Annotated in this window: 37 protein-coding genes, 1 pseudogene and 1 riboswitch (1 of these 39 cut by a window edge); of the genes and pseudogenes, 30 read left to right on the top strand and 8 right to left on the bottom strand. The window is 43.5% G+C overall.

Features of this window, described 5'->3' with window-relative positions:
* Positions 1-81 precede the first annotated feature (81 nt).
* Both MKY14_RS17395 and MKY14_RS17390 read right to left on the bottom strand, forming a co-directional pair.
* Positions 82-879, bottom strand: a complete 798-nt coding sequence (locus MKY14_RS17395) for a sulfite exporter TauE/SafE family protein (protein ID WP_076098819.1) — start codon at positions 877-879, stop codon at positions 82-84.
* A gap of 44 nt (positions 880-923) precedes the next feature.
* The gene (locus MKY14_RS17390; protein WP_340976976.1) at positions 924-2,537 is read right to left on the bottom strand and encodes a carboxylesterase family protein; all 1,614 of its coding nucleotides are present in this window, start codon (positions 2,535-2,537) and stop codon (positions 924-926) included.
* Positions 2,538-2,671: 134 nt separating this feature from the next.
* Here MKY14_RS17390 and MKY14_RS17385 point away from each other — a divergent pair, with 134 nt between their 5' ends.
* A complete protein-coding gene (locus MKY14_RS17385) occupies positions 2,672-3,583 on the top strand; it encodes a LysR family transcriptional regulator (protein ID WP_340976975.1) in 912 nt (303 codons plus the stop codon).
* A 20-nt stretch (positions 3,584-3,603) separates the two neighbouring features.
* Here MKY14_RS17385 and MKY14_RS17380 read toward each other — a convergent pair whose 3' ends face one another.
* Both MKY14_RS17380 and MKY14_RS17375 read right to left on the bottom strand, forming a co-directional pair.
* On the bottom strand, positions 3,604-4,197 hold the full coding sequence (locus MKY14_RS17380) for a YdeI/OmpD-associated family protein (protein ID WP_076098816.1): 594 nt from the start codon (positions 4,195-4,197) through the stop codon (positions 3,604-3,606).
* Between the two features lie 88 nt (positions 4,198-4,285).
* Positions 4,286-5,254 (bottom strand): LacI family DNA-binding transcriptional regulator, encoded by a 969-nt coding sequence (locus tag MKY14_RS17375; RefSeq protein ID WP_340976974.1) that lies wholly within the window; start codon positions 5,252-5,254, stop codon positions 4,286-4,288.
* A gap of 112 nt (positions 5,255-5,366) precedes the next feature.
* On the opposite strand from MKY14_RS17375, the gene MKY14_RS17370 reads away from it, so the two are divergent.
* The 8 genes from MKY14_RS17370 (at position 5,367) to MKY14_RS17335 (ending at position 21,026) form a co-directional block, all read left to right on the top strand.
* Positions 5,367-6,779: a glycoside hydrolase family 1 protein gene (locus MKY14_RS17370; protein WP_076130319.1), complete on the top strand. Its 1,413-nt coding sequence runs from the start codon at positions 5,367-5,369 to the stop codon at positions 6,777-6,779.
* Between the two features lie 283 nt (positions 6,780-7,062).
* Entirely contained in the window at positions 7,063-8,907 is a 1,845-nt protein-coding gene (locus tag MKY14_RS17365) for a beta-glucoside-specific PTS transporter subunit IIABC (protein WP_339244942.1), read from the top strand.
* Between the two features lie 129 nt (positions 8,908-9,036).
* Complete coding sequence (gene licT / locus MKY14_RS17360) at positions 9,037-9,876, top strand: BglG family transcription antiterminator LicT (protein WP_036685434.1); 840 nt, start codon at positions 9,037-9,039, stop codon at positions 9,874-9,876.
* A 149-nt stretch (positions 9,877-10,025) separates the two neighbouring features.
* On the top strand, positions 10,026-11,048 hold the full coding sequence (locus tag MKY14_RS17355; protein WP_076277177.1) for an ABC transporter substrate-binding protein: 1,023 nt from the start codon (positions 10,026-10,028) through the stop codon (positions 11,046-11,048).
* 8 nt (positions 11,049-11,056) lie between these two features.
* Positions 11,057-13,114, top strand: a complete 2,058-nt coding sequence (locus MKY14_RS17350) for an iron ABC transporter permease (RefSeq protein WP_340976972.1) — start codon at positions 11,057-11,059, stop codon at positions 13,112-13,114.
* Between the two features lie 545 nt (positions 13,115-13,659).
* Complete coding sequence (locus MKY14_RS17345; protein ID WP_340976970.1) at positions 13,660-15,732, top strand: peptidoglycan D,D-transpeptidase FtsI family protein; 2,073 nt, start codon at positions 13,660-13,662, stop codon at positions 15,730-15,732.
* Positions 15,733-15,911: 179 nt separating this feature from the next.
* Positions 15,912-18,581, top strand: a complete 2,670-nt coding sequence (locus MKY14_RS17340; RefSeq protein ID WP_076310238.1) for a copper amine oxidase N-terminal domain-containing protein — start codon at positions 15,912-15,914, stop codon at positions 18,579-18,581.
* 198 nt (positions 18,582-18,779) lie between these two features.
* Positions 18,780-21,026 (top strand): AraC family transcriptional regulator, encoded by a 2,247-nt coding sequence (locus MKY14_RS17335; protein WP_076130455.1) that lies wholly within the window; start codon positions 18,780-18,782, stop codon positions 21,024-21,026.
* 64 nt (positions 21,027-21,090) lie between these two features.
* On the opposite strand, the gene MKY14_RS17330 is transcribed toward MKY14_RS17335, so the two are convergent.
* The gene (locus tag MKY14_RS17330) at positions 21,091-21,975 is read right to left on the bottom strand and encodes a carbohydrate ABC transporter permease (RefSeq protein ID WP_076130456.1); all 885 of its coding nucleotides are present in this window, start codon (positions 21,973-21,975) and stop codon (positions 21,091-21,093) included.
* Positions 21,976-22,358: 383 nt separating this feature from the next.
* On the opposite strand from MKY14_RS17330, the gene MKY14_RS17325 reads away from it, so the two are divergent.
* The 9 genes from MKY14_RS17325 (at position 22,359) to MKY14_RS17285 (ending at position 39,770) form a co-directional block, all read left to right on the top strand.
* Positions 22,359-23,216 (top strand): ABC transporter permease, encoded by an 858-nt coding sequence (locus tag MKY14_RS17325; protein ID WP_370511181.1) that lies wholly within the window; start codon positions 22,359-22,361, stop codon positions 23,214-23,216.
* Positions 23,217-23,304: 88 nt separating this feature from the next.
* Complete coding sequence (locus tag MKY14_RS17320) at positions 23,305-24,861, top strand: extracellular solute-binding protein (RefSeq protein WP_076130457.1); 1,557 nt, start codon at positions 23,305-23,307, stop codon at positions 24,859-24,861.
* A 94-nt stretch (positions 24,862-24,955) separates the two neighbouring features.
* Positions 24,956-26,113 (top strand): glycoside hydrolase family 88/105 protein, encoded by a 1,158-nt coding sequence (locus MKY14_RS17315; protein WP_340033661.1) that lies wholly within the window; start codon positions 24,956-24,958, stop codon positions 26,111-26,113.
* Positions 26,114-26,118: 5 nt separating this feature from the next.
* A complete protein-coding gene (locus MKY14_RS17310) occupies positions 26,119-27,489 on the top strand; it encodes a glycoside hydrolase family 28 protein (RefSeq protein ID WP_340976966.1) in 1,371 nt (456 codons plus the stop codon).
* 74 nt (positions 27,490-27,563) lie between these two features.
* Positions 27,564-29,150, top strand: a complete 1,587-nt coding sequence (locus tag MKY14_RS17305; protein ID WP_076184803.1) for a glycoside hydrolase family 43 protein — start codon at positions 27,564-27,566, stop codon at positions 29,148-29,150.
* 80 nt (positions 29,151-29,230) lie between these two features.
* Positions 29,231-36,607, top strand: a complete 7,377-nt coding sequence (locus MKY14_RS17300) for a pectinesterase family protein (RefSeq protein ID WP_340976964.1) — start codon at positions 29,231-29,233, stop codon at positions 36,605-36,607.
* Positions 36,608-36,815: 208 nt separating this feature from the next.
* Positions 36,816-37,742: an EamA family transporter gene (locus MKY14_RS17295; RefSeq protein WP_076130480.1), complete on the top strand. Its 927-nt coding sequence runs from the start codon at positions 36,816-36,818 to the stop codon at positions 37,740-37,742.
* 161 nt (positions 37,743-37,903) lie between these two features.
* A complete protein-coding gene (locus MKY14_RS17290) occupies positions 37,904-38,692 on the top strand; it encodes an isocitrate lyase/PEP mutase family protein (RefSeq protein ID WP_076304964.1) in 789 nt (262 codons plus the stop codon).
* 7 nt (positions 38,693-38,699) lie between these two features.
* Entirely contained in the window at positions 38,700-39,770 is a 1,071-nt protein-coding gene (locus MKY14_RS17285; RefSeq protein WP_076130462.1) for a bifunctional transcriptional activator/DNA repair enzyme AdaA, read from the top strand.
* Positions 39,771-39,807: 37 nt separating this feature from the next.
* Here MKY14_RS17285 and MKY14_RS17280 read toward each other — a convergent pair whose 3' ends face one another.
* Both MKY14_RS17280 and MKY14_RS17275 read right to left on the bottom strand, forming a co-directional pair.
* A complete protein-coding gene (locus tag MKY14_RS17280; protein WP_076194117.1) occupies positions 39,808-40,473 on the bottom strand; it encodes a TetR/AcrR family transcriptional regulator in 666 nt (221 codons plus the stop codon).
* Positions 40,466-41,668, bottom strand: coding sequence for an MFS transporter (locus MKY14_RS17275; RefSeq protein WP_340976962.1), 1,203 nt, complete (start codon positions 41,666-41,668; stop codon positions 40,466-40,468). Before MKY14_RS17275 ends, MKY14_RS17280 begins: the two co-directional genes overlap by 8 nt.
* 261 nt (positions 41,669-41,929) lie before the next feature.
* On the opposite strand from MKY14_RS17275, the gene MKY14_RS17270 reads away from it, so the two are divergent.
* The 11 genes from MKY14_RS17270 (at position 41,930) to MKY14_RS17220 (ending at position 56,541) form a co-directional block, all read left to right on the top strand.
* Complete coding sequence (locus tag MKY14_RS17270) at positions 41,930-43,468, top strand: response regulator (RefSeq protein WP_340976961.1); 1,539 nt, start codon at positions 41,930-41,932, stop codon at positions 43,466-43,468.
* Positions 43,469-43,487: 19 nt separating this feature from the next.
* Entirely contained in the window at positions 43,488-45,290 is a 1,803-nt protein-coding gene (locus MKY14_RS17265) for a sensor histidine kinase (protein WP_076184836.1), read from the top strand.
* Positions 45,291-45,307: 17 nt separating this feature from the next.
* Positions 45,308-46,843: a response regulator transcription factor gene (locus MKY14_RS17260; protein ID WP_076307004.1), complete on the top strand. Its 1,536-nt coding sequence runs from the start codon at positions 45,308-45,310 to the stop codon at positions 46,841-46,843.
* A 115-nt stretch (positions 46,844-46,958) separates the two neighbouring features.
* Positions 46,959-48,665 (top strand): sugar ABC transporter substrate-binding protein, encoded by a 1,707-nt coding sequence (locus tag MKY14_RS17255; protein ID WP_339281412.1) that lies wholly within the window; start codon positions 46,959-46,961, stop codon positions 48,663-48,665.
* Positions 48,666-48,752: 87 nt separating this feature from the next.
* The gene (locus tag MKY14_RS17250; RefSeq protein WP_340976958.1) at positions 48,753-49,721 is read left to right on the top strand and encodes an ABC transporter permease; all 969 of its coding nucleotides are present in this window, start codon (positions 48,753-48,755) and stop codon (positions 49,719-49,721) included.
* 59 nt (positions 49,722-49,780) lie between these two features.
* On the top strand, positions 49,781-50,683 hold the full coding sequence (locus MKY14_RS17245; RefSeq protein ID WP_139329891.1) for a carbohydrate ABC transporter permease: 903 nt from the start codon (positions 49,781-49,783) through the stop codon (positions 50,681-50,683).
* Positions 50,684-50,730: 47 nt separating this feature from the next.
* Positions 50,731-52,263, top strand: a complete 1,533-nt coding sequence (locus tag MKY14_RS17240; RefSeq protein WP_340976957.1) for a glycoside hydrolase family 43 protein — start codon at positions 50,731-50,733, stop codon at positions 52,261-52,263.
* Positions 52,264-52,307: 44 nt separating this feature from the next.
* Positions 52,308-53,327: an endo-1,4-beta-xylanase gene (locus tag MKY14_RS17235; protein ID WP_340976955.1), complete on the top strand. Its 1,020-nt coding sequence runs from the start codon at positions 52,308-52,310 to the stop codon at positions 53,325-53,327.
* Between the two features lie 82 nt (positions 53,328-53,409).
* Positions 53,410-55,464 (top strand): alpha-glucuronidase family glycosyl hydrolase, encoded by a 2,055-nt coding sequence (locus MKY14_RS17230; protein WP_340033651.1) that lies wholly within the window; start codon positions 53,410-53,412, stop codon positions 55,462-55,464.
* A gap of 24 nt (positions 55,465-55,488) precedes the next feature.
* Entirely contained in the window at positions 55,489-56,283 is a 795-nt protein-coding gene (locus MKY14_RS17225; RefSeq protein WP_370510796.1) for a Nif3-like dinuclear metal center hexameric protein, read from the top strand.
* A gap of 84 nt (positions 56,284-56,367) precedes the next feature.
* The gene (locus tag MKY14_RS17220) at positions 56,368-56,541 is read left to right on the top strand and encodes a hypothetical protein (RefSeq protein ID WP_169744809.1); all 174 of its coding nucleotides are present in this window, start codon (positions 56,368-56,370) and stop codon (positions 56,539-56,541) included.
* A gap of 77 nt (positions 56,542-56,618) precedes the next feature.
* Here the strand turns inward: MKY14_RS17220 and MKY14_RS17215 are convergent.
* Positions 56,619-56,729 (bottom strand): annotated as a pseudogene (locus MKY14_RS17215) (glyoxalase); the annotation flags it as partial.
* A 246-nt stretch (positions 56,730-56,975) separates the two neighbouring features.
* Positions 56,976-57,162: riboswitch (cyclic di-AMP (ydaO/yuaA leader) on the top strand.
* Positions 57,163-57,267: 105 nt separating this feature from the next.
* Here MKY14_RS17215 and MKY14_RS17210 point away from each other — a divergent pair.
* Positions 57,268-57,671: the 5' portion of an alpha/beta fold hydrolase gene (locus tag MKY14_RS17210; RefSeq protein ID WP_076130474.1), read on the top strand. 406 nt of this gene lie beyond the right edge of the window; 404 of the gene's 810 nt are visible here — the first part of the coding sequence; its start codon is at positions 57,268-57,270; its stop codon lies off the right edge, out of view.

Genomic DNA, 57,671 nt, shown 5'->3' with positions numbered 1-57,671 from the left:
AGGAATCAGTCCCACAGTCACAATAAAAAAGTCCTGAGGATCAAGAAACTCTTGATCCATCAGGACTTTTTACATAATGACCTACCCTTTCATCATCAAACGAAGCGAAACGATGATGAGAAAAACGGCTAATAGCTTTAAAAGCAGCTTGGCAGGAAGGCGTTTTGCCAGGCGTGCGCCAATTTGACCGCCGATAATTGCGCCAGGTGCTAGGGCTAACACCATAAACCATTCAACATTCAATAAAAAGGCATGTGTTGTGGTGCTTACGATAGCTGACAGGAAAATTTGAAGCATAGAAGTTGCAACAGCGATATGGGGGGCAAAGCCGAGAAGTAAGGTCATTGTCGGAACCATAAGACTCCCGCCGCCAATCCCAAATAGGCTTGCTACAAAGCCAACAAGAAAACTGATGATTATGCCGGTAGGCATATGATAAGCATATTCGAAATGAGCACCGCTATTATCGGAAAAGCTTCGCTTCACGGTTGGTTTGAAAGGCCAATGGATGGGTTTGTTCGGCTTGAACAAGAGCAATAAAGCGACAAGGATTAAGAAAATACCGAAGCTTACGAAAAACATTCTCCCGCCCATTTGCTTGGTAAAGAGTGCACCTATTACTGAACCCGGAATCGAAACGGCGGCGAAGGTGAGCGCTGCTTGATAATCGATTCTCTTCTGCTTTGCGTACACATAAGTACTTGAGATGGAGTTGAAAAGCAGCATCGCCATTGATGTTCCAGCCAGATGTGAAGGCTCCATATCAGGAAAAAGGAAAGCCAACGCAGGCACAACGATGAACCCGCCGCCAAGTCCGACCAATGAACCGGAAATGCCAGCTGCTAGCCCGATGACTAAGAGCAGTAAGTAAGTTAGCACAACAGCATGTTCCTTCCTCTACGTGAATTCTACAATCATTTATCTTACCAGAAAAAACGTCCCGCAAATAAATTGTTTTTTAGCCAATTGCGCTGTTCTGCTGCTAAACGGGGATCATTGTCCATTTGGGACAGGATATCTTTTTTTACAAGTTTGCAGACGGATTGAACAATAGTTTGATCCTGGCTAGCATCTAACCAGAGAATTTCCGCAGACCGGGGATTAGGGGTGTATCGTTGCCAAGCAGGTTGTCCCTCAGCATTAGGATTACCGGTATATAGGAAATGCCGTAAATAGTCCCTCATTAGGGAAGAGAGCATGTTACGCCCAGGCTCGTTATGCTCGGAAATTACATCCGCAGGAAATCTTTCCTGGACACCGGAAAAGTCACCTGTATAGAAGGGGATGTCTGCACCATGCGGGGCACCCATAAGAAAACGGATGTAAGGATCGATCACTCCGTCTCTTAACCCCCAGGCGAAGCGGTAAGCATAGATGGGCATCTCCGGAATCGCACTTAATAATATCTCTGTAGTCTGCTCTACATTAAATTCTGCATACAGATCGCTCCCATATTGGACTGCAGCTTCATAGAGCTTCTTTTCTTCCAGATTTCCGGCTAACTCTTCCTTTTGCACTAGGGAGAAGAAATGAGTATCCCATAAAGTGAACTCGGAGAATTCGCTGGCAGTGCTGCCAAGGATGATCGGCAGGGAAGGGTGATCGCGGTTATTTAGATTGTCGAAGCCACCAATAGGAATGACCGTCCCATCTTCGATCAAATGGGGAAAAGCAGCCATCTGAAGCCCCGTCTCACGAATGATTTTGACAAAGTGAAAGGCATTCTGACGATATAGGAAGGCGGAAATCTTATCCGCAGATTGTGTGGAAATCCATACTCTTGCCTCATCTTGAGTGCTGACCATTCCTGTTTTTATTAATAACTCTGTTAAAATGTCAGCTGCTTTTTCTTCGCTTTGCTCCGTAACAGCCGTTGTTAAACCTCCGCTCATAATAAAAAGCTTATGAAAGAGCCCTCTGCCCAGAGGTGAAAGGTAAGCAGCTAATGCATTTCTTGCACCTGCAGACTGGCCCCCTAATGTTATGTTCCCTGGATTTCCCCCAAAGCAAACAATGTTATTGTGCAGCCACTTTAGCGCATGAAGAACATCGAGGAGACCGTAATTTCCTGAGTCATCCAAGGGGTCCCCGGTTCGGAGTGAGGGATGCCGGAAAAATCCCATTGCTCCTAAACGGTAGTTCACTGTAACCACTATACTATTTGTCTTACACGCCAATTCTCCACCTTGAAAATCCCGTCCCGAACCCCCAATATTTCCGCCGCCGTGGAGGAAGACGAATACGGGTAAGCCTGCCTCGGCATGATCCGGTCGCCAAATATTCAAAAAGAGGCAATCTTCACTGCCGCCAGGTTCCCCTTGAATGAATTGGACACTGCTATTATTAAAATGGCATGCAGGCAATACACCTGTCCAAGGTTCTATCTCACGCGGTGCTTTCCATCTGAGCTTATCTATGGGAGGTTCCGCATAAGGAATCCCTAACCATGCGATCGCCCCAAGTGCTGGCAGACGTATGCCCTTAAGCTGACCACTGGAGACTGTAATAATTTCTTCCATGGGTTCTCGTGTGCTCATTTATAGTTCCCCTTTCTCCTGCAGATTCTTATGTATTTTTAATTCTCTTTATTATAGTGTTCTGCTATGATGATGAAAAATATATTATTATATATAAAATACATAACTCTAAGGTTATAGAAGAGGTGGTTTCGTTGGATTTACTTTCGCTTCGGTACTTTCAAACGGTTGCAAAGCTTGAGAATATGACCCTGGCAGCCGAAATACTCCAAATCTCACAGCCTGCTATTAGTAAAATGATCAAAAATCTTGAGGGCGAATTAAACGTCAAATTGTTTGATCGCACAGGAAAATACATTCGATTAAATGAATATGGAAAGCGGTTTCTTGTGAAAGTTAATTTAGCCCTACAAACGTTAGAGGAGGGGAAAACAGAGCTATTGGACTTGTCTGAGCGACCGACAGGAACTGTAGTGATTTTTATCCAAGCGGGTTCCTATTTGCTTCCGGATATGATCACATTATTTCGTCAGAAGTACCCGGAAGCTCAATTCAAGCTATTGCAGCAGGATCAGGAGATCTCACGTTATCCGGCTTTTGATTTGTGTATTTCTTCTACTCCGCTCAAGATTCTAGGAACAGTGTCCACACCGGTATTAACGGAAGAAATCCTGCTGGCGGTTCCTAATGAGCACAGGCTCGCAACCCGTAAAAGTGTACGTCTGAATGAACTCGCGGAAGACGGTTTTATTAGTTTGAAAATAGGCAAGCAGCTGCGCGAAACGACGGATTCTCTCTGTCACGCCGCCGGATTTGCTCCGCGTATCATTTATGAATGCGATGAGCCTTCGATGGTACGCAGTCTAGTCCGTTCGGGACTAGGGGTTTCTTTTATCCCCGCTGTAACTTGGGGGGGGTCTCAAGGATCCTCTGTTGTGCTTCTTCCCATTGAAGAACCCATAAGTACCCGCACCATTGAAATCTCATGGTATACCAACCGGTACATGACTAATGTCGCTAAAAAGTTCAAGGCCTTTGTTGAGGATTATTACAAGCAGTTAAAAGAAGACAATTTAAAAAAAGAGCCAATAAACCCTAAGGCTTAATTGACTCATTGTCAGCAACGCTAATCATTTAATCCCTTACCCTCAAGGATTTGCGGGATGAATTTTTCAATTCGGGATACACGGGTTTTGGATTGTTTCGCTTGAGAAAAATGATAAATATATGCGTTTTGCCGTCCAGGCGTTAAGGCTTCAAAAGCAGTTTTCAAGCCAGGAAGTTCAGCGAATTTGGTCTGAAGCTCTTCAGGAATGAGGTAATCCTCTTTCTTTTTTAATTCGACTTCCAAACCCGCTTTTTCAACTTCTATGGCATTTTGAATGTAGGCTTTCAGAACAGCTTCCATTTCAACGATTTGTTGCACATTCGTAAACCGAATCTGGCGCGCTGCTTGTACATTTTCTGTTTGTTGAATTAGAATCCCATTGGGATCCTGTAACAAGGCACCTTTGTGAAAGAGAAGCGCACAATATTCTTTAAATCCATGAATTAGTACTATGTTTTTATCATCAAATGTGTAACATGGATGCATCCACTTATAATCTTCGGTCAGCCCGCAATCAAGCACGATCGTTCTCAACTGCTCATATTCTTCCCGCCATTGTTTCGCTTTACTTAAGAATTTATCAACCCTAGGATTCAATACATTATTTGTCATAAAAAACACCCATTTTCATCATAATTTTCAATACAATTTTACTTTTTTTTATGGAATGTACAGTCGTAATCTTCTGGGAATGGGCAACCTATGTTGTCTCCCGTTCGATCAGTTGGAACGATAGGGGCTGCAGCTCCATATCCAGTCCAAGCAGGGTTGGAGCCAGCAGAAGAAAGGCGTTCTCCGCCTGTCCTGCAATCGGATTCCGAACAGTGGTAATTCCGAGTGTCTGTGACAGCTCCGAATTATCAAAACCAATGATGGCTAGATCACGGGGCACATCCAGCTGCTGTCTACGTGCTTCGCTCAGAACGCCCACCGCCACCAAATCATTGGAGCACAGAATGGCATCCGGCTGATCGGGTTGTCCAATTAGGGTTCGCACCAATTGCTCTCCGTCACGGATTCCATAAATCGTGGAGTAATACCATTTCTCAACGATGGGAAGATTATATTTGGTCATGATTTGCTCATAAGCTAGTCGTCTACTCTGGGTATTTATGCTGCTTGGGCGGCCAAAAGCATTAGCGATACGCGTATAACCCCGCTCTATCAAATGCTCTAGAGCGAGTGCATATCCGTCATATTGGTTCATGGCAACTGACGGTATTTCAGGATGGTCCATACGTTGCCAAGACACAATCGGGCCGTATTTGCAGTAGGAAGTTATGACATTTTTATCGTTAACAGCGGTCAGAATAAGCAGAGCGTCGACTCTTTTTTGTTTGAGATCCTCGAAGGCCTGAAGTTCCTTTTGTTTATCTCCACCAGTGGTATAAATAATCGTCTGATATCCGTAATGGCCGGAAATTTCGACGAAGCTGTTCATGAAGCACAAAATAAGCTCGTTGAGGTCTAAGGTAATCATGCCGATTTGCTGGGTTTGGCCTTTGGATAAAGATATGGCATTCCGATTGGGAACATAGTCCGTCTCTTTCATAATGGCGAGAATTTTCTCCCTAGTTTCCTTGCTGACATGGGGAGAATCGTTCAGGACTCGGGATACCGTAGCTTTGGAAAAGCCCGACAGCTTAGCAATTTCGTCAAGTGTGGACATCGGCTTATCTCCTTTGCAAGATTAATCCTTGACATGTAACGCGTTCCAAGGTTTAGGATTCGGATTAGAGCAGTAAACCTATACTATCACAATAGCAAAGGCGGGAAGAAATATGAACTTACAATTTCCAGAAGGATTCCTATGGGGTGGGGCTGTAGCCGCTAACCAGCTTGAAGGGGCGTATCAGGATGATGGCAAAGGCTGGTCTACCCAAGATGTCATGCCGCATGGCATTAAGTCTGCGCCTACAGAAGTTCCTACCGACGATAACATGAAGTTAATTGGTATCGATTTCTATCACCGATATAAAGAAGATATTAAGCTGTTTGCGGAAATGGGCTTTAAAGTATTCCGGACGTCTATTGCCTGGTCACGGATTTTTCCGAAAGGGGACGAGCTGGAGCCGAATGAACAAGGCTTGCAGTTCTACGACGACCTGTTCGACGAGTGTCATAAATACGGCATTGAACCGCTAGTTACGATCTCCCATTATGAGACACCGCTGCATTTGGCACGAGAGTATGATGGATGGGTTAACCGTAAGATGGTGGAATTTTACGAGCGTTATGTGAGAACGATCTTTAATCGTTACAAGAATAAGGTTAAATACTGGCTGACCTTCAACGAGATCAATTCTATCCTAGAGTTCCCATTTATGAGTGGCGGAATCAATACTCCATTGGAGAAATTGAGTAAGCAGGATCTGTATCAGGCCATTCACCATGAGTTCATTGCAAGTGCTTTGGCGGTGAAGATCGGCCATGAGATCAATCCTGATTTCAAAATAGGCTGCATGGTGCTGAGCATGCCAATTTATCCGCTCACTCCGCATCCGGACGATTTGATCAAGGCGATGCAAAGTGATCACAAAAATATGTTTTTTGCGGATGTTCATAGCAGAGGTTATTATCCAGGATATATGAAACGGTTCTTTAAGGAAAATGGAATTCACATTCATTTCGAGTCAGGGGACGAAGAAATTCTGAAGCATACCGTGGATTTCATATCGTTCAGTTACTATATGAGCACATGTGAAACAGCCGATCCGGAGAAACAGATCAGAGGAGAAGGAAACCTGCTGGGTGGGGTACCGAATCCGTATCTGGAAGCGAGCGAATGGGGTTGGCAGATCGATCCGCAGGGCTTGCGTTATGTGATGAATATATTCTATGACCGATACCAAAAACCGCTGTTTATCGTGGAAAATGGCCTTGGCGCCGTCGATCAGCTGGTTGTAGACGGGAACGGTGAGAAGATCGTAAACGACGATTACCGGATCAATTATTTGCGAGATCATTTGGTTCAAGTAGCAGAAGCTATTGCTGATGGCGTGGAAGTTATGGGATACACAAGCTGGGGCTGCATCGACTTGGTTAGCGCAACAAGCGCCGAGCTGAAGAAACGTTATGGTTTCATTTATGTAGATCGTCATGATGATGGTTCAGGTACACTGGAGAGATACCGTAAGAAGTCCTTCCACTGGTACAAAGAAGTAATTGAATCCAACGGACAAAGCCTGTTCTAATAAAAAAAGTCCTGATAATCGAGTTATTCTTGATCTATCAGGGCCTTTTTTTGTTATCCAATATTATACAGACACTGGTTTATTGTTGACATCATTAATTGAACATGTTAATTTGTAAATATTAAATTAATCGGATATCAGGATTGCTACTGCATAGCAGGCAAAACCTAAGTTTCATTTATGATTACGGGGATAATCTCACTCGTACATAGATGTGATTTAGGTTTTTTTGTGTTCCCTGATATCCGTGATTAATTGATCTGTTACAGAGGGGTGTATAAAAATGAGTTATGAACAGCTAAGTAAAGACATTATTCAATCTGTCGGTGGGGAGAAAAATATTAACAATGTGATTCATTGTGCCACGCGACTAAGATTCACACTTAACGATGAGCAAAAAGCTGATAAAGAAAATTTGGAGAAAATGAAAGGGATTATTGGGGTCGTTAGCAAAGGGGGACAGTTTCAAGTTATAGTGGGTACCCATGTTGCTGATGTGTATAAAGAAATTGCCAAATCCATATCCCCTAACAGTGACTCTGGCGAGAACAAGGTAAAGAAACCTATAGGGACTTTGATTTTTGATGTTATTTCTAGAAGCTTTTCGCCTCTGATTGGTGCTTTAGCAGGTGCGGGTATGTTGAAAGCGCTATTAACCGTACTTGCTTCGTTACATGTTCTAAGTGCGGATAGTGAAACTTACAAAGTATTAGCCGGCGCTAGTAATGCTGTGTTTTATTTTCTACCCATTTTCTTAGGAATTACGTTATCGATTAGGCTGGGTGTTAATGCTTATGTGGGTGGTAGTATCGGTGCGGCTTTACTTGAACCTAATATTACGGGATTAGCAAGTGTTGAATCTCCACATTTTTTAGGTATTCCTTTAGTAATTTCGGACTATTCATCAAGCGTGTTTCCGATTTTTATCGCCATCTGTATATACGCTTTATTGGATAAGCAGCTAAGAAAGTTTATACACAAGGATTTGCAGATGTTCTTGGTCCCTATGCTATGTTTGATTGTGATTGTTCCGTTAACTATTTTGGCTTTCGGACCGTTTGGCGTGAATGTAGGGAATTTAATTGGAGACGCTATTTTGTTCCTCAGTACGAAAAGCGGTATTGTTACAGGGGCAATTGTGGGAATAGCTTGGACGTATTTGACTGTACTCGGATTGCACTGGGGACTTGTGCCAATTATTCTTGAGAACATTGCTAAGGGTGGAGATCCAATATATGCAATGGCCGGCATGGCCATCTTCGCGCAGCTGGGTGTAGCGTTGGGTATCTTCCTGAAAACAAAGGACAAACAGTTGAAAACATTGGCCGGCAGTACATTTATACCAGGCGCGCTTTCAGGTGTAACAGAACCTATTATTTACGGATTGCTGACTCGTTACAAACGGACTTTCATTTATGTAACCATTGCCGGCGGAGTAGGTGGAGCACTTAGTGGTCTTTTCAAAGTGAAGATGGAAGTCTTCGCATTTGTCAGCGTATTAAGTCTTCCTGCATTCTCTCCGCTGGCCGTTCAAGCGATTATAGCAGGAGTGACCATTGTATTGGCTATGGTAATTACCATGGTATTTGGTTATGAAGATAAAAAGAAAGTGAATATTGTAGAAGAAAAAACGAATACTGAAAAAAGCGAGGTTATCCTCCCTCACGCCGTTAAAAGTTCAACCGTTGTAAGCCCTCTGGCTGGTAACGTAATCCCGTTAACCTCAGTAGATGATGCTGCCTTTGCTTCTGAAGCAATGGGCAAGGGGATTGCAATTGAACCCACAGAAGGTAAGCTTTATTCACCGGTAAGTGGAGTTGTATCCACTATTTTCAGAACAGGTCATTGTATTGCGGTAGTATCGGATGAGGGTGTTGAGGTCTTGATTCATATCGGTATAGAAACCGTGAAGCTAAAAGGTAAATACTTTGATGTGAAGGTGCAAGAAGGAGCAACCGTTAAACAGGGTGATCTATTGATTGAGTTTGATTTTGAACAAATAAAAAATGAAGGTTATCAATGCACAACACCGATAATTATTACCAATACGGCTAATTATAGTGATGTGATTGGTACCAATAAAACAGTTATTACACCGGGTGAAGATTTGCTGACTGTTGTAGTGTGATCTATTGAAGAGTCATAAGGTATGAATGGAATCGATCTCTTAGTACTGCTACTTAGAGATCGATTTTTTATTATAGAATACTATAAAAAAGTGCTAGCTTCGTAAGATGAAAAGGTAAGGAGCTGTAATATGCGGATCGAAAAAGTGTTAAACAACAATGTTGTTACTGTCATAGATGACCAAAATTTTGAACTAGTAGTTATGGGAAGAGGACTGGCCTTTAAGAAAAAACGTGGAGACTTTTTAGAAGAAGATAAAATTGAAAAGATATTCACTTTAAGTAATCAAAAACTTTCAGATAAGCTAAAAACGCTGCTTTCCGAGATTCCAATCGAGCACATGGAGCTCTCAGAAGAGATTATTAACTTCGCCAAACTGCAGCTCGGTAAAATGCTGGATGACAGTATTTATGTTAGTCTGACAGATCATATCAGTTTTGCGCTGGAGAGATTCTCAAAAGGGATGAAGATTAAAAACGCCATGCTTTGGGAAATCAAAAGATTCTATAAAGAAGAATATGAGGTTGGGAAAGCTGCGCTTCAAATCATACATTCCAAGCTCGGAGTCAGACTTCCCGAAGATGAGGCTGGACATATTGCTCTCCATCTGGTGAATGCTGAACTAAATGAAGAGATGCCTAACATGGTGAATATCACCAAGATTATGAACGACATCCTAAATATCGTGAAGCGCCATTTCAGGCTAGAGTACGACGAGGAGTCCCTTGCTTATTACCGTTTTATCACTCATTTGAAATTTTTTGCACAACGTCTCATCAACGGTACTCCACCTCCTGATAATGAGAATGGCTTATTTATTTTGGTAAAGCAGCAGTATAAGGAAGCTTTCGCAAGCGTTGAGAAAATTAAAATCTATATTGATAAAACATATAATCGGGAGTTAACAAATGATGAAATGCTGTATCTGACCATACACATTGAAAGAATTACAAACCAGATCATGGAGTAGGGACGGTTAAGCCTTAAATTTTAACTTTGACTTTCGGGAGAATCGCGTATAAGATTACTAATATGTTTTCTGTGATAATCATTATCAATAGATTGATAACTGTTATCATAGAATAAACTTCGAACGTTGAATCCAGGGGGATAAAGTAAATGCACAAAAAGTTAATTAGTTTATTTATGGTTGTTGCTATCATATTGGTCGTATCAGGCTGTGGTACTAACCAAAAGAACAATTCAACATCGAACGCGGGAGCAACTGATAAACCAGCTGCTGAAAACGCGGGCAGTGAATCTACAAGCGGTCCTATTGTTTTAAAGGATTCTAAAGGTGAGATTACGCTGGACAAACCTGCGCAAAGAGTTGTGGTATTGGAATGGACCTTTACGGAGGATGTTATTGCACTGGGAGTGCAGCCAGTAGGTAACGCAGATAACGAAAACTATAAGCTGTATGTGACTTCTGAAGCACCACTTGATGCAAACGTGACTGATGTTGGTTCCCGTGACGAGCCAGATCTGGAGACAATTGCTTCATTAAAGCCTGATCTGATTATTGCCAATACGGGTGGGCATGAAGGAATTTATGATCAACTTAAAAGTATCGCTCCAACACTGATTTTCGGCTTGTATCCGAATGAAGGAGAAGGTAATCAGTACACGCTGATGGAAGATACTTTCAAAACGATTGCAGCGGCAGTAGGTAAAACAGCAGAAGCCGATAAGGTTCTTGCTGATTTGGATGCACATTATGCAGATGCAAAGGCAAAGCTGGCTGATGCAGGCAAAGAAGGCTTGAACTATGTACTGACACAAGCATACAGCTACCAGAATGCAGCAACGATGCGTCTTTTTACAGATAATTCACTTGCGGTACAAACTTTGGATCGGATCGGTCTGAAAAACGACTGGAAACCTGAAAATTTCGAAGTTTACGGATTCAGCACCTCTACAGTTGAAGCATTGCCTGCGGTTCAGGATACAAATCTGATCTATATCGTCCAAGAGGATGATAATATTTTCACGAAAGAACTGAAGGATAATTCCGTTTGGAATGGCCTTAACTTTGTGAAAGAGAATCGCACCTTCGGATTGAGCAGTACTACTTGGGTGTTCGGCGGTCCGATCTCCTCCAAAGTTATCGTGGATGAAGTTGTAAATACATTAACGAAATGAGTGCGGTTATGAACGAAAAGAGTAGCAAAGAAGCCTCTATCGGCATGAACTGGCGGATCATTGGAATATTTGGGGGCGGCTTTGCCGTCCTCTTCATTCTGTTCGTTTTAAGTTTGGGCTTTGGGGAAGCCAAGATCCCTGCAGCTACTGTAATAGATGGCTTGCTGAATCGCCAAGATATAATTGAACATAATCTGCTCTGGGATATCCGCATGCCACGTACAGTTATTGGTCTGCTGGCCGGGGCTGCTCTGGCTGTGGCTGGGGCATTATTGCAAACTATAACGAAGAACCCGCTTGCTTCCTCAGATACACTTGGGATTAATGCCGGGGCATACTTTATGGTCGTGCTTGGTATGGTAGCTTTTCCTGCTTTGCAGCATGAGTTTCCATTTTTGTTGGCAGTTGCAGGGGGACTGCTTGCTGCTTTAGCCGCTTATTTATTGAGTGGAGGCAAGGCGGCCACACCTGTTCGGCTGGCTTTGTCAGGTATGATCGTCTCCATGGTGCTCGGAGCGTTTACATCGGCCATACATATTTTTAAAAGAACAGAAACACAAAATCTGTTTTTATGGGGTTCAGGTTCCCTAATCCAGTTGGATTGGGACGGTGTTATATATGCCTGGCCTTTTGTCGTAGTGCTGCTATTGGCAGCGATATTTGCCGGCAGACAATTTGATGCGCTGGAGCTCGATGAGTCAACGGCCCGTTCACTTGGACAGCGAGTAGGGTTAATTCGGGCGACGGGGCTTGGCCTATCGGTATTAATGGCTGCGGTTGTAGTCAGCGTGGTCGGCCCGATTGGCTTCGTCGGCTTAGTGGCTCCCCATCTTGTCCGGCTTAGTGGAATTCGCAAGCATCGCCTGCTCATTCCTGCAAGCGCGTTGTGGGGAGCCTTGCTCATCACGGCAGCGGATACGCTAGCGCGTGTAGTGCGAAGCAGTGTGGGAGAAATGCCTGTTGGTGCAGTTATGGCGATTATTGGAGCCCCGTGGCTCATTTGGCTGGTACTCACCAAGATGAAAAATATATCGGGCTCAGGCGCTGGCCAATCATCGATGAGTATCGGTGGGGCGGGACTGCGTCTGCGCTTTGTGCCGACGGCTATAGTTATGACTGTGCTGCTGATTGCTATTATCCTGGTAAGCTTATCATTTGGGGGAACAAAAATACCGATCAGCGAATTGCTAAGCAGTCTGTTCCATAGGGGGGATCAATCCTATTCCGTCCTGCTGAATTTACGGCTTCCCCGTACACTCGTAGCGGCTGCAGGAGGGATCGCACTTGCAATCAGTGGTGTATTGATTCAGAGTGCTGTTCGAAATCCACTGGCAGATGCCTCTATTATTGGTGTGACCTCAGGGGCTGGCTTTGGTGCTTTGGCCGTAATGACCGTTTGGCCAGCATTGACGGTATTTGCAGTTCCGCTTGCCGCAATCGTGGGTGGGGCACTGGCTGCAGCTTTTGTCTTTTTTATGGCCTGGCGCAGGTCCTTGAATCCATCGGTTCTGATCTTGCTTGGAATCGCAGTCTCTGCTATTGCCTCTGCGGGAATCCAGGTCATGATCGTCAAAGGAAGTTTATGGAGCAGTAGCTCCTTAATTTGGTTAACGGGTTCGACTTATGGACGAAGCTGGAATCAATTTTACATCCTATTTGTATTCCTGCTTGTACTTGTTCCGATTGCATACTATTTGGGCCGAAAATGCGATTTGTTGGCATTTGGTGACGAGAGTTCAACAGGATTGGGCTTGCCGGTTCGAGGAACGCGGCTTTGGGCTATGATTATCGGCGTTTTGCTTGCCGCGGGAGCCGTTGCAAGTGTGGGAACAATTGGCTTTCTCGGACTCATGGCGCCGCATGCGGTGCGTATGATGATTGGTCATCATACGAGACGCTCGATTGTTTTGTCAGGATTACTTGGCGGCTTGATGCTCGTTATTGCCGATACGCTCGGAAGAACCATAATGGCGCCGAAAGAAATCCCTTCAGGCCTTATTATTATGCTGATTGGGGCTCCGTATTTCTTGTTTTTAATGTACCGGTCACAGGTTAGAAAAGTGTAGATTTTGTTATAAGAAAAAATCAGGGGGTGCCCCATCAGCCGTAAAATGGCTGCTGGGCACCCCCTGATTAATTAGAGCTTGCTCCATCAAGAACGCCTCAAACATCGTTTCATCTGTTTAAAATTCCCCTTCCTTACGCTACAGCTATCGGACACAGATGACCTTAAACGCAGCTTTATTTCGCATTTGAAGTGACAACGGACCGCATAGTCGCTATTGGCATGAAAAGCACCCGATTTGCCCTTCTTCCTATGAAATAACGTCATTGGAGTCCGAAACCAAGCTCCAAAGGCTAAAAATGCGCATATAACGTCATCTGAGTCCGTAGGCCTCAACGAATGATGACAATTTATTGGTGCAGGCCACCAACGCCCATAAACAAAAAGCAGCGATTCTCCCATACCGGGGAAAGCTGCTTTTTTAATTGGATATTATCGATTTGTGAACAATTATTTAACTATTATTCTTAATTTTGTATATTTCCATTTGCTAGTTTATACTTTAATCTTATGCTGTAGAATTTTGGAAATAAGGAGTGGGATTATGTGAGGCTCTTCGACAGAAAAGGTGTACAAGACGACAGCAAAACTATTAACAACTCTGGCGAATTAAGAATCAACATTTTTTTCTTTAGCACTTTTATTATTTTTTGTGTGATTATCCTACGCCTTGCGGTCTTGCAATTTGTCGAAGGACCTACGTTATCTGAAGCTGAGGCTAATCGGGATACGAAAATAGTGGCATTATCGGCATTGAGAGGGAATATCCTCGCTGCTGATGGTGAGAAATTGGCATACTCAACGCCCGTTCAATCTTTGTACCTTACTTTGGATAAGGAATATACCGCAACAAAAACAGATAAAACTACGAAAAAAGTTACCTTAACTGCTGAGGCAAATAATAAATCAAAGGCGCTCGCCAGCAAGTTAGCAGAAGCCTTCGAAACTTATGGTGATCCTAATGAGAAAAAACTAACCACAGAAGAGATCCTTGAGTCTATGGATTTATATTCAAAAAAACTCTCTGGTTATGTAGCGCGAAGAATTAAATCAGGTTTAACTAAGAAAGAAATCGCTTATTTTTTAGAACACAAAAACGAATATCCAAACCTTGAAGTGATAGAGGAAAGCAGCAGGCATTATGATACCGATACGGTGGCTGTACAAGCTGTTGGCTACGTGAAATTTTTTAAATCCTCTACTAGCTTAGATCTTTATAAGGATGTACTTCAGGCGATGAAAAATAATCAGAACCCTGGACTTAACTATAAAGAGGATGAGCTAGTAGGCTTTGATGGCTTGGAGCTGCAATACCAGAAGGAGCTTCGGGGACAGAATGGTTATAAGGAAGTTTCCGTAGATCCGCAGAATATGGCGGAAAAAATTGTCAGTATTGAACCCCCGGTCAAAGGAAGCACTATCTGGACTACCCTTAATAAAAAAATTCAGCTGAAGACCGAAGAAGCCATTAAAGATCAGATTCAGTGGTTGCATTCACACACCGTTCAGGGAGAAACACATCCTGATGCTTTAACAGGTTACGCTGTAGCCATGGAAGTGGATACAGGTAATGTTATTGCTATGGCAAGTATGCCTGACTATGATACCAACAGCTGGGCTACGGGTTCGATCTCTCCAGAGGTGTATAAAAAAATTGAAAAGCATTACCAAAATGGAACGATAACTCCATACTCATCAGGAAGATCAGGGCATAATTTTGAATCCACCGTGCTGCTCGGTTCGACCATAAAACCATTGAGTGTGTTAATTGGCTTAAAAGAGGGCTTTATAAGTACTTCTTCTACTTATCAAGATAAAGGGATCACCTCATTTGGTAGAGAAGGACATGAGACTAATGTAAGGAACTCATCCAATCATGTATACGGCTCTTTGTATCCTTATACAGCCATTGAAAAATCTTCAAACGTATATATGGTTGATATGATCGGGAAAAAATTGTATGACAAATACAAGTCTAAGGGCATTGGGGTATGGGACACATATATGAAAGAATTCGGTCTAGGTGTGCCAACAGGGATAGGTTTACCAAGGGAATACTTGGGTGATCTGAATTATAAAGCTGAAGCTAAAGCGGGTTCAGTTCAGTCGGCACTTGTTTATGCTTCTTTTGGGCAGCAGGGACGTTATACCGTTCTTCAGTTGGCGCAATATGCGGCTACACTAGCCAATGAAGGGCAACGAATCAAACCACAGCTAGTAAGCAAGATCACGGACTCCAAAGGTAAAGTTATCAAAGAATTCAAACGGGAAGTGCTTGATGAAGTGACTACTTTCGATAAATCCTATTGGCGGGAAATAAAGAAAGGGATGAACAGTGACGTTAAAGGTGCCTTCGGTGATTTCCCCTATGATTTTGCACGTAAAACAGGGACTTCACAACAGACGGATAGTAAAAACATAAACCGTGATAACGGAGTATTTATAGCTTTTGCACCACGTGAAAATCCAAAGCTTGCTGTAGCTGTAGTTATTCCTGAAGGCGGATTTGGATCTAGCAGTGCAGCACCTGTAGCGAGAAAGATTTTTGATGCTTATGATTGGGAGTACGGATTGGATGGAATTCCGAAGAAAAATGTGGATAAAAGTATCAGCGAATAACACAAAGGAGAGAGCGCACACTGCGCTTTCTTTTTCTTTTTACAGAGTGGTTTGTGGCGGATCGAAGGAACGGGTTCCAGATTAAAATATTGTAACCATAAAGCGTGAAACTTTTATCCTAGTGTGAGCGTCAAAAGGTTAGGAAAAAAATGTATTCGTCATTCCAGGAGGGTGAATCTGTGAAGAAGTTATGGATTTCTATTTTAGTGGGCTTATTAGTTTTGCCGATGATGTTTCAATCTTCAGTGAAAGCTGCTACTGCGCCCATCAGTATTTTTATTGACGGGGTTCGATTGTCCACAGATCAAGCACCGGTGATGGTAAATGGACGGACGATGGTACCCCTACGGGCAATCTTTGAAGCCTTTAATGCCACCATCAAGTGGAATCAGAAAACACAAACTGTAACTGCAACTAAAGATGATACAACGATTATGTTAAAGATTGGCTCAAAGACAGCCACGATTAACAATAAAGCTGTAACTCTAGATGTGCCGGGACAGAATTTGAAAGGAAGAACGATGGTTCCTACACGGTTTGTAAGTGAGTCATTGGGTCATGATGTGGGTTGGAATCCGAGCACCAAAGTAGTGACCATAACGACTTCCGGCGGTAAAACTGGAACTGTAAATCCGGCATCGAATGTGCAGTTAAAGGATGTAAGTGATAACGGTGACGGCCGTGATCTCCAGGTCAGCTTCACCCAATCTTCTAATGAAGCTCTTGTGGATCATTACCGGGTAATGATTGTAAAGGCTTGGAGCACTTTTAATATCTCATCTGCACAAAAGGTTACATCCGCCAATTATTCTACTGTTTTAGCTACAGGCACTAATCCTACGATTAGAATGACCGCAAATTCAAGGGATGTGGATGGTGACCTCATTAAAGGTAATCAAACCTATGTAGCTTATGTTTTCGCAGTGGGCAAAGGCAATAATACCAGCGCTCTCTCGTATAGTTCTTCGACTATATCGCTTAATACTAATACTGTAGTCGTTGCTCCAAGTAATGTACAAGTAAGTGATGTGAGCGATTATAGTGATGGCCGCGATTTAGCCGTAAGTTTTAATAAGGTATCGGATGAATCCAAGGTGAGTTCTTACCGGATATTTGTAGTCAAAGCTACTAATTATTCTTCTTTTAATTTGGCGGCAGCAAATGCTGTTAGCAGTTCAAATTACACACAGGTCAACAAAACAGGCTCCAATATCACTCAGATCCTATCGTCAGGAGCGAGGGATGTGGATGGAGCCCTCATTAAGACGGGAGTTGGTTACCGTGTGTTTGTTATGGGTGTAGATAGTGGCAGTAATACAGCCAATAATTTATTGTCTGCTGCTTCATCTGCGATTACGCTGTCCTCGGTCAATGTCTCTAATTTAAGTGTAAGCGACGTTAGTGACTTTGGAGATGGCCGGGATTTAAAAGTATCCTTTAACCACGCTACAGATGAAACGTATATTAGCCAGTACCGAATTCTAGTTGTGCCTACAGCTTATTCCAACAACTTTAGTTTATCTGAGGCGAATAATGTCTCCAGCTCTTACTACACAACAGTGAGCACAACAGGATCTAGCACCAGTCAAGTGTTAGCCTCGTCAGCAAGAGACGTGCGTGGTAATTTGATTAAGAATGGAACACCTTACAGAGTGTATGTGTTAACGATTGGAAGCGGGAAGAATTTGGGCACCAACATTCTCTCAACGGATTCAACATTAATTACGTTGGCTGTCGACTACAATGTGAGTGCTGTCTACAATTTGGATGTGAGCGACGTAAATGACTATGATGATGGCCGGGATTTAAGAGTATCCTTTGACCACGCTACGAATGAAACGTATATTAGCCAGTATCGCATCCTGGTTGTACCTACTTCCTATTACAGCAGCTTCAGTTTATCTGACGCCAATAATGTGTACAGTTCCAACTACACAGCAGTGAGCACAACAGGATCCAGCACCAATCAAGTGTTAACCTCGTCATCAAGGGACGTGCGCGGTAACCTGATAAAGAGTGGAATCAATTACAGAGTATATGTTTTAACCGTCGGAAGCGGGAATTACTCGGGCAGCAATGTTCTTTCTTCTGGTTCACCTTTAATTACGTTGAATGTAGATTACAAATTGGCTCCTATTTCGAGCTTGGATGTAAGGGACGTTAATGATTACGAAGACGGCCGGGATTTAAAAGTATCCTTTAACCATGCCACAGATGAAACGTACATTAGCCAGTATCGAATCCTGATTGTACCTACTTCCTATTACAGCAGCTTTAGTTTAACCCAGGCAAATGCGGTTTCTAGCTCCAATTACACAGCGGTAGGCACTTCAGGAAATAACACCAGTCAAGTCTTGGATTCTTCAGCCAGAGACGTAAACGGAAATTTAATAAAGAGTGGAATCAGTTACAGAGTGTATGTGTTAACGATTGGCAGCGGCAAGTACTCAGGCACTAATGTGTTGTCCTCAGAGTCGAATGCCATAACTTTATCCACTAAGCTGCCGGTAACCTCTGTCACCAATGTAACGTACAGTGTGGATGAGGGTAAAATACTAGTAAGTTTCAACCGTTCCTCTAACGAGTCTAACATTTCGGAATATCGAATTCTGGTGGTTCCGTCTAAACAAGGTTTTGGTTCAGCGGAAGCAATTGAGGTGAAATCCTCGTATTATACGTCGATAACGCCTAACGGAACGAATCCTACAATTGTAGCCTCGAGAAGAGATGTTAATGGTGCATTAATTGTTAAAGGTGTTAAATATAAAGTATATGTTCTTGCGGTAGCCAATAATAATGGCGTGCAGAGTGGCGGTCTTTCGGATTCAACGGAAGAGATTGAAATATAAGGATAGTGAATAAAGGCATTATAATATAAGGCAAAAAACCTTCATTGAGCACTGGGCTTGATGAAGCGCTTTTTGCCTTGTTTTTTTGTTTTCTATTTTTTATAAAAATAGGGTTGCGATTATACACATTTAAAACATTTGGTTTAACCTATTGGAAGCGCTATAATTGAAAATAATTACATGCTTAAGGAGTCTATCATGAAAAGAGGCAGGATATTCTACAAGATTTTTGTTCCTATTCTGGTGCTGGGAATTGGCCTGGTTATTAGCTTCGGTGGCTATATTTATCTGACGACGATTAATTCGGTAAATGAAAGAGTAGCGGATGATAAACAGAGTTTAATTACTCAAATTAAAAACACCCTGGAACAGAAAATTCAGACCATTGAATACGCTTTTAATACTTACAGTACCACCAGTTCCTTCAGGGAGGTCGTGCAAAATCCGATCACCGAGCAGGATTTTGAAAAGTATCGCGAGATTAATTCCCAGCTTAACTACATTGCCAGCATGGGGATGGATTTTGTTAATTATTCTCTAATCAGTTTGGAGCAGAAATGGCAGATTTCCAATGGTAAGCTTTCACATTTAACGGAAGAAGAGAGCAGGACACTTTATGAGAGCTATATTAATAACCGTAGCCGGGGGTTGTTTTGGGTTAAGACGGATAAGGGTATCCGCTTTGTAAATACCCTGCCGGTATTCTCACAGACCAAACAGGCGATTGCCTTATCTGATATATCCCTTCAGACCTTGCAGAGCACCCTTCAGACCGAAGGAAACACACCGGTGTTTATTCTTAACCGGGAGGGTGAGCTTTTATATGAGTCGGAAACTGGAAAGTCCCTGCTGACTAATAATCAACTTAGCCATATCACTAATGTTGCCGGAGGCGGGGGGCAATTGGGGACGATTGCCATGGAGCGGGCTGATCACCAATCGATAAAAGCTATTTATGCTAAATCTTCTTATAATAATTGGATTTACGTAACTATTTTGGATAAATCAGAAATTTCTGATGCACTAAAGACAACCCGATTCGGGATTGTGATGATGGTACTGCTTATTACGTTGTTGATTGCGGTAGTCGCTTATGTGATCTCTTTGTATTTCACCAAGCCATTCCGGCAGATTCAGCGCCGATTATTGCCTGCCAATGCGGAGCTAGAGCCTAAGAATGAGGTAGACTGGATTATTAATTCGATTGATACCATCTTATCGGAGAAAGAAAGCCTAGAGGGTCTGATTGAGTCTGAGATGCCTAAGTTGGAAACTCAGTTTATTCTAAATCTGTTTCGTAGCCGGATATCCCAAGAAGAGCTTAATCTGGGTTTGCCTCGTTTCGGTTATGAGCTGTCACAGAATTCGGTGTACGCAACGCTGCTAATACAGCTGGATAACTATGGGGAACGGCAGGCTAGTGATAAGGATCTTCTGCTTGTAGCGGTTAACAAACTGGTGGAAGAGCTGATTCCGCAGGAGAGGCGGATGATTCCTATCTTATTAAATGACCGTACACAAGCGACTATCCTGATCTTTGAGGGAGCGAATGAACAGGAGAACCGGAGAATAGCACTGGACTATGCCAAGACAATTATTCGAACAGCTAGAGAAATCCTGAAACTATCCATTAGCGTTGGAATCAGCAATTTTTATGATAATTTATTGTTTAGTAGGGAAGCTTGCGAGATGAGTAAGCAGGCGCTGCATCATCGTTTAAATCTGGGCAAAGAGTCTATCATCTTCTATGAGGATATATCGAAGGTGATCTCGGGTCCAGTTCTACTGCATTATCCGTCTGAGTTTGAGTCCCAGTTATTTGACGCGATTCGGATTGGAGATGAAGAACAAGTCTCCTGTTCTCTGTATCCATTACTCGGGGAAATGATGAAGCACAGTAAGAACCCTTTGAATTTCGAAGTCACATTAATACGTTTCGTCAACAATCTGATTCAGCTGGAGCAGCTGCTGGGTGTAGAGGTTCTGCTGACAGAGGACAATTCTACGTTGTATCACCGATTGTTAGACATCCGTAATCCGGAAGAGATCGAACGCATTTTGGTCAAAGAAGTTATCCATCCGATGGTGACCAGCGTTAAGGAGAAGACAGACCGTCAGTTCCGCCTCTTATCCGATAAAATTGCGGTGATTGTCCGCTCGGAATTTGATCAGGACTTAACGCTAGAATTAATTGGTGATCGCCTCCATTACAGTCCGAACTATTTAAGCAGTATTTTCAAAAAAGAGTACGGGATGACGTTTAGCGAGTATCTAATGAACTATCGTCTGGAAATGGCTAAGAAGTGGCTGGTGGAAACGGATATGACCATTAAAGAGATTGCTGAAAGGCTGCAGTACCATAATCCGCAGAACTTTATTCGATCCTTCCGTAAAAAAGAACATGTAACACCAGGTGCATACCGAACCCAGAAACAGGAGAAGTAAGGCGCTGAACACAAACAGCCAGCCCCGGGAGACCGGGGCTGGCTGTTTGTGCAGCTGCAATGTTTTAGCCTTTTACAGAACCCAGCAGGGCTCCTTTGGTGAAGTGTTTTTGTACGAAAGGATAGGCGAGCAGCATTGGAACGGTTGCGACTACGATAACCGCCATTTTGATGGTTTGAGCAGGTGGGATAATATCAACAGAAGCATTATCTCCCTGCATCCCGCTGGCGACGATAACAATTTGGCGCAGCAGGACTTGAATAGGCCACTTAGTGGAGTCTGTCATATATAAAATTGCACTCATATAAGTGTTCCAGTAAGCTACCCCGTAGAACAAGGAGAGGGTCGCGATAGATGGCATCGCCAGCGGAAGCATGATTTTGAAAAATACACCAAAATCATTAGAGCCGTCAATCTTGGCTGATTCCTCTAGCCCTTCCGGCAGCGCCTGGAAGAAGTTACGCATAATGATCAGGTTAAAAGCATTGATCGCAACAGGCATGATCATGGACCAGTAGGAATCGATTAATCCGAAATATTTAACTACCAGGAAAGTAGGGATCATTCCCCCGCTGAAGAGCATGGAGAACACGATTACGAAATTGATGAAATCTCTTCCGTATAGATATTTTCTAGATAATCCATAAGCCATTAAAGAGGTAAGAACCATACTGACAACTGTACCCACTAAGGTTACACCGATGGATACGCCAAGCCCTTTAAAAATAGTAGGCGTTGACAGTATATAACGGTAAGCATCCAAAGAGAATGTCGTCGGGAACAGGATGAAGCTTTTTTCTACTACCTCCTGTGTTGAAGCAAAGGAACTGGCAAACACATTGACAAAGGGTAAAAGACAGGCTAGGGCAATGAGTGTAAGCAGTGTGGTATTTACAATAGTAAACAGCCGGCTACCCATATTTTCTTTTTTAAAAGATGATTGCGACATGCAGATATCCTCCTTGTAATCGTTTCATTGAAACTTTAACAGGGGTCTGTTATTCCGTATATAATCATTAGCTTGGGCTTTGTTTTGGGAGGAAAAAGCGTGATAAGGCATAGATGATCTTTATGTATTGTAGTAATCACTATAAGATGCACGGGCCTGGAAAACCTTATAGCTGTAGGGTTCTTGGAGTATCAGTATCTGATGATTATATACGTAATGGACGAATGATCGTAATCTGGGAATCGTAAAGAAACGCGATCAAGGAGGCCGATCAGGTGAAAGAGGCAAACGTCACCATGCTGAACACGAAAGTTAATCCAGTAAGAAAAAAGCGAACGGGGCCTAGCTGGCTGAGTTTAAAAAGAAACAAGTTATTGTATCTGATGATACTCCCGGGATTTTTGTATTTTGTTATTTTTAAGTACCTGCCTATGGGCGGTCTTATCATTGCATTTCAGGACTATCAGCCGTTTCTGGGTATAGCGGATAGCCCGTGGGTAGGGTTTAAGCATTTCGTCCGATTGTTTACAGAACCTACCTTCTTTATGCTATTGAGTAATACACTTATCCTGTTTGCATTAAACATTGTTATTTTCTTCCCACTACCTATTATAGTGGCGCTGATGCTTAACGAAGTTCAGCACAAGTTATTTAAGAGCACCATTCAAACGATTATTTATATCCCCCATTTCATGTCATGGGTTATCATCGTCTCCATTTCCTATGTATTTATGAATGTGGATGGAGGGGTGCTGAATGAGATGTTGGCGGCCCTTGGGATGCAGAAGATCAGCTTTTTGACTTCTCCTGAGTGGTTGCGTACCGTGTATATCGGACAGATCATTTGGAAAGAAATTGGTTGGTCAACCATTATTTATTTGGCAGCCATTACCGTAGTGGATACGCAGTTATATGAAGCAGCTGAGATGGATGGAGCGGCAAGATTGCGCAAAACATGGCATATCACCCTGCCGGCAATTCGCCCAATCATTATTACCTTGCTTATTCTGAAGATTGGCCACACGCTGGATCTGGGCTTTGAGCATATGTACTTGCTGATCAATTCCTTGAACCGCGAAGTTGGAGAAATTTTCGATACCTATATCTATACAGCTGGTTTAAAGAACGGACAATTGAGTTTCAGTACCACAGTAGGTCTGTTCAAGGGTGTGGTTGGCTTGATTCTCGTTATGCTGTCGAACAAGTTAGCCAAAAAAATCGGCGAAGATGGTGTTTACTAGGCTTCACAGTATGCTGAATTCTTACCTCTGCCTTAAGGGCAGAGGTGGAAGATACAACACAAATACATTAGTAAAAGGGGTAATGTTGATGAATCGCAATTACAAAAAAATTGCAGCCTTAATGTTGTGTAGCGGGTTAGTACTCACTGCATGCGGAGGAGGCAATAACGCGAAGGAGTCAAATTCTTCAAATGAGGGAACGAATTCAACGGCTAAAACAACTGCTGCACCTGCAGATGTGCTAGATGCTAAAGCAAAGATTAGCTGGCTGAACATTTTACAAACGTCTACAACACCAACGGGTCCTATTCTGGACAAAATTGAAGAATTGACGAATACAGAGATTGAATTCTCATGGATTCCGGATCCTTCCAAAGAAGAACGTATTAATACTTCATTAGCATCGAATTCCCTAGCAGACATCGTTACCCTGACTATTCTTGATAACTCTTCTGTACGTAATGCACTGAAGGCCGGCATGTTCTGGGAAGTAAGTCCTTATCTTGATGAGTTCCCGAATTTGGCTAAAATTTCACAGGATACACGTACATCGGCATCGATTGCAGGTAAGCTGTACGGGGTTCCTTTCCAGAAGTCCTTGGCTAGAAACGGCGTTGTTCTCCGTAAAGATTGGCTGGATAAGCTTGGACTGCAGGTTCCAAAAACAACAGATGAGTTGATGGAAGTTGCGAAAGCGTTTACCGAAAAAGACCCTGATGGTAATGGCAAAAAGGATACCACAGGCTTCATGGACCGCAGCGATCTTGTATATGGAGCATTTAAGACATTGGGCTCATACTTTGGAACACCGAACTATTGGAGTGTAGATGATGCGGGTAAAATGACACCGGAGTTCGATACAGAGGCTTATGTCAAGACCATGGATTATATGAAGACTCTTTATGATGGTGGTTATATCAATCAGGATTTCGCTGTGACGGCTAAAACAGATCAGCAGCAGAATTTTGCGCAAGGAAAGGCTGGAATTTATGTGGGTGCCTTGTTTGACAGCAAGAACCTGCTGAATCTGTCTAAAGGCATACAGGATGGTATGGATTTGGTTATGGTTAACGATATCACTTCCACCGGTAATGAAGCGGATCGCGCCATCTGGGCTGGTAATAACGGAATTGGGGGACTGTTGTCTTTCCCGAAATCCGAAGTCAAGGATGAAAATGAGTTAAGACGGATCTTGAAATTTGTTAATGATCTTATGAATGAAGATGTCTATGGCTTGATGACTTATGGTATTAAGGATGTCCACTATACAATCGATGGAGAACAGGCGGTTACGATTAAGGATACAGATCTCTGGAAGCAAGAAGTTCAGCCATTTTCGGCATCTCGTCCATTAGAGAATGGATTCATTATCCATGATGCTGATCCACTCAAAGTTGAAGCTGATAAGCTGATCGTTGAGAATGCTAAATATGCTGTACTGAATCCTGCTTACTCTCTGGAATCTGAGACCTATTCTACTCAAGGATCTGAGTTGCAGAAGATTATGACAGATGCCACTTATAAATATATCCTAGGCAAAATTGATTTGGACGGATTTAAAGCTGAGGTTGAAAAGTGGAAGAAATCCGGCGGCAGCAAAATCATTACTGAATATGAAGCTGCTTATAAAGCTGTAAATCCTTAAGAAGTACTACAGACTATATTCTAAGAAAATAATAGAGGGGTCCTAAATGGGGAGGCTGCGTTTAGGACCATATCTATTCAAACAGGAGGAAAAAATGAAAGACAACAATGCACTTAGGAGTATGGGCTGGGGTGTTCGAATGGCAGATTCGATTATGGAGCGAACGCCAAGATTATATGAGGATAACGGATATCATGGAAAATGGTCTTATGATTATGGAGTCATCTTGAAGGGTTTTGAGCTGCTGTGGAGACAGACCGGGCAGGTTAAATATTATCAATTCATCAAAGATAATATGGATTATTTTATTGAGGAAGACGGCTCTGTGAAGGGATATCGCCTGAGCGAACATAATATTGATCACTTAAATAACGGGAAGATCCTGTTTGTGCTCCATAAAGAAACTGGGTTAGCGAAATATAAAATGGCTGCAGATTTATTAAGAAAGCAGATAACAACGCATCCTCGAACCTCAGAAGGTGCGTTTTGGCATAAGAATGTATATCCTTATCAGATTTGGCTGGATGGCTTGTATATGGGCTCTCCTTTCTATCTGGAGTATTTACTTGAGTATGAAGGCGGCAAGGGTCTGGACGATGTGACCCGGCAATTTATTCTGTGCGAGCGTCATACCAAGGATGCTGAGACGGGTCTCCTGTTTCACGCATGGGATGAAAAGCGGGTACAGCCGTGGTGCGATCCTGAAACGGGGTTGTCTCCGAACTTTTGGGGGCGTTCGCTGGGCTGGTATGTGATGGCGCTAGTGGATGTACTCGGCATGCTCCCTAAGGAACACGCGGATTATGAGATTTTGGCACGTATACTGACAGATACGCTGACAGCGCTTCGTCAGGTTCAGGATGCGGATGCTGGAGTATGGTATCAGGTTGTAAACATGGGCGGCCGTAAAGGCAATTATTTGGAGGCTTCCGCCTCTAGCATGATCACCTATGCAATGGCTAAGGGCATTCGGATTGGTGTACTCGATGATAGTTGGTTCGAGACACTTGACCGTGCTTATCAAGGTCTTATTGCTGAATTTGTGCTGGAAACCAAAAAAGGCTGGGTTAACCTGAATAAAAACTGCCAGGTCGCTGGACTCGGTGGTGAGGACCGGAGAGATGGTACTTACGCCTATTATATCAGTGAACCGATCGTAACCAATGATCAGAAGGGGCTTGGCGCATTCCTCCTGGCTTGTGGAGAATATGAATATTTGCAGCATCCCGCCGTGACGAAAGGAAGCGAGTGAAGCACATGTCTATCTACAATATAAATGACTACGGAGCACATCCTAATAGTGCAGAGCCTTCAACGGAAGCGATAGCCAGTGCCATTTATGCGGCAAGCGAGGCAGGGGGAGGAACAGTTTATGTTCCTTCCGGGCACTATCAGACGGGTGCTATCTTCATGAAAAGCAATATTGAGCTACAGCTTAGCCCTGGAGCTGAGCTTAGCTTCAGCTCTGATCCTAACGATTATCCGGTGGTGGATTCCCGTTGGGAGGGTGTGAAGCAGAACGTCCATGCTTCATGTATTTTTGGAATAAATCTAGAGAATGTATCGGTTACAGGTGCAGGCAAGCTGGATGGAAGGGGCGCACCTTGGTGGGATAAACATCGGAATTCTCCTGATTCACTGCTGTATCCCCGCCCGAAGCTTATCAGCTTCGACAACTGCCGTAGAGTCACGCTCAGAGATCTGACACTCGTGAACTCCCCAAGCTGGACTGTGAATCCTATCTGTTGCCATGATGTTACGATTGATAATCTGTCGATCTATAATCCGGCGGATTCGCCTAATACAGACGGTATTGACCCAGAATCCTGTGTGAATGTCCGCATCAGCAACTGCAATATCGATGTGGGTGATGACTGCATCGCCATTAAAGCAGGGACGGAGGATACGAAGGAGCGGGTTGCCTGCGAGAATATCACGATAACTAACTGCACGATGATTCATGGTCATGGCGGTGTGGTGCTGGGAAGCGAAATGAGCGGAGATATCCGTAATATCGTGATCAGCAATTGCGTGTTCAAGCAGACGGACCGCGGCATTCGATTGAAGTCCAGACGCGGGCGCGGAGGTGTTGTCGAAGATATTCGTGTCAGCAATATCGTGATGGAGGACGTGATCTGTCCGTTTATTCTTAATCTTTATTATTTCTGCGGACCACGTGGTAAGGACAAATATGTATGGGATAAGAATCCTTATCCGGTGACGGAGGAGACCCCCTGCTTCCGACGGATTCATTTTGCTAATATTACTGCTCGGAATGTTCACGCGGCTGCAGGTTTTCTTTACGGCCTTGCGGAGCAATACATTTCAGAAATTACCTTTTCCGATATTGATATTTCCATGGCAGAGAATGCAATCCCTGGTCGTCCAGCCATGATGTCAGGAATCCAGGATATGAACAACCGTGGGTTCTATCTGGGCAACGTAAGAGATATTCGCTTCCGCCAAGTGACGATCGAGAATCATGAAGGACCGGCTTTTTATATTGAAAATGGAGAAACGGTAGATATCACCGGCTGCCAATCGAGAAACACCCGTAAAGTGGAAGAATTAGTGCAGCAGGTAACCGTTATCCCGTCACAGGAAGATCTAAGTGAGCAGACAGACTGATAATTGACAGGATAGACCGCGGATTTGCTTAGGGTGAAGGGTGCGGATGTATGGAAATAGGAAGGAGTATGAAGATGATTACAGATAATATTCAGACTGGAGTTATTCACAATCCCATATTAAAAGGCTTCAATCCTGACCCTTGTATTGTAAGAGCGGGGGAGATGTACTATATTGCTGTTTCTTCTTTTGAATGGCTGCCCGGTGTGAGGGTGTATCAATCAGCGGACTTAGCAGACTGGGAGCATTGCACAGATATTCTGACTCATCAGGTGGATCTGCGGGGAAATCCGAAAAATTGCAGTATCTGGGCTCCACAGCTTAGTTATTATGACGGTTTGTTTTATCTGATTTATACCGATGTTAAGAGCACCAAACGGCCTTTTAAAGACTGTCATAACTATCTGATCACTGCGGAGGGTATTGAGGGACCTTGGTCTGAACCGGTATACCTAAACAGCAGCGGGTTCGATCCATCTCTGTATCATGATGAGGATGGGCGCAAATGGCTGCTGAATGAGCTGTGGGATTACCGGATTACGGAAGGCAACAAGTCCTGCGGGATTGTAATTCAGGAGTACGATCCAGAGCAGTGCCAATTAATAGGTGAACCTGTGAAAATCTTTGATTGCACACCGCTGAAGAAGACGGAAGCGCCGCATATTTACAAGCGGGGAGGTTATTACTACTTAATTACAGCGGAAGGCGGTACTGGATCAGGGCATGCGGTAACCGTAGCGCGCTCCAAGGCGCTGCTTGGTCCGTATGAGGTGGATCCGCTCAATCCGATGTTGACCTCTCGGGATAATCCCGAGCTGCCGCTTCAATGTGCCGGCCATGGAAGTCTGGTAGAGACGCCAGAAGGTGAATGGTATATGGCCCATTTATGTACGCGACCCCTGGAAGGCGAATACGCCATACTGGGGAGAGAGACTGCCGTTCAGCAGGTGCACTGGAATGAGGAGGGCTGGTTAAGACTAACCTCAGGCGGAAATACACCACAGCTCAAGGTACCAGCACCTAAAGGAACACAGTTCCTGAACCAAGTGCGGACGCTTGAATTTGAGGATGATTTTAACGGTCCGGAATTGAAAAAGAACTGGAATACACTGCGGATTCCTAGGAATGAAAGCTGGTGTTCCCTTGCTGAAAGACCGGGCTGGTTAAGAATCAGGGCCGGGGAGTCCGTGCAGAGTCTGTTTGAGCATCATATTCTGGCTATTCGCCAGACGGATATAAGCTTCCGCGCTGAAACAGCGCTTGAATATGAACCGAATACTTATCTGCAGATGGCAGGACTACTGTTATACCTGAATGAGGATAACTATCTTTATGCGTATATCAGCCAGGAAGAAGGACGTGGCAAGGTGCTGCGGTTAATGCGCTGTCAGCGCGATGAATTCACTGCGGAGCCTGTAATGATTGAACTAAATGCAGGGGAGACAGTGCGGATCGCGGTTGAGGTGCAGGAAGTGACTGGGCAATTTGTTTATCTTAAGGGTGACGATACGGAGTGGAAGCCACTTGGCGATCCGCAGAATATCAGCTTTTTGTCGGGAGGCTTCACTGGGAACTTTGTTGGCATTGCGGCGCATGATATGCAGCAGTTCGGTGGCAGCAGTGCTGATTTCGCATATTTCCGTTATCAGGGCAAGGAATAATACACACGGCTTTACTAAGGAAGGGGTTGCTCTGAGGACAGGGCCCCCTTCTTATTCCAATAGATATTAGGAGGTCTTGTATGAAGAGAAAATGGTTATCCGGGGCGCTGGTTGCGAGTCTTCTTGCAACATGTATGCCATTTGGTGGTGTCGAGGCCGCTTCTTTGGAAGCGCTTCCTGCTTTTCCGGGCGCGGAAGGCGGCGGCAAATATGTAACCGGCGGAAGAGCTCAACCTGTGTATGAAGTAACGACGTTGGCTGATTATGGTATCAAGGAAACTCCGATCCCCGGCTCCTTCCGCGATGCTGTAAGCCAAAGTAATCGGACCATTGTTTTTCGAGTGGGGGGAACCATCCATCTGAAGGAATCCCTCAAGATTACCGGCTCAAATCTGACGATTGCCGGGCAAACGGCTCCAGGTGACGGAATTACAATTGCCGACTACACAACCTCTGTTGAAGCTGACAATATTATTATGCGCTATATGCGTTTCCGGTTAGGCGACCGGGTAGCTAGTGAAGATGATGCTTTTGGATCAAGGTACCATAAGGATCTCATTATCGATCATAGCTCATTCAGCTGGTCGGTGGATGAAGTGGTCAGTCTGTATGATAACGAGAATACTACTGTGCAATGGTCGATATCCGCTGAAAGTATGCTGATGACGACACACCAAAAGGGACGTCACGGCTACGGAGGAATCTGGGGTGGCAAAAATGCCAGTTTCCTTCACAATCTGATTGCTCATAGCACCAGCCGCAACCCCCGTTTGCCGACGGTGACCAAATTGGTGGACCTGACGGAAATGTCTAATAACGTTATCTATAACTGGGGATTCGCTTCTACCTATGGGGGTGGAGCGGAAGATTATCGATATAATATCACTAACAATTATTATAAAAATGGTCCAAACACCTACACCAGTGTAAAAAATCAATTGTTTGGGGAAGTATCTCCAGAAACCCGGTTGTTTATAGATGGGAACATCATGGATGGTAATCCGAAGGTTACTGAAGACAACTGGAAGGGTGTGCAAAAGTATTCGGATATCTCTAAGCTTACGGAGCCGGCAAAGATGCCTAACCCCTATGCGGCAGTGTCGGCGGAGGAAGCCTACGTAAATGTAATGGCTGATGCCGGTGCCACTTTGCCAAGGCGTGATGCTTACGATGCGCGGGTCATTAATGATGTGAAGAATCGCACTGGACAGCATATTAATTCACCTATTGAAATAGGCGGTTACCCAGACTATACAGAGACAGCTTCCAATGTAATCGACATGGATCATGACGGTATGGATGACAGCTGGGAGATTGCTAATGGACTAGACCCTACCGATTCTGAGGATGGTAAGAAGACGACGTTATCTGCGGAGGGCTATACGAATCTAGAAGTGTATCTGAATGATCTGATTGTTTTGGGAAAAGCAGGGAATGAGCATACAGACAATCCTGTAACCGCTATCAATTATCCTGTGAATAACCAAATCATAGAGTCAGGCAACAATGTGAAGGTTACAGCCTCTGCCAGTGATAGTGATGGTATTGCTAAGGTGGAATTTATCGTTAATGGTGTGAAGCAAGCCGAAGCTACCACAGCACCTTATAGTTTCGATTGGAACAATGTGCAGGATGGTACCTATTATCTCGTTGTTCAGGCTATAGACAATAAGGGTCTCAAGACACAATCTGATAACGTGGCTATTCATGTCAACACGTCTGGATCCGTTCTTCCTTGGACTTCGGTGGATATTGGCCATCCAGGGATAGCGGGAGTGACTACACTTCATCCGGATAGCGGGAAGATTACGCTCAAATCGGCTGGGCTTATCGGAGCAACATCAGAGAGCGAAACGGCTGTTGATAATTTTCAGTTTGCTTATCAAACCCTGACAGGCAATGGTGAAATTATTGCTAGAATCGACTCCGTAACGGGAACTGACGATTATGCCAAAGCAGGTGTCATGATTCGTGATAATCTCAATGAGAACTCTAAAATGACAATGCTGGCAATCCCTTATGTCAAATATGGCAAGAAGGGAGTTATGATTACCCGCTCCACCACAGGAGCCAAGGTGGTAAAAACAGAACCGGACAGCTTCATCAATACACCTTATTGGGTGAAACTGGTTCGTCTTGGTAATGAAGTGACAGGTCTGGTATCGCCGGATAAAGTAACATGGAGCAAGGTAGGCACGGTGAAGCTTGACCTGAATGATACGGTTTATTTTGGTCTTGCAGCCGATGCCGCTAAGGTAGATAACGAGGTTAATCGTTATAATGCATCTGTCTTCAGTGAGGTGGAGCTGAAACCGCTTAGTGATCAGTTTCCTACTGCGCCCCGTGGTCTTACAGCGACAGCAGGTGAGGAAAAAGTGAAGCTGAACTGGGAGGATGTTGGTTCTGCCAAGTCGTATAGTGTTAAACGTAGTGAGGTTTCAGGCGGTCCATACAAGACGATCAATACTGAAATTAAAGATAGCCTGTATACTGATTCCGGACTCAGCTCCGGAAAAACTTATTACTACGTGGTCAGTGCAGTGAATGAGCTTGGTGAAAGCTTTGATTCCGATGAGGCCAGCGCTACGGCTGAAGGTGAAGCAGGTAATGTGTATTATGTGGATGAAGACTTCGAGCAGGTTGCTGTGGGTGTGACACCAGAGTATTATGATGTGACTCCAAATCCACAGACTGAAATTCAAAAGGTTATTGTATCTCCCACACCGTCTGACAGTAAGGGGAATACGTCAGATCAAGTGTTGAATGTGTTCGATGGTGCGAACGGCAGCGTGCAGTTTATCCGCAAATTCGCGCCAATTACGGGTGCACTCGTTATTGACACTGACTTTATGTTTGCGACAGAATCGGGAACCTCGGTGTTCCTGCAGGCCCAGAGTACAGATGGAAGCAAAACGGCATTCTCCATTGAGAGCAGAAAGCCAACGCTTCCTGAAGCTACAGGTAAATATACGCTAACCATGAGCAGGGGGAGCAGCCAGTATCATCAACTGATGAACTCTTATTCCCTAAAACAATGGTATAACCTGAAGCTAAAGGTGGATGTGAACAACGATAAAGTGGATGTATATATCGATGATCAGCCTGCGGGCTCTTTTCCGTTCACAACTACGAATTTCGCCAGCTATGGCATTGGGCGTATTTTGTCTAAGACTCCAGGCGGCGGCTCAGGAAATTATTACTTAGATAATTTAAAGATCTATGTTGAGCCGATTGAAACACCGCTTGGACTGACTGGACTTCCAGGAAACCAAGCAGCCCAGCTATCCTGGCCTGCTCTTGAAGGGGCAACTTCCTACAATATTAAGAGAAGTCTTAAGAGCGGGGGGCCTTATGAGACTATTGCCAACGCTATTACAGAGACATCATATATTGATACTGAAGTTACCAACGAAACTACCTATTATTATGTTATCTCGGCGATGGCGCCGACTGGTGAATCGGGAAATTCCAATGAAATTAGTATTACCCCATCCGCTTTGGCGGTGAAATTGCCTGCGCCAGAATCGTTCGCGGCTGTAAGCCGGAATACTCAGCTGGATCTCAGCTGGAATGCTGTGGAGAATGCAGCCAGCTACAGCATCAAGAAGTGGAATGAGACTTCAGGCAGCTATGAACTCGTGGCAAAAGAAATCGCCGGCACAACTTACCGCGTCGGAGGTCTGGCCAACGGGCAAACCTACCGTTACGTCGTATCTGCAACCAATGTGGCCGGAGAGGGAAAAGAATCAGCGCCTGTTGAAGCTACTCCGCAATCTCCTTTGGGAACGCCTGTCGTTTCCATTGAAGCTGGTGACAGTGTAATGAAACTCAGCTGGCCAGCGATTGAGGAAGCGAGCCAGTATATTGTCAAACGTGCCTCATCGGCGAATGGTCCTTATGAAGTGCTCGGGTCTGATTTATCAGACACAAGCTTTACTGATAGTGGGCTCGTAAACGGAACACCGTATTATTACAAAGTCAAAGCAATAAATGGTACCCGTAGTAGTCTAGATTCAGCTGTTGCCTCAGCGGTTCCATACCAGAATTCCGGCCAGCCGCAGACTCCACAAGGAGTTAGTGCTGAGCCTGGCAACACTGATATCCATCTGACTTGGAATGTAGCTGATGGAGCTAGCAGCTATCAAATTCTACGCTCGGAGAGCGGTGGCAGTTATGCGGTCGTAGCCGACGGCATCGAAGCAACCGATTATACCGATAAAGGCTTGAGCAACGGGACTGCCTATCAATATGCGGTAATCGCCATCGGTGATAAGGGTGCCAGTCTTCCATCCGAGGTGGTCAAGGGAATTCCAGCTCCTGTCATTATTGTTGCTCAGAATGGGACAGGAGATTATAAAACGATTAATGACGCTATTCAAGCAGTACCTGATAATAGTGCCCTAACCACGATTATTAAAGTGAAGAACGGCACGTATAAGGAGAAGGTGCTTGTACCTTCTAGTAAGATGAATATTAGTATCATCGGTGAGAGCCGGGAAGGTACCGTACTTATTAACGGTGACTCCGCGAAAACCATTGGCTCAGATGGTAAAGAAATGGGCACCAGCGGCAGCTATACATTAAAGGTTGCGGCAACTGATTTCACACTGGAGAACATGACGGTTGAGAACAGTGCTGGGCGGGATGCCGGTCAGGCAGTCGCTTTATATGCTGAAGGAGACCGGGGAGTGTACAGAAATGTTAAGCTTCTAGGATATCAGGATACCCTGTTCGCAGATAAGGGAAGAGCCTATTTCGTCGACAGCCATATTGAAGGTACAGTAGACTTTATCTTCGGTAATTCCGCTGCCGTATTCGAGAATAATGTGATTCAAAGTGCGGGTGCTGGCTATGTTACTGCGCCTTCCACGGCAACGGGTAAGCCTGGTTATGTGTTCATCAATAATCGACTAACTGCCAGTGAGGGCGTTGCTGCTGGAACCGTTGATTTGGGCCGGCCATGGAGAGAATACGGCAGCTCTACCTTCATTAATACGGAGATGGGAGCTCATATTCGTGCTACTGGCTGGCATGAATGGTATGAAGGTCGTTCCAAAACTGCACGGTTCTCTGAGTTTTTAGGTTACGGAGAGGGTGCTAATGCAGCTTCACGTTACAGCTGGTCCAAACAATTAACAGCAGAAGAGGCGGCTGCCTATACGATTGAAGCTGTGCTTGGTGGAAGTGATGGCTGGAATCCACAGCAATCCAAGATTTTAGTGGGACAAGAGCAGATACCTGCGGTACATGTCTCTTCAATTACTTTAGCGGGTAAAGATGGAATTAGCAGCATTGAGTCGAAGGGCAGTGCCTTGCAGCTGCAAGCCTCTGTGCTTCCAGAAAATGCGACGAATCCTAAAGTTATCTGGACGGTAACTGAAGCAGATGGGGTAACCTCAACGGATAAAGCGGTTATTGATGAGAAGGGCTTGCTTACAGCTAGAAAGAACGGTAGCGTTCAAGTAACGGCGCGAGCTCTAGATGGAAGTGGAGTATCCGGAAGCCTAGAGATTAAGATCAGCGGACAAGATGAGATTGCCCGTAATCTGCCCGCTGCAACGCTTAACGGACCCGTCAAAGTGGCGGCAGGACAGGATTTCACTTACCGTGTAGGGCTTACAAATGTTACTACCTCCGTCTACAAGGAAGTGTATGCTGTAGACTTTACCATGGCATATGACGTATCTGGTGTGGAATTCGTATCCGCTCAGACCTTGCCAGACGGATTCAGCATCACTCATATTAATGAGGACAGTCCAGGTCTAATAACAGTTAGTGTAGCTGGAACGGAGGCAGGAAATATCCTGACTCATGATGCGGAATTCTTAGAAATGATCTTCAAAGCGAAGAAGACAACCCGTGAAATCGCCGTGCCGCTTGGATTTATTTCTTTCCGAGGATCCAACACAGATGTTGAATTTGACATCCTGCATGAGGCACAGTCGGTTGTTCATGTCATTCCTATATCCGTCATGGAGATAAAAGTCTCCTCCAAAGATAATGTGAGCGAAATCAAGTCAGGGCAAACCCTGCAAATGGTAGCTGTAATCCTGCCGGACCATGCATCCGATCCAGCAGTGAGCTGGTCAGTGGTGAATGAGGATGGATCAGCTACTGAGCGAGCATCTATTACGGATACCGGCTTGCTCACTGCAATTGCAGCAGGCAAGGTAACCGTGAAAGCGGCAGCTAAAGATGGCTCTGGTGTTGTAGGCACGATGTCCATTGAGATTATGGCAGAATCGCAGGTTTCAGAATCGGGCGGTACTTCAACTTCAACGACATTCAAACCAGTGAAACAACCGGAACCAACTGTGAACGCAGATGGAGTTACTCTTTCCGTGACAGCGGATGTGAATGGTAAAGCTATTGCAGAGGTATCCTCAGCGATTCTGCAACAAGCAATTGGCTCAATGCAGAATGGAGTATTGAGAATCACAGTGAAGCCAGCCTCTGCCAGCTCGGTGATTGAACTGACCTTGCCAGCTCGTGAGTTGGCTGGAGCGGGAGCAAAAGCAATTCAACTTTTAGAAATAGACATGGGATTGTCTACGTTCCGAATAAATGCTGACCTGCTTCTTGCGATGGCAGGATCTGACGCCGCAAGCGTGAAGCTTGTAGTTGGCAAAGTTGACGCGAAGACACTGTCGCTTCAGACAGATGTCGGGGATATTTATGAGTTTAAGTTCTTTGTTGATGGCAAACAGTTTGACAGCTTTGGGCGTGGACTGAAGGTTGAACGGGATTACAAATCAAAGACAACTTCAGGTGTAGAACAAATAGTAGCCTACCAAATCCGTGAAGACGGGACTGTAGAGGTGGTTAGAAATTCCCGGTTTAATCCGACAACTGGCAAGATCATCTTCAGACCAGACAATTCCGGCAGATTCGCAGTAGGATATGCGGAAAATTCCTTTAAGGATATCGCTGGACTAGGCTGGGCACAAAATAGCATTCAAGCCCTTGCCGCCAGAGACATTCTGAATGGCACCGGAGATCATAACTTCGGGCCACAGCTGAATGTAACTCGGGCACAGTTCCTAAAGATGCTGATGCTTGCATTAGAGCTAGAGGAAGGTAATGCGGCAAGTACATTTAAGGATGTTTCGCTGGATGCTTGGTACTACAGCTCCGTTGCTGCTGCTCAGCAGCTAGGAATTATTCAGGGCAGATCTGATGGAACCTTCGGTGCTAATGAAACAATTAGCCGTGAGGAAATGGCGTTGATGGCTTATCGTGCAGCACAGCTCGCTAAGCTTACGGTCGTGGAAGTGGACCAGCCAGTGAATTTCAATGATGCCGCTGATGTTTCAGCCTACGCTCGTGAGGCTGTACAATTCATGAGCGGAGCAAAGATTATTCAAGGTGTGGGCAAAGATAACTTTGCACCTAAAGCCAATACAACTCGTGCTCAGGCAGCTGTTATTGTCTATCGATTGTTCCAGCTAAATCCTTAAATTTCAAGTTGACACCCTGTGTGATTTATCATATTATGATTGGAGTTGTTATAAGTAAATAAACCAAACTCTATCCAGTGGATGGAGTGGCGGAACTTTGTCAAAGATGTATTCTTTGGTTTCAATCGCCCCTTGTCATTTCGATGACAAGGGGCTTTATTATGTTAATGAGCTTGCTCAAGAGAAAGGGAAGAGGTTTACGATGAATATGAAGTTATTCAAATATGCTTTACTAGTTTTTTTAGGCGCTTGTAGTTATGGCTCACTCTCTACGATCGTCAAACTTGGAATGAACGATGGCTTTAGAATGAAACAATTGGTAGGATCACAATACTTTTTTGGATGGTGTATGCTGCTCTTGCTGGTCTTATTATTTTCTCGAAAGAAATTAGGGCTAAAAACAGGCGGGAAATTATTAGCCGCTGGGATCACCATCAGTTTAACTGGCATTTTTTATGGCTTCGCCGTTGAACAATTACCTGCTTCGATTGCGATTGTACTGTTATTCCAATTTACTTGGATCGGTGTAATTCTGGAGGCGGTTGTAGATCGAAAACTTCCTAGTCGGGAAAAAGTGATTTCGATGGTTATCCTTCTAATTGGTACAGTATTAGCGGGGGGCATCCTTGAGCCGAGTATAGGTGGAATTACGACCACTGGTGTAATTTTTGGCTTAATGTCAGCCGTGTCGTTTGCTTTCTATATTTTTGTGAGTGGAAGAGTAGCTACGCAGGTGCCTGCCGTTAATAAAAGCTTGTATATGACCACTAGTGCAATGGTTATTATTATGACTGTTTTTTCGCCTTCGTTTTTATATGACGGTGCGATTACCGATGGGCTTTGGAAATACGGCCTACCTCTAGGTTTGTTGGGCATCGTAATTCCAGTTCTGTTCTTTTCGATCGGGGTTCCGAAGCTGGGTTCAGGTCTAGGCGCGATTTTAGGGGCAGCGGAGTTACCGGCAGCTGTAGTAGCCTCCGTGTTAGTTCTGCAAGAAGAGGTATCATTACTTCGCTGGATCGGTATTATCGTAGTTCTGATCGGGATCGCAGCTCCACAAATCCTACCGATGGGGACAGGGAAAAAGTCATCCAAACCATCACCAAAACAATCACTCCGTAAGGTAGAACTTTAATCGGCAAACTGGCATCGATGGTATGATCTGATCCTGAGAGGATTAGATTATCTATCGGTGTTTTTTTGTGGAAAAAAAGATTGGTGTTAATTTTTCTGGTATCGATAATGGATGTCTATTATATAGTGGTTCTATTCTTAACTAAATGGAGATGACCACTTATGAACACTAAAAACTATGACTATTTTAAAACGCTGCATGATCAAAAAAATCCACTGATCCTGTACAACTGCTGGGATGTAGCCTCGGCTAAAGCAATAGAGCAAGCTGGAACAAAGGCGGTAGCAACTAGCAGCTATTCCATGGCGGAAGCGTGGGGATATTCGGACGGTGAACAGCTTACATTTGAGTTTATGCTTTGGATGATTTCAAAGATTGCCGAACGAGTAGCGGTTCCATTGACCGTAGACATCGAAGGTGGATATGCTATAGATGAGGATATTTTAGCGCATAACATGGAGCAGTTATTTCAATTAGATATCTGTGGTATCAATTTTGAAGATCAGATCGTAAATCATCCTAACAATGAACTATGGGAGACCAGCGAACAAAGCCGGAGGATCAAAACCATACAACAAGTAGCCTCCAAACTGCAAAAGCGAGTGTTTATTAACGCTAGAACGGATATCTTTTTCAAGGCTAAGGAACATTCGATGGATCTAGTCAATCAAGCTATAGAACGTACCTATGCTTATGCTGACGCTGGAGCGGATGGGATTTTTATACCGGGGCTCGCTGATCCAAGCTTGATTGAACAATTTGTTGAAAAATCGCCACTGCCTGTGAATATTATGGTTATGGACGGTATGCTTTCAAATCATGAATTGCAAAATATTGGCGTGAAACGGATTAGCTATGGACCGCGTAGTTTCTTTCAGGCACAACATAACCTCCAAGAAAATGCCCGGCAAACGCTTGATGCCTCAGGACTTTATTTAGAAATGAGCTAACCACAATATGATAACTAATGAGCAGGATATCGATAAATATTATAAGATGCTGGTCGAGAAAAATTCGAATTATGAGGGCGTATTTTTTGTAGGAGTGAAAACAACGGGCATCATGTGTAGGCCAACTTGTCCGGCTAAAAAGCCATTAAAAGAAAATTGTGAGTTTTTTGCTACAGCCAAGGAAGCCTTATTAGCTTCATATAGACCTTGTAAAAGGTGTCAGCCGCTATCCAATCCAACAAAAATGTCTCCTGAAGTAAAGCTGCTTGTAGAAGCTATTGAGAGCAATCCGGAACGAAAATGGACAGATAAAGATTTTGATGAGCTGTCTATTAGTGCAAACACGGCACGCCGCCAATTTAAGAAACAATTTGGAATGACCTTTATCGAATATGCACGTTCTAGACGTTTAGGACTGGCATTCAAACATATTAGGAATGGGGATTCAATCATTAACGCACAACTGGAAAGCGGGTACGATTCGAGCAATGGATTTAGGGATGCTTTTTCACGAACGATGGGGACTGTCCCGAATCATTCCAAGCAGATTAAAGTGCTGTACTGTACTTGGATAGAAACGATATTGGGTTCTATGCTGGCCATCTCCGATGAAGAGAGTCTTTTACTGCTGGAATTTGTGGATCGCAAGGGACTTGAAAATGAAATCAAGAGATTACGCACTCGTTTAAATGCAACTATATTACCTGAAAAGGTAGCCGTCCTTCACCAAATTGAGGAGGAATTGAAGCTGTATTTCACCGGTGAACTTACGGAATTTACAACGCCGGTTCGTTATTTGGGCTCAGACTTTCAGCAAAAGGTGTGGAATGAACTCCGGAAAATACCTCTGGGACAGACAGCTTCTTATAAGGAGCTTGCAGAGAAAATCAACAATCCTTCTGCTTGCCGCGCTGTAGCAAGGGCGAATGGCACCAATCAACTCTCAATCTTGGTTCCATGTCATCGAGTGATAAATAGCAATGGTGAATTGGGGGGCTATGGAGGCGGGCTTGCCAGAAAAGAATGGTTAATCAAACATGAGTCTAACCGCTCCTTAAAGGAGAATAATTTTATTTAACTACTTCTCTCTATTACGGAGAAAGTGATGGGTCCCCTTACTTCAAGGCAGGAGATTCATCACTTTCTGTACTTAAATACTGAACTAACATGTCCACAAATCGGTTAGCAATTTGAATATCCTGAAGTTCGTTGTTGAAATCGTCTTTGGAAATCAGGCTCATTTTCTGCAATAAACCCATCATAGACGTGAAGATGAAATGAGCAGTGGATAAGGGTTCTGTATCAAATTTTAATGATCCATCTTTAACTCCGGCCTCTAGAGCATCCATTAAGAAATGTCGTTCTTTACCCCGCATCACAAAATTTCTGTAATTTTCTTTGAGTTCTTTACTGTAATCATAGGCTTCAAAATGCAAATCGAATAGAAGAATGAATTTGATGTAACCTGGGTGTTGCCGGGCATAATCAATCCAAGCATTAAGCATCGAAGCAAGCATTTGCTTACCATTCATTTCAATTGAAGAAGGTGCGCTTCTAACAAATTGCGTCATACTCTCCAGGATTTCCATCTGGACCTCAAAAATCAGTTCGTTCATGGACTGGAAATGCTTATAAAAGGTAACCCGGCTTACACCAGCCACGTCGCAGACATCCTTAATATTAACTTTGAGAAAGCTTTGCTTCATAAAAAGATCCTTCGCCGCAGCAATCAATTCTTCCCGGTTTCTGTTTTTTAAATTCTGGTGCCAGTTCTCAGTCATGGGTTACACTCCTTTCTTGTTCTTTTTTTGGTTTTTGTAAGGTGATGAAAAAGGCAGATGCCAGGATAATTGCCCCAAAAATATAGGGGATATCCATGTGTTTGTCAAACATCAATCCCGCTAAAATGGGTCCAAGTATGTTTCCTATGCTGGTATACGTTGTATTTAATCCGGCAGCAAATCCTTGCCGATCACCAGCTGAGTTGGCAATCAATGTACTTACTGTGGGTCGTAAAAAAGCATTAAAAGCAAAAAATAAACCGGATACAACTAATAAATAACCTAAATTGATCTTGAATATCATCAACAATAAGGTTATAGCGGTCATCACCAATGATATACGTATAAGCTTTATCTCGCCAAGTCTCTTAATCAGATGATCAAGCAGCCAGATCTGCACAATAATGCCTATAATAGCACCAACCGTAATAATGATTGAGATTTTCGTTGCATCAAAACCGTATTTTTGTTCCACAAAAAGGGCGTACACCGTTTCATAATTCATCAAACCAAATGTCATAATCAGAATGAGCAGCAGATAGCGGAAATAGGACGTCCGGAATGAATTTACGATTTGATTACGAATGGCTTCCCGAGGGGCCCATTTGTTAACGGATTTCCGTTTTTCCTTTGGGAGTGTCTCTGGCATATAAAAACAAAGTATCGTAGCGATAAGCCCAAGTCCACCCGCAAAAAAATAAGGCATCCGTATGCCAAACCCAGCGATAATGCCGCCTAACCCTGGACCAAGTACCATACCCAAATTCATGGAAGCCCCCAAGTACCCCATACCTTTAGCGCGGGTTTCATGGGTGGTGATATCAGCGACGTAGGCCATATTGGAAGGAACCATGATTCCGATACCTATACCCCCAATAAATCTTGCGATATAGAGTAGGGGTAATGTCGTAGAGACAGCAAATATCAGATCTGAAAGCACGGTTAAAAACATTCCGGAAATGATCATTGATTTTCTTCCCCATTTATCAGAAAGCTGTCCCCCTATAGGTGAAAAAATAAACTGTGCTGCTCCAAAAGCTGCAATAAGATATCCGGCAGCAGCTCCTGACGCATTAAACAGCTTCAGATACTCAGGTAGAATGGGAATAACCATACCTTGCCCTAATAAAGCGATAAATAGATTCAACATCAGAATGAAAAGTGGAAATCTAGCAGACTTAGATAAGCTGCTCATATCTTAGCCCTCCCATATGGTTTACACTGTGTAATTCTTTACTCGATGTAAACCATGATAATGGAATGATGGGTCCTTGTAAAGGTGTATCTGAAATTTAGGATACGTCGTTTTTTGTACGTTTTTTCAAGTAAAAAAAGTACTGTTTTAAACAAAAGAAGGAAAATTTATGAATTCACATCATTATCCAAGTATGATAGCATGATCTATATATTTTGGTGTAAAGCGCGGGCTTATCTTAATAAGATTGGAGCGAACATCATGCTTAAGGTTCTGATCGTGGACGATGAACCCTGGGTTCTTGAGGGGCTAAGGACGATGATCGACTGGGAAAAATTCGGTTATGAAGTTTGTGGTGAAGCTCAAAACGGCACGGATGCGATGAGGCTTATCCAGGAGAATAAACCGGAACTGGTTCTTACGGATATTAATATGCCTGTAATTGACGGACTTGAGCTTATTACAAAGTTGAATGAGGTCATGGAGAAACCTCCTAAATTTGTGATTCTGTCTGGATATGATGACTTCAAGTATGCACGTACGGCATTGCGCCAGCGGGTAAATGAATATTTATTAAAACCCATTGATGATGAAGAAATAGAGGCTTTATTAAGCAGGATCACTCCAATAATCCAAAATGAAATCGCTTCCAATGAGGAGTTTGATAAAAAGCAATTTTTTATCGTAAATAATATCATCAACCGCCTGATCCAAGGGGAGTATAACGAAAATTTAGAGCTTCTAACCCGAAACACCTTGAAGCTTCAAGCGGATGCAGAGTTAATGTGTATTCTTATCGAACCGGCCTCCTCTATGAATCCATTCCAACCGCAGATAAGTGATTATTTTTCCGAGGAACACTTCTGCTTCTTTCAAGACGGATCGGGAAGAGCGGGGATCATTCTTCAGTCTGCTTCTATCGGCAATGAGAGCCTGGAGACTATCGTCAACCAGATGCATTCAGATCTTACTGAACAATCACAGGAGCTGGTCTTTCTAGCACTTAGCAGCAGAATGGTCGGGGTGAGCTCGATTCGAGAGATTTATAGGCAGGCACTTGAGGTATGGAAACGAAAAACGCATCAGCAGAAAAGAGGGGTCTTTTATTATAGTGAGCTTAGGAGCCTGAAAAAGGAAGAACCTCATGAGGATCATTTCAGACAGCTGCTGCATAAGGTCCAAACGAATGATACGGAACAGATCCAGCCTTGTGTAAAAGAAGCGTTCACTGCTTTCGTCGAGAATCTGCTGACCCTTGAAGTTGTAAAAGCAAAAGTGGCCCATTTAGAGCTTACGATCTGTAGAATTATAGCTCAAATGAATGGAGACCCGGATACGATTATGATTAAGCTTCAGCAAGAATACGGAAATCTAGGTGAGCTTAGTGATTATTTTATATTAAGCAATTATGTACAAAGTCTGTGTGAACGGGCTGCCGTCTATCTGTCTGAACTAGAGCAGCAGAATGAACAAAATACGATCTACAAGGTTATTCAGTATGTGGATCGGGAATTTCGGAATAAATTAAAACTTCAGGATTTGGCACAACAATTTCATATTAATTCTACCTATTTGGGACAACTGTTCAGAAAGCAAACGGGTCAGGGTTTTAGTGAATACCTAAATGCCAAACGGATTGAAGAGGCAAAAAGTCTGCTGAAACGAACACAGCTAAAGATATCGGATATAGCGGTGCAGGTGGGATTCTCTAACACTGATTATTTTATAGATAAGTTTAAGCTGCTTGTAGGGGTAGTACCATCCGTGTATAAAAATGAGAATAAGAACCAACAGCTCTAGGGGAAGCAAGGTGTTTCATATGGAGAGAAAAAAATTCAGATTTAGAAAAGTAGTGAATGATATTCCCTTAAATTATAAATTTTCCCTTATTTATATCATAGGTGTTCTTCTCCCTATCATTATTATTAACCTTGTTTTTTTGGATCGGATTTCCGATCTGATCAAATCGAGAGAGCAGCAGAATCTAGAGATATCCTTAGAAAGAGCCCGAAAGGATATTCATGACTTCATTGAAGGTGGGGTAGCTGTCAGCTATACGCTTTCTGCTGATAAGAACCTGTATGAATTGCTTGAGCGGACGTATGGGAACTCTATTGAATTCTATGACACTTTTGATGAACAGCTAAGAGGCCGCATGAATAGCTATATGCCGGTGAACAATCAGATTGAACGGATTACTGTATTCACGAACAATGATTCCATTGTTTCTGGCAGCAACTATCAGGTCATCAATGAAAAGGTTATGAATAGTGAATGGTATAAGCAGTCGAAGGCTGCGAATAAACATCTGTTTCTTGCCGCTTATCATATGAGTGACATCTCTAGTGTGATTTCTACAGCGCCTTATTTGAGTGTTATTGAGCGAATGGACGCTTACAGCTCATACAATAAATTTGAAAAGCTGCTTAGAATTGACTTGGATCTCAGTAAAATATATGACGTGATTATCAGAGAAAAAGATTACTTGAGTCTTTATCTGGTTAACGAGCAGGACGAGATTATTATGTCTGCCCAAAGCGGGTATCAAAGAGGCACCACGGAACCTTATCCCGTGTTCAAGCTGCAGGATGATGAGCGCAAGGAGGATGTGCATATTGTACCCGTCGGCGGAGCTAGTTATATAAAAGGCTGGCGGATAATAGGAATTACACAAGGTGAGCGTATTGCCCAAGCGATAATGGAGATTAGGATTTATGCAGGGATTCTGGCGTCCATTGTCACGCTAATCACAACCGCTTTTTTATATGTGATGTTAAGATCCTATAATTATCGGGTGAAACGGTTATCCAGACATATGCAGAAAGTATCCAATGAGAAATTTGAGCTGATTCGGATTGATGAAGGCCAGGATGAGATCGGGGGCCTGATCCGTAATTTTAACAGGATGACCACTACCATTAATTCCTTGATCAATGATGTATATAAACTGGAGATTCAAAAAAATAATCTGGAGATGGAAAGAGTAAGGGCTGAGCTGAATTTCCTGCAAAGCCAGATGAATCCGCATTTTCTGTTTAATACGTTAAATGCCATTTTGGTAGTCTGTACTAAAAATAATTACTCAGATGTTACGGATATCATTAAGAGTTTATCGAAATTACTTAGACGGCTGCTGAGCTGGAAAGAGGATCTCGTTACCTTGGAAGAAGAAATGACTTTCATTGAGATGTATTTGAAAATTGAAAAATTCCGGTTCAGGGATAAATTCGACTATCAATTTGAGATCGATGAGCAGTCGCTTCAATATAAGATTCCCAAGCTAAGCATGCAGCCGCTCGTTGAGAATTCCTGCAAACATGGTCTACAGGCCATAGAGGGACTAGGTGTGATAAAAGTGAAGACGTTAGTGGAGGAGGGACGATTAAAAGTTACCGTCTCTGATAACGGTAAAGGGATAGAGCCAGAGAAGCTGCAAGAATTATTAGGTAATGTTCAAAATGAAGCGTCTTCGGGAACGAATATCGGAATCCGCAACGTGTACCGCCGATTAGAATTGTACTATGAAGATCAGGTCCGTTTTGATATCAGCAGCGTTCCGGATGAAGGGACCATTGTCACTTTTGACATTCCACTAAAACTCCTGGAACGGAAGAATAGCTAGAAAGTGAGGGACCCCCAATGAAATACAAAGTATTATTGATCGATGATGAGCCTAGTGCGCTTGAAGCGATGCAGCTGTGGATTGATTGGCAGGAGCTTGGCTTTGAGGTATGTGGAACCTCCAGCAATGGCAAAGAGGGGCTGGAGCTAATGAAACAGCTAGAGCCAGATCTTGTAATTACGGATGTTAATATGCCGCTAATGAATGGGCTGGAGATGGTCGCAGCTTGGCAACAAGCTGAGATTAAGGAGATCAAATTTGCCATACTAAGTGGTTATAGTGAGTTTGAATATGCTAAGACAGCTATACACTATGGAATTAATCATTATCTGATGAAGCCAGTGTTTCCGGAAGAGGCGGCAGAAGAATTGCTGGAGATATATCAGGAGCTGGAGCAGGAAGCTCAGAAGCGCAGTTTAAATCAAATAGCCTCCGCGGAGGAGGCTGTTTCTCTCCTGAAAGGAATGCTGCATGAGAAAGCTGAGCAGTCGAATCAGGAGGTACTTAACCGACTATCGAAAGGTAAAAACCATTGGAATATTTGTTTGATACAGACAGAGCCGGTTTTATATACGGAGATCAGAGAGCAAGCCTCAGCCCTCCTAACCGATAAAGATTCTATGTTTCTGATGGATCTGGAGAGTCATTGTTTTGGAATCGTATATGGATACAATTCATTGTCCACTGAGGGAGCTGTGATCGATCAGATTGCAACTCCTTTGCTGAATGAACACCCCAAACAAGCTTTATATATTGCAACAGGTGCTGGTGTAGGCTCCTTGCTTCAGATCGGGAACAGTTTCCGAATGGCGAAAGAAGCATTAATGTATTATTTTTATTTTTCTGAAAATGTAGAGATCCTGACTTATCAGGAGATTAAGGATAGTCCCTTTAGTTATCATTATGATCAAATTCAACTGATGGATGACTTGATAAGACCGATTAACACCCTGGACTCCGCAGGCTTTAGCCAAGCTGTGAACTCGGCAGCCCGCAGTTTCCGGGAACAGCGCATCGCTCCAGAGGTTGTGAAGAAAATTGTTATTCATATGATGTATAAGATTATTGAGTTTACCTCGGAAGCCAGTGAAGTTCATGAGTCCTCCTTATCTAATCAAATTAGAATCCCCGCGATGTTAGACTCAATGATCACCTTGACGGACTTAATGCGTAATTTGCTATTCTGCGGCGAGGCCAGTATCGATATCCTTCTTAAGGAACAAAACCTAAAATCACAGGGGATTGTTCAGGAGATTAACAATTATATTGAAGAGCATTTTCGCGAATGTCTTACTATTAAGAGACTATCAGAGGTTTTTTTCCTGCACCCGGTATATCTGGGTCAATTATTGATCAAGAAGAACGGTATTAATTTCAATGAACAGCTGCATAACCTCCGAATAAAAGAGGCAGTACATTTACTTCAACAAAATAAATTAAAAAATAGTGAAATCGCTGAAAAAGTGGGCTATGGCAATTATAGTCAGTTCCTCAAGCAATTTGAAAAAAAGCTGCATATGAGCCCTAACGAATTTAAAAACACTAATACCTAAACTTTTTGGGGGTACATCTTTAATTCTGGCGTATTTTCAGAAGATTATCACCTCTATAATTTAACTTGTAAGGGCTTACAACATTGTTACACCAACAAATATATGGAGGTGCTTTATGGGGGGCAAGTTAATATCCAAATGGAAACTTAGTCTGATTGCTGTGTTATCCCTAAGCTTTACCTTAGCAGGGTGCGGAGGAAATAACAGCAACAATACGACGGCTAAAGGGGAAGACAAACCAGCAGAAACAGCCACTTCAACTGCTGCAGGAACAGATTCTGATAAGATTGAACCTTTTGAAATTAGTATCTTTCTTGGAGAAGCAGGCCAGCAACCAACACCAGATAATAAAATTTACAAAATGATTAAAGAAAAAACAGGCGCATCCTTCAATTTCGAATTCTTAGCTGGGGATCTTAACCAGAAGCTAGGCGTAATGATTGCCGGTCAGGATTATCCGGATTTGATGACTGCCAATACTAAGCTGACAGGAGCGGAAGCTTTTATCCCGCTTGAAGATTTGATTGAACAATATGCTCCAAACTTGAAAGCGCATTACGCAGATTACTGGAACATGATGAAAGACCCGAATGATGGACATATTTATACGCTTCCGAATTATGGTGCGTATAACGGTAAAGTGAATACAACCTATTATGCAGGTCCTGCTTTCTGGATTCAGAAGGACATCCTGAAAGATGCTGGTTATCCAAAGGTGAAGACCTTGGACGAGTATTTTGACCTCATTGTGAAATATAAAGAAAAAAATCCAACTATCGATGGAACGCCAACCATCGGATTCGAAATTCTTAACAACGACTGGAGAAACTGGGGATTGTTTAACGCTCCTCAGCATCTGATCGGGCACCCGAATGATGGCGGAGTGGTTGTTAATGATAACGTTGCAGAAATCTTCGCAGATAAAGACTATGCTAAGCAATACTATCAAAAGCTTAATGAAATGAACCAATTGGGCGTTATCGACCAAGAAACATTTGTGCAAAACTACGATCAATATTTGGCAAAACTGTCCAGTGGAGCCGTTCTGGGAATGTTTGATCAGCACTGGAACTTTGGTTCAGCAGAAGATTCACTCCGGACACAAGGTAAAGATGAAAGAACTTATGTAGGACTTCCACTTGTGTTTGATACCAGCACTAAAGATTATTATCTGGATCGCCCAGCGCTGAACTTGAATAATGGCTTCGGGATCAGTATCAATGCCAAAAATCCTGAAAGAATTATTAAACTAATGGATACATTGATTCAAGAAGATTGGCAAAAAATCTTCACTTGGGGTATCGAAGGTGAAGATTATCAAGTGGAAAATGGCCGCTTTATAAGAAATGAAGAACAACGGAAGAACGCAGTTGATGCTACATGGAAGCTCAGCAACAAAGCAGATGCTTGGTATGCTACAGCTCCGAAATTGCAAGGATTCTTTGAGGATGGAAACTCAACAGATGCTGCGGCTCAACCAGAAGAATACCGGGCTGCACTCAAGCCGTATGACAAGGAAATCCTTGATGCTTATGGCTTCAACAGTTATGTGGATTTCTTCAGCGAGCCTGAGCCGAACCCAGTAGCTTATCCAGCTTGGTCCATAGATCTTGTTGAAGGCTCAGATGCCAAAATTGCCGAAACGAAGCTGAATGAATTGCGAACCAAGTACCTGCCAAAAGCAATCTTGGCCAGTCCATCAGAATTCGATAAGGTTTGGAATGACTTTGTTGGAGAAATTGGTAAAGCGAATGTCAAAGCCTATGAAGACAAAATCAATGAACAGCTTAAATGGAGATTTGATACTTGGAGTGTTAAATAGTTAGAGCTTGCTTAAAAATCAGAAAGTGGTGGCTTATTAGGCCAACCACTTTCTGAAATATATGGATGATGTGGGGAGAAAACATATATGGATGAGATATTAACGGGGAAAAAAGTTAACCGGCATCCTAAAAGAAAAAAGAAGCAACCGATTACTATGACCTTGATTAAGAATCAGAAACAGCTGATTTGGATGTCGGTTCCATTAATGCTTTATATTATACTATTTGCTTATGTTCCCATCTGGGGATGGACGATGGCTTTCCAAGATTATAAACCAGCTAGAGCATTTAGTGAACAAACATGGGTGGGTTTAAAACACTTCAAGTTTCTTTTTACGGACGATAGCTTTTTGAGAGTACTGCGCAATACGTTGGCCATGGGCCTAATTAATCTAGTTCTAGGATTTGTGACTGCGATAATACTGGCATTGCTGCTTAATGAGATCAAAAATGTATTTTGGAAAAGAACCGTTCAGACCATATCCTACTTGCCTCACTTCCTCTCTTGGATTATTGTAACAGGCATTGTAGCTACTTCTCTTTCGGTTAATGACGGGATTATCAACATCGTGCTCATGAAATTGCATCTCATTGATTCACCGATCCTTTGGTTGAGTGAAGGGAAGTATTTCTGGGGTATTGTAGGTGCTTCACACGTCTGGAAAGAAGTCGGATGGAGTACTATCATCTACTTGGCGGCTATCGCCTCTATTGATCCGGCTTTATATGAAGCTGCTGAGATTGATGGAGCGAACCGGTATGAGAAAATGCGTCATGTAACTTTGCCGGGCATGAAAGCAACCATTGTAATCCTGTTAATAATGTCCGTAGGACATGTACTGGAAGCTGGATTTGAGGTTCAGTACTTGTTAGGAAACGGGCTTGTCGTAGATTGGTCGGAAACGATTGATATATTTGTATTGAAATATGGTATAGCGCAAGGGAATTATTCCTTAGCTACCGCGGGTGGTATTTTCAAAACAGTCGTAAGTGTAACGTTGCTGCTATTAGCTAACTGGACTGCGAAGCGGCTAGGGGAAGAGAGGCTGTTATAATCATGGAAAAAACTCAATTGATTCCTCAAAAATCTCCAAAAAGTAATGCTGGAAACCGGATGAAAAATCTGAGGTTCGAACCCGTAGTGTTCAGCACCTTCAATACTATATTTATGGTTTGTCTAGTTATTGTTACCTTGTATCCATTCCTGAATACTATAGCAGTCTCCTTTAATGCGGGGAATGATACCATCCGCGGCGGCATTTATTTATGGCCTAGAGAGTGGACCATACAGAACTACAAAGCGGTTTTTGCCTCAGGTACAATTTATAATGCTTTTTGGATTTCGGTAGCACGAACAGTGATATCTACGATCCTGAATCTATTTTTAACTACGATGCTTGCGTATACATTAAGCCGGAAAGAATATGTTTTCCGCAAACATATTACCTTTATATTCGTCCTTACCATGTATTTTAGTGCGGGTCTGATTCCAAACTATTTCCTTATGAAGGATCTTCATTTGCTCAATTCGTTCTGGGTATATGTAATCCCGTCCATGGTAAGTGCATTTAATATGATCGTTATCCGTACTTATATTGGTACCTTACATGAGAGTCTTATGGAATCTGCAAGAATCGACGGTGCCGGGGAATTCAAGATCTTCATGAAAGTAGTCTTCCCTTTGTGTAAACCTGTTCTTGCTACCATCGCCCTTTTTGTTGCAGTAGGTGCGTGGAACCAATGGTTTGATGCGTTTATCTACACCTCTTCCCGCCAGAACTTGAGTACATTGCAATATGAATTAATGAAGCTGCTATCCTCTACTATGAACTCGAACAGTAACCCTAGTGTAAATAATGGGACAGGGATGACTCAGGAGTCGGTACATGCCATGGTTACACCAATCTCCATACGGGCAGCCGTTACGATCGTTGCTTCGGTTCCAATTTTGCTAGTTTATCCATTCATGCAGAAATATTTTGTGGTCGGTCTAAATGTAGGAAGCGTGAAGGAATAAGGAGCTTGCAATCACTATTAAGTAATAGGAAGGTTGTCTGTTAAATTATGACCCCATCTTCAATCACATACACGAATCCGATACTTCCAGGCTTCTATCCTGATCCAAGTATCACTCGGGCAGGGGATGACTACTATTTAGTTTGCAGCTCCTTTGAGTATTTCCCTGGCGTACCTATTTTTCATAGTCAGGATTTGATTCACTGGACACAAATAGGTCATGTACTCAATCGTGTAAGTCAGCTGGATACTCGTAAAAGCAAGAGCTCTGGAGGGATATTTGCCCCAACGATCCGCTATCATGAAGGAACGTTTTACATGATAACGACCGAAGTACACGGGAAAGGAAATTTCTATGTTACGGCTACGGATCCTGCGGGTCCGTGGTCAGATCCGATTAGTATTCCTTATGGAGGAATTGATCCTTCCCTAATGTTTGATGAGGATGGAAAGGTATATGTAACCACCCAGCAGGGGGCAGATTATGACTCCCATGCCATCCAATATGAGATAGATATTGCTACGGGAGCAGCGTTAACAGAACCTGTTGTTATCTGGACTGGGGATGGCGGACCTTGGACGGAAGGACCCCATTTGTACAAAATAAATGGAATGTATTATATCATGACGGCTTCAGGAGGAACGGCTAAGGAACATCGGGAGATCATTGGCCGCAGCTCCTCTCCATATGGACCGTTTGAAGGATTGCCGTATCCAATATTGACGCACAGCGGTACTGACAATCCCATTCAGTATTTAGGGCATGCCGATTTGATTGAGGATCGTAACGGGGATTGGTGGGCCGTATTCCTTGGGGTAAGACTAGTAGATGCAAAATTTACTGTGCTTGGAAGAGAGACTTTCCTTGCTCCCGTAAGCTGGACTGAAGACGGATGGCCGATGATCGATAATAATGAAGACACAGTTGGACTGGAAATGAAGGTTTCACGTGTACCTGGTCAATCGCCAAAACCTGAGACTAGTGGAAGATATGATTTTGATGATCAAGTATTGCCGCTGGGATTAGCCTTTCTGCGGAATCCGGCTGAGGGAAGCTGGTCCTTAAACGAAAGACAGGGATGGTTATCTCTTCGAGGACAATCTGCAGGTCTCAGTGAAGTAGGCCAAGTGGCTTTTGTAGGCAGAAGACAGCAGCATACTTCGGCAGAATGGAGCACGCTGCTTGAAATGCCTTCATCTATTGCTGATGTGGAAGCTGGACTTTGCGCCAGATTAGATGAGAATGCTCATTATGAAATTGGACTTGTTCAAAAAAAGGGGCAAAAAGTGATTACAGCTCATGTGACTATGGATGGAATAACCCGTACAGTGGCAGAGGTTCCAACTACTGCCGAGCGAATTTATTTGAAAGTTAAGGCTGAGCTTACCGAATACAGCTTCCTTTATTCTTTGGATGGGCAGGAGTGGAATAAGCTATCAACAGCAGCAGCGTATCCATTATCCCCTCAAGCTGTAAAAGGAAATGGATTTACGGGTGTTCTTATTGGATTATATGCAACAGGTCATGGCAAGGTGGCTGAGGTGCCTGCCTACTTCGATTGGTTCGATTATCAGTCTTAATTATTCGAATACTGATATAAATGCGTTTGTCAGGAGGGAACTTGTTGAGACAAGCTAGTGATTACACAGAACCTGCACTAAAAACAATATTTGCTGAGGATTTCAAAATTGGCGCAGCCGTTAACCCGTTGACGATACAATCACAGGAGCATTTGCTCGCCTATCATTTCAATAGCATTACCGCTGAGAATGAGATGAAGTTTGAAAGTCTGCATCCGCTTGAAGACATTTATAACTTTAAACTAGCAGATCAGTTGGTTGCGTTCGCCCGAAAACATCATATGGCTATGCGTGGGCATACTTTAGTCTGGCATAACCAGACTACGGACTGGTTGTTTGAGGATAAGAAGGGCGGGTGTGTAAGCAAAGAGACATTGCTTGCACGGCTCAAATCACATATTCAGACCGTGGTTGGGCGTTACAAGGAAGATATCTATGCTTGGGATGTTGTAAATGAAGTTATTGCAGATGAAGGAGAAGAACTTCTTCGCCAGTCAAAGTGGCTGGACATTGTCGGACCGGAGTTTATCGGCAAAGCGTTTGAATTCGCTCATGAAGCCGATCCTAAGGCTTTATTATTCTACAACGACTATAACGAGTCTAATCCACTTAAGCGCGACAAAATCTATAAAATGGTGAAGTCGCTGCTGGAACGAGGAGTGCCGATCCATGGCGTCGGATTGCAAGCCCACTGGAATCTATACGATCCGAGCTTAGACGATATACGTGCTGCTATTGAGAAGTATGCATCTTTAGGGATTCAGCTCCAATTGACAGAGCTGGATGTGTCCATGTTCCGTTTCGATGACAAACGAATGGATTTAAAGGTTGCACCTGCTGAACTGCTCGAGCTACAGGCAGAGCGCTATGAAGCGATGTTTGCTCTGTTGAAAGAATACCGCGACGTGATTAGCTCAGTCACTTTCTGGGGAGCAGCGGATGACTATACATGGCTGGACGGCTTCCCTGTTCGGGGACGGAAAAATTGGCCATTTCTATTCGATGAGCAGCATAATCCTAAGCCAGCGTATCACCAATTGCTTAACGCTGTCACCAAATCATAGAGCGGGTAACCTGCTCAAGCTTGCGAATCATGAACCCGTCCTTTTCAATCCAGGGCGGGTTATTTATACGGGAGGAATAAACATGACAAATACCGCTTATGAGGCTTGGCTCAATTATGGTCAGCTGAAATCAGGATCTCTATACAATCAATATATAGATTGGTGTGTTGAGTTGGTAGTAACGGAGGACAACGAGACGATTCAGGCGGCAGCCGCGGAATTCATACAGGGGATGACCTCTATGCTGGGCAAAGCGCCACTGCTCACAGCGAAACCTGAAGGACCGTGTATCGTTATAGGAACCTTCCAAGGGGGGAATCCATTAATTAGTAGAGTATTCGCAGGAGAACGAACCGATTCACTGGGTCCTGAAGGTTTCCTTATACGTACAAACGCTACTGAGCAATGTATCGCTGTCGGTGCTTCAACGCCTGTTGGAATATTGTATGGCGTATTCCATCTGTTACGGCTGATAGGAACAGAAAGCGAAATAGACGCTCTGAATTTGTCTATGAGTCCGGTGAACGGCCTGCGAATGATTAATCACTGGGATAATTTTGATGGCAGTATTGAACGTGGCTATGCTGGACGGTCCTTTTTTTACGAGTCCAATCAATTTCTTAACGATACAAAGCGGCTGCGTGATTATGCCAGATTGATGTCCTCTGTGGGGATCAACGCGATTTCGATTAACAATGTGAATGTTCATGAGCTTGAATCTCTATTTATAACGGAGCAATATTTGCCTGATATCGCGTTAATTGCAGGAATATTCCGCGTATACGGAATTAAGCTATTCCTCAGTGCTAACTTCGCCAGTCCGATACAGATCGGAGCATTAGAGACAGCTGATCCACTGGACCCAGCGGTGCGGCAATGGTGGAAAGATAAGGCGGGTGAGGTTTATCGAGTGATCCCTGATTTTGGCGGGTTTGTGGTCAAAGCAGATTCAGAAAATCGACCTGGACCATTCACTTACGGGCGTGACCATGCCGATGGCGCTAATATGCTGGGAGAAGCACTGGAGCCGTTTGGCGGAATCGTGATTTGGCGTTGTTTCGTATATAACTGCAAGCAGGATTGGCGTGACCGTAAGACAGATCGGGCCAGAGCAGCGTATGATCATTTCAAACCATTGGATGGCCGATTTAATGATAATGTAGTGCTGCAAATCAAGAACGGACCGATGGATTTTCAAGTTAGAGAACCGGTATCTCCGCTGTTTGGCGCACTGGAACATACCAATCATCTGATGGAGTTTCAGATTGCTCAAGAATATACAGGGCAGCAGCGGCATCTCTGTTATCTCGTTCCACAGTGGAAAGAAGTCCTTGATTTCAATACTTATGCCAAAGGGCAAACTACGCTTGTGAAACATATTGTGGACGGATCGGTGTGGGGAAATAAGTATAATGGTGTGGCTGCTGTAACTAATGTCGGGGATGACATGAACTGGACGGGGCATGGGTTAGCTCAAGCCAATCTGTATGGATATGGAAGATTAATTTGGAATCCGGAGCTGACGGCAAAAGAAATAGCTGAGGAATGGATTCGCCTTACCTTTGGCACTGATAAAGGTCTAGTGGCTGCTATTCGCGGGATGTTAATGGACTCATGGAGGATTTACGAATCTTACACAGCTCCATTAGGTGTGGGCTGGATGGTTAATCCGGATCATCATTATGGGCCGAATGTGGATGGATATGAATACGCCAAGTGGGGAACGTACCATTATGCGGATCATAAGGGCATTGGTGTGGATCGTTCAGTCAAATCGGGAACGGGGTATAGCGGACAGTATATGGGTCTTAACGCATCAAATTATGAGAATCTAGCGTCTTGTCCAGAAGAGCTGCTGCTGTTCTTCCATCATGTTCCATACACGCATGTTCTGCAATCGGGGCAAACGGTTATACAACATATCTACGATACTCATTTCGAGGGGGCAGAGCAGGCTGCACAGCTTCTAGCAACATGGGAATCACTTGAAGGCAGCATGGAGAGTGGATTGTATGTGCAAGTGAAGCAACGTCTTGAAGAGCAAGCAGAGCATGCGCAGGAATGGAGAGATCGGATCAATACGTATTTTTACCGCAAGAGCGGAATTGAGGATCTTAAAGGCAGAAAGATTTATTAGATTTCGATTCGAGGGATGATGATAGTGAGCCTCACGATTAGAGCGATTTTGAAAGATTTAATGGGAACTGTGGAACAGGTAGAAGGGACTGTGGATATTCTGAACCCAGGGGAACCGGAAACTGAAGTCACAGGGATTATTACGGCCTTCTCTGCCACACAAAATATTGTGGAGCAAGCAATAGCGTTAGGAGCCAATTTGCTGATCACGCATGAAGGTGTATTTTATAGCCATCATGCAGCGAGCGAGTGGTTAGAAGGTGATCCGGTTTATCATGCGAAAAAAAGTCTGATCGAACATTCCCCAATAGCTATTTTTCGTTATCATGATTATTGGCATCGGCAAGAGCCGGATGGGATTATGATGGGCTTGCTGCGAGAGCTGGATTGGTCAGACTATGTGGAAGAGCAGCAAGCGGCTGCTACGATTCTCACTATTCCTGCTATGACTGTAATGGAAGCTGCTCAGTATATTAAAAGTAAGCTAGGCATCTCTTATGTACGCGCTGCTGGTGACCTGTCTCTGTCCTGCAAACGCGTAGGGATATTAGTAGGTTACAGAGGAGGCGGGATGATGGCTATTCCGCTTTTTAATGATCACAATCTTGATTTAATTATCGCTGGAGAGGGACCAGAGTGGGAGACTCCGGAATATGTGCGGGATGCAGGGCACCAAGGCAGATCTAAAGCGCTCATCATGTTAGGTCATGCGGAGAGTGAAGCGCCGGGGATGAAATATTTAGCTGAAATCTTAGCAGACAAATATCCCATGCTTCCTACCCGGTTCATTGCTGAACAACCCATCTATCAGATGGTTTAATCTGGGGAAATTAAGAGTACGGAATAAATAAACATATTATGGAGAAAATGAAGGGAAACAGGTCACTGAGAAAGGAGTGTTTCAATGGAAATTCCTTTGGAGGCTGATGAAGTATTAAGTCGGATCAAAAAGCTGCAAAGCGACGGAAGCTCGATCAGTAAAAAACAAGTAAAGCAAAGCGACCCAGAGCTTATGAGAAGTGCGCTGTTCTTTTTTCCAAGCTGGGAGCATGCATTGAAAAACGCCGATCTTTTGTAGCCATAGTATTGTAAAAGGAAGCTAAGTGGACAGGGGGAGATCTCTGATTCTGCTTAGCTTTTTTCTTTTTTATGAAATCATTCGTGCTGTTCATGTGAAATAATATTAACAAGCTTGCCAAACGGATCGGGGACATAGAAACGACGAACACCCCAAGGTACAGAAACTGGCCCAATATTGGTATTGAAGATTGTCGTTTCTTATTAAATAGGAAAGTACTGGTGAATCACCCCCTTTTTCGCTTGCTTCAGAGCAGTTTTTCTAAAGAAAACGAGTAAACAAGAGCAAAAGAAAGAGAAAATGAAGAGTATGCTTAATATGAAATGAAAAGCATTGCTTTCAACATTATTTTGACCAGAGCCCTCCTTTACAAGAAAACCTTACAAGAGTATGATTCATCTCAGAACTGAGAATTATCTTAAATTTACAATTACATAAGCAATCCGCTTAATTTCCGTTTCTGGAAAGCGGGGGAACCAACAACTGGCAGCCGATGTGAGAGTCGGCACTGGTTATGGGGTGAATCCTGTTCCGGGTGCATAATATGCATCCCTGCAGGTAGGGCAACTCTCACTGCCCGAATCCGACAGCTAACCTCGTAAGCGTATGGAGAGAGGATGAATGGCGTGTTTAGTGATGAATAGCCACAGAGAATCCCTCTGTGGTTTTTTGCTGCGTTTTTAAGCAGATATAGTCGTAGAATTTATTATGAAAGAGGTGTTACCTTTGCCTATCGCTAAACTGAACGGAACTTCGCTCTATTATGAAATCAATGGAACTGGCACTCCGGTTGTGTTTATCCATGGACATGGATTAACACACAGTATGTTCAAACCACAGCTGGAGTATTTTTCCGATAAATATAAAGTGATTTTGTGCGATTTACGGGGGAATGGCAAGTCTGGTAAACTGCTGGAGGCCCCACATGAGATTATTGAGACGCAATGTCTGGATCTGATTATGCTGTTGAATGACCTAGGTATCCGTGAAGCAGTTTTTGTAGGAATCGCCTATGGTGGCTTAGTCGTTCAGCATATTGCCAAACAATATCCTGAGCGTGTAAAAGCCATTGTGGTCGCGGATAGCTTTTGTAGGACTCACGGATCAACAATAGTAGGGAAAATACAAAC

This window comes from Paenibacillus sp. FSL R5-0887, from assembly GCF_038002305.1.
Taxonomy (GTDB): Bacteria; Bacillota; Bacilli; order Paenibacillales; family Paenibacillaceae; genus Paenibacillus_AQ; species Paenibacillus_AQ odorifer.
This window is presented reverse-complemented; position numbering and strand designations above follow the sequence as displayed.

Coding starts and splice junctions, on each gene's coding strand:
- MKY14_RS17275 (WP_340976962.1), bottom strand. CDS start 41,668: ATGAGCAGCTTATCTAAGTCTGCTAGATTTCCACTTTTCATTCTGATG.
- MKY14_RS17380 (WP_076098816.1), bottom strand. CDS start 4,197: ATGACAAATAATGTATTGAATCCTAGGGTTGATAAATTCTTAAGTAAA.
- MKY14_RS17290 (WP_076304964.1), top strand. CDS start 37,904: ATGAACACTAAAAACTATGACTATTTTAAAACGCTGCATGATCAAAAA.
- MKY14_RS17315 (WP_340033661.1), top strand. CDS start 24,956: ATGAAAGACAACAATGCACTTAGGAGTATGGGCTGGGGTGTTCGAATG.
- MKY14_RS17265 (WP_076184836.1), top strand. CDS start 43,488: ATGGAGAGAAAAAAATTCAGATTTAGAAAAGTAGTGAATGATATTCCC.
- MKY14_RS17390 (WP_340976976.1), bottom strand. CDS start 2,537: ATGAGCACACGAGAACCCATGGAAGAAATTATTACAGTCTCCAGTGGT.
- MKY14_RS17310 (WP_340976966.1), top strand. CDS start 26,119: ATGTCTATCTACAATATAAATGACTACGGAGCACATCCTAATAGTGCA.
- MKY14_RS17350 (WP_340976972.1), top strand. CDS start 11,057: ATGAACGAAAAGAGTAGCAAAGAAGCCTCTATCGGCATGAACTGGCGG.
- MKY14_RS17295 (WP_076130480.1), top strand. CDS start 36,816: ATGAAGTTATTCAAATATGCTTTACTAGTTTTTTTAGGCGCTTGTAGT.
- licT (WP_036685434.1), top strand. CDS start 9,037: ATGCGGATCGAAAAAGTGTTAAACAACAATGTTGTTACTGTCATAGAT.
- MKY14_RS17260 (WP_076307004.1), top strand. CDS start 45,308: ATGAAATACAAAGTATTATTGATCGATGATGAGCCTAGTGCGCTTGAA.
- MKY14_RS17285 (WP_076130462.1), top strand. CDS start 38,700: ATGATAACTAATGAGCAGGATATCGATAAATATTATAAGATGCTGGTC.
- MKY14_RS17280 (WP_076194117.1), bottom strand. CDS start 40,473: ATGACTGAGAACTGGCACCAGAATTTAAAAAACAGAAACCGGGAAGAA.
- MKY14_RS17230 (WP_340033651.1), top strand. CDS start 53,410: ATGACAAATACCGCTTATGAGGCTTGGCTCAATTATGGTCAGCTGAAA.
- MKY14_RS17325 (WP_370511181.1), top strand. CDS start 22,359: ATGATACTCCCGGGATTTTTGTATTTTGTTATTTTTAAGTACCTGCCT.
- MKY14_RS17245 (WP_139329891.1), top strand. CDS start 49,781: ATGAAAAATCTGAGGTTCGAACCCGTAGTGTTCAGCACCTTCAATACT.
- MKY14_RS17305 (WP_076184803.1), top strand. CDS start 27,564: ATGATTACAGATAATATTCAGACTGGAGTTATTCACAATCCCATATTA.
- MKY14_RS17335 (WP_076130455.1), top strand. CDS start 18,780: ATGAAAAGAGGCAGGATATTCTACAAGATTTTTGTTCCTATTCTGGTG.
- MKY14_RS17355 (WP_076277177.1), top strand. CDS start 10,026: ATGCACAAAAAGTTAATTAGTTTATTTATGGTTGTTGCTATCATATTG.
- MKY14_RS17370 (WP_076130319.1), top strand. CDS start 5,367: ATGAACTTACAATTTCCAGAAGGATTCCTATGGGGTGGGGCTGTAGCC.
- MKY14_RS17300 (WP_340976964.1), top strand. CDS start 29,231: ATGAAGAGAAAATGGTTATCCGGGGCGCTGGTTGCGAGTCTTCTTGCA.
- MKY14_RS17270 (WP_340976961.1), top strand. CDS start 41,930: ATGCTTAAGGTTCTGATCGTGGACGATGAACCCTGGGTTCTTGAGGGG.
- MKY14_RS17320 (WP_076130457.1), top strand. CDS start 23,305: ATGAATCGCAATTACAAAAAAATTGCAGCCTTAATGTTGTGTAGCGGG.
- MKY14_RS17250 (WP_340976958.1), top strand. CDS start 48,753: ATGGATGAGATATTAACGGGGAAAAAAGTTAACCGGCATCCTAAAAGA.
- MKY14_RS17255 (WP_339281412.1), top strand. CDS start 46,959: ATGGGGGGCAAGTTAATATCCAAATGGAAACTTAGTCTGATTGCTGTG.
- MKY14_RS17240 (WP_340976957.1), top strand. CDS start 50,731: ATGACCCCATCTTCAATCACATACACGAATCCGATACTTCCAGGCTTC.
- MKY14_RS17220 (WP_169744809.1), top strand. CDS start 56,368: ATGGAAATTCCTTTGGAGGCTGATGAAGTATTAAGTCGGATCAAAAAG.
- MKY14_RS17375 (WP_340976974.1), bottom strand. CDS start 5,254: ATGTCCACACTTGACGAAATTGCTAAGCTGTCGGGCTTTTCCAAAGCT.
- MKY14_RS17330 (WP_076130456.1), bottom strand. CDS start 21,975: ATGTCGCAATCATCTTTTAAAAAAGAAAATATGGGTAGCCGGCTGTTT.
- MKY14_RS17365 (WP_339244942.1), top strand. CDS start 7,063: ATGAGTTATGAACAGCTAAGTAAAGACATTATTCAATCTGTCGGTGGG.